This is a genomic window from Tissierella sp. (genome assembly GCF_031460495.1).
GTDB lineage: Bacteria > Bacillota > Clostridia > Tissierellales > Tissierellaceae > JAVKTS01.
On the sequence record NZ_JAVKTS010000007.1, the window covers coordinates 115,343 to 159,449 of the forward strand.

General features: G+C 31.6%; 44 protein-coding genes, 1 tRNA gene and 1 pseudogene (1 of these 46 only partly in view). 34 read left to right on the forward strand and 12 right to left on the reverse strand.

The window, feature by feature from the left end:
• The 4 genes in view from typA to RIN63_RS14300 are tightly spaced (at most 43 nt apart) and all read left to right on the forward strand, a layout consistent with a single transcriptional unit that may run on beyond the window.
• A protein-coding gene (gene typA / locus RIN63_RS14285) for a translational GTPase TypA (protein WP_310445422.1) crosses the window boundary here: on the forward strand, window positions 1–512 show its end. Its footprint begins 1,315 nt before the window's first position; only the last 512 of its 1,827 coding nucleotides appear in the window; its start codon lies beyond the left edge, outside the window; it ends in the stop codon at window positions 510–512.
• A gap of 16 nt (window positions 513–528) precedes the next feature.
• A complete protein-coding gene (gene cls, locus RIN63_RS14290; RefSeq protein WP_310445423.1) occupies window positions 529–1,986 on the forward strand; it encodes a cardiolipin synthase in 1,458 nt (485 codons plus the stop codon).
• Window positions 1,987–2,029: 43 nt separating this feature from the next.
• Complete coding sequence (locus RIN63_RS14295; protein ID WP_310445424.1) at window positions 2,030–2,929, forward strand: hypothetical protein; 900 nt, start codon at window positions 2,030–2,032, stop codon at window positions 2,927–2,929.
• Between the two features lie 18 nt (window positions 2,930–2,947).
• Window positions 2,948–3,781 carry an aminotransferase class IV gene (locus tag RIN63_RS14300; RefSeq protein WP_310445425.1) on the forward strand — a complete coding sequence of 278 codons (834 nt, stop codon included), beginning with the start codon at window positions 2,948–2,950 and terminating at the stop codon, window positions 3,779–3,781.
• Window positions 3,782–3,831: 50 nt separating this feature from the next.
• Here the strand turns inward: RIN63_RS14300 and pepT are convergent, their stop codons facing one another.
• Window positions 3,832–5,058, reverse strand: a complete 1,227-nt coding sequence (pepT, locus tag RIN63_RS14305; protein ID WP_310445426.1) for a peptidase T — start codon at window positions 5,056–5,058, stop codon at window positions 3,832–3,834.
• 254 nt (window positions 5,059–5,312) lie between these two features.
• On the opposite strand from pepT, the gene RIN63_RS14310 reads away from it, so the two are divergent.
• Window positions 5,313–5,474, forward strand: coding sequence for an aspartyl-phosphate phosphatase Spo0E family protein (locus RIN63_RS14310; protein WP_310445427.1), 162 nt, complete (start codon window positions 5,313–5,315; stop codon window positions 5,472–5,474).
• Between the two features lie 28 nt (window positions 5,475–5,502).
• Here RIN63_RS14310 and RIN63_RS14315 read toward each other — a convergent pair whose 3' ends face one another.
• The gene (locus tag RIN63_RS14315) at window positions 5,503–6,267 is read right to left on the reverse strand and encodes a ZIP family metal transporter (protein ID WP_310445428.1); all 765 of its coding nucleotides are present in this window, start codon (window positions 6,265–6,267) and stop codon (window positions 5,503–5,505) included.
• A gap of 294 nt (window positions 6,268–6,561) precedes the next feature.
• Between RIN63_RS14315 and RIN63_RS14320 the strand changes: the two genes are divergently transcribed.
• Together RIN63_RS14320 and RIN63_RS14325 are read left to right on the forward strand one after the other, a co-directional pair.
• Window positions 6,562–7,425 (forward strand): DegV family protein, encoded by an 864-nt coding sequence (locus RIN63_RS14320; protein WP_310445429.1) that lies wholly within the window; start codon window positions 6,562–6,564, stop codon window positions 7,423–7,425.
• Between the two features lie 93 nt (window positions 7,426–7,518).
• A tRNA-Lys gene (locus tag RIN63_RS14325) sits at window positions 7,519–7,594 on the forward strand.
• Window positions 7,595–7,662: 68 nt separating this feature from the next.
• On the opposite strand, the gene rsmH is transcribed toward RIN63_RS14325, so the two are convergent.
• A complete protein-coding gene (rsmH, locus tag RIN63_RS14330; RefSeq protein WP_310445430.1) occupies window positions 7,663–8,733 on the reverse strand; it encodes a 16S rRNA (cytosine(1402)-N(4))-methyltransferase RsmH in 1,071 nt (356 codons plus the stop codon).
• A 210-nt stretch (window positions 8,734–8,943) separates the two neighbouring features.
• On the opposite strand from rsmH, the gene RIN63_RS14335 reads away from it, so the two are divergent.
• From RIN63_RS14335 to RIN63_RS14375, 9 genes are all read left to right on the forward strand, one after another.
• Window positions 8,944–9,840, forward strand: coding sequence for a peptidylprolyl isomerase (locus RIN63_RS14335; RefSeq protein ID WP_310445431.1), 897 nt, complete (start codon window positions 8,944–8,946; stop codon window positions 9,838–9,840).
• Window positions 9,841–10,309: 469 nt separating this feature from the next.
• Window positions 10,310–12,229, forward strand: coding sequence for an ABC transporter substrate-binding protein (locus tag RIN63_RS14340; protein WP_310445432.1), 1,920 nt, complete (start codon window positions 10,310–10,312; stop codon window positions 12,227–12,229).
• Between the two features lie 152 nt (window positions 12,230–12,381).
• Window positions 12,382–13,368: an ABC transporter permease gene (locus RIN63_RS14345; RefSeq protein ID WP_310445433.1), complete on the forward strand. Its 987-nt coding sequence runs from the start codon at window positions 12,382–12,384 to the stop codon at window positions 13,366–13,368.
• A 17-nt stretch (window positions 13,369–13,385) separates the two neighbouring features.
• Entirely contained in the window at window positions 13,386–15,245 is a 1,860-nt protein-coding gene (locus RIN63_RS14350) for an ABC transporter permease subunit (protein ID WP_310445434.1), read from the forward strand.
• Between the two features lie 12 nt (window positions 15,246–15,257).
• A complete protein-coding gene (locus tag RIN63_RS14355) occupies window positions 15,258–16,250 on the forward strand; it encodes an ABC transporter ATP-binding protein (RefSeq protein WP_310445435.1) in 993 nt (330 codons plus the stop codon).
• Window positions 16,243–17,802 (forward strand): oligopeptide/dipeptide ABC transporter ATP-binding protein, encoded by a 1,560-nt coding sequence (locus RIN63_RS14360; protein ID WP_310445436.1) that lies wholly within the window; start codon window positions 16,243–16,245, stop codon window positions 17,800–17,802. The genes RIN63_RS14355 and RIN63_RS14360 overlap by 8 nt, the downstream gene beginning before the upstream one ends.
• Window positions 17,803–17,826: 24 nt before the next feature.
• Window positions 17,827–18,084 carry a hypothetical protein gene (locus RIN63_RS14365; protein ID WP_310445437.1) on the forward strand — a complete coding sequence of 86 codons (258 nt, stop codon included), beginning with the start codon at window positions 17,827–17,829 and terminating at the stop codon, window positions 18,082–18,084.
• 112 nt (window positions 18,085–18,196) lie between these two features.
• Complete coding sequence (locus RIN63_RS14370) at window positions 18,197–18,922, forward strand: HAD-IB family hydrolase (RefSeq protein WP_310445439.1); 726 nt, start codon at window positions 18,197–18,199, stop codon at window positions 18,920–18,922.
• A gap of 150 nt (window positions 18,923–19,072) precedes the next feature.
• Entirely contained in the window at window positions 19,073–20,137 is a 1,065-nt protein-coding gene (locus RIN63_RS14375; RefSeq protein WP_310445440.1) for a GerMN domain-containing protein, read from the forward strand.
• Between the two features lie 35 nt (window positions 20,138–20,172).
• On the opposite strand, the gene RIN63_RS14380 is transcribed toward RIN63_RS14375, so the two are convergent.
• Complete coding sequence (locus tag RIN63_RS14380) at window positions 20,173–20,307, reverse strand: hypothetical protein (protein ID WP_310445441.1); 135 nt, start codon at window positions 20,305–20,307, stop codon at window positions 20,173–20,175.
• Window positions 20,308–20,447: 140 nt separating this feature from the next.
• Window positions 20,448–22,313: an ATP-dependent helicase gene (locus RIN63_RS14385; protein ID WP_310445442.1), complete on the reverse strand. Its 1,866-nt coding sequence runs from the start codon at window positions 22,311–22,313 to the stop codon at window positions 20,448–20,450.
• Window positions 22,314–22,501: 188 nt separating this feature from the next.
• Between RIN63_RS14385 and RIN63_RS14390 the strand changes: the two genes are divergently transcribed.
• The 11 genes from RIN63_RS14390 to RIN63_RS14440 all read left to right on the forward strand — a co-directional run bounded on the left by RIN63_RS14390 (window position 22,502) and on the right by RIN63_RS14440 (window position 33,202).
• Window positions 22,502–23,308 (forward strand): nitroreductase family protein, encoded by an 807-nt coding sequence (locus RIN63_RS14390; protein ID WP_310445443.1) that lies wholly within the window; start codon window positions 22,502–22,504, stop codon window positions 23,306–23,308.
• 98 nt (window positions 23,309–23,406) lie between these two features.
• Window positions 23,407–24,375, forward strand: a complete 969-nt coding sequence (locus tag RIN63_RS14395) for a tetratricopeptide repeat protein (RefSeq protein WP_310445444.1) — start codon at window positions 23,407–23,409, stop codon at window positions 24,373–24,375.
• Window positions 24,372–25,121, forward strand: coding sequence for a type I methionyl aminopeptidase (gene map, locus RIN63_RS14400; protein WP_310445445.1), 750 nt, complete (start codon window positions 24,372–24,374; stop codon window positions 25,119–25,121). Before RIN63_RS14395 ends, map begins: the two co-directional genes overlap by 4 nt.
• 42 nt (window positions 25,122–25,163) lie before the next feature.
• Entirely contained in the window at window positions 25,164–25,832 is a 669-nt protein-coding gene (locus RIN63_RS14405; RefSeq protein WP_310445446.1) for a hemolysin III family protein, read from the forward strand.
• Window positions 25,833–25,900: 68 nt separating this feature from the next.
• A complete protein-coding gene (locus tag RIN63_RS14410) occupies window positions 25,901–26,557 on the forward strand; it encodes a response regulator transcription factor (protein ID WP_310445447.1) in 657 nt (218 codons plus the stop codon).
• Window positions 26,558–26,678: 121 nt separating this feature from the next.
• A complete protein-coding gene (locus tag RIN63_RS14415) occupies window positions 26,679–27,848 on the forward strand; it encodes an MFS transporter (protein ID WP_310445448.1) in 1,170 nt (389 codons plus the stop codon).
• Window positions 27,849–27,861: 13 nt separating this feature from the next.
• A complete protein-coding gene (locus RIN63_RS14420) occupies window positions 27,862–29,055 on the forward strand; it encodes a sensor histidine kinase (RefSeq protein WP_310445449.1) in 1,194 nt (397 codons plus the stop codon).
• An 81-nt stretch (window positions 29,056–29,136) separates the two neighbouring features.
• Window positions 29,137–30,117 (forward strand): ATP-binding cassette domain-containing protein, encoded by a 981-nt coding sequence (locus RIN63_RS14425; RefSeq protein ID WP_310445450.1) that lies wholly within the window; start codon window positions 29,137–29,139, stop codon window positions 30,115–30,117.
• Window positions 30,114–30,917 (forward strand): ABC-2 family transporter protein, encoded by an 804-nt coding sequence (locus RIN63_RS14430; RefSeq protein ID WP_310445451.1) that lies wholly within the window; start codon window positions 30,114–30,116, stop codon window positions 30,915–30,917. The genes RIN63_RS14425 and RIN63_RS14430 overlap by 4 nt, the downstream gene beginning before the upstream one ends.
• A 4-nt stretch (window positions 30,918–30,921) precedes the next feature.
• Window positions 30,922–31,722: an ABC-2 family transporter protein gene (locus RIN63_RS14435; RefSeq protein WP_310445452.1), complete on the forward strand. Its 801-nt coding sequence runs from the start codon at window positions 30,922–30,924 to the stop codon at window positions 31,720–31,722.
• A gap of 127 nt (window positions 31,723–31,849) precedes the next feature.
• On the forward strand, window positions 31,850–33,202 hold the full coding sequence (locus tag RIN63_RS14440) for an MATE family efflux transporter (RefSeq protein ID WP_310445453.1): 1,353 nt from the start codon (window positions 31,850–31,852) through the stop codon (window positions 33,200–33,202).
• A gap of 35 nt (window positions 33,203–33,237) precedes the next feature.
• Here RIN63_RS14440 and RIN63_RS14445 read toward each other — a convergent pair whose 3' ends face one another.
• On the reverse strand, window positions 33,238–33,612 hold the full coding sequence (locus tag RIN63_RS14445; RefSeq protein WP_310445454.1) for a DUF1667 domain-containing protein: 375 nt from the start codon (window positions 33,610–33,612) through the stop codon (window positions 33,238–33,240).
• Window positions 33,613–33,743: 131 nt separating this feature from the next.
• Between RIN63_RS14445 and RIN63_RS14450 the strand changes: the two genes are divergently transcribed.
• Both RIN63_RS14450 and RIN63_RS14455 read left to right on the forward strand, forming a co-directional pair.
• Window positions 33,744–34,481: an MgtC/SapB family protein gene (locus RIN63_RS14450; protein WP_310445455.1), complete on the forward strand. Its 738-nt coding sequence runs from the start codon at window positions 33,744–33,746 to the stop codon at window positions 34,479–34,481.
• A gap of 94 nt (window positions 34,482–34,575) precedes the next feature.
• Window positions 34,576–35,322, forward strand: coding sequence for a peptidylprolyl isomerase (locus RIN63_RS14455; RefSeq protein ID WP_310445456.1), 747 nt, complete (start codon window positions 34,576–34,578; stop codon window positions 35,320–35,322).
• 48 nt (window positions 35,323–35,370) lie between these two features.
• Here RIN63_RS14455 and RIN63_RS14460 read toward each other — a convergent pair whose 3' ends face one another.
• Complete coding sequence (locus tag RIN63_RS14460; RefSeq protein ID WP_310445457.1) at window positions 35,371–36,171, reverse strand: ABC transporter permease; 801 nt, start codon at window positions 36,169–36,171, stop codon at window positions 35,371–35,373.
• Window positions 36,164–36,943, reverse strand: coding sequence for an ABC transporter ATP-binding protein (locus tag RIN63_RS14465; RefSeq protein ID WP_310445458.1), 780 nt, complete (start codon window positions 36,941–36,943; stop codon window positions 36,164–36,166). Before RIN63_RS14465 ends, RIN63_RS14460 begins: the two co-directional genes overlap by 8 nt.
• Before the next feature lie 143 nt (window positions 36,944–37,086).
• Here RIN63_RS14465 and RIN63_RS14470 point away from each other — a divergent pair, with 143 nt between their 5' ends.
• From RIN63_RS14470 to RIN63_RS14480, 3 genes are read left to right on the forward strand one after another with little or no spacing between them, the layout of a single operon-like run.
• Entirely contained in the window at window positions 37,087–37,656 is a 570-nt protein-coding gene (locus tag RIN63_RS14470; RefSeq protein WP_310445459.1) for a thymidine kinase, read from the forward strand.
• A gap of 13 nt (window positions 37,657–37,669) precedes the next feature.
• Window positions 37,670–38,494, forward strand: coding sequence for an NAD(+) diphosphatase (nudC, locus tag RIN63_RS14475; protein WP_310445460.1), 825 nt, complete (start codon window positions 37,670–37,672; stop codon window positions 38,492–38,494).
• A gap of 21 nt (window positions 38,495–38,515) precedes the next feature.
• Window positions 38,516–39,217: a metallophosphoesterase family protein gene (locus RIN63_RS14480; RefSeq protein WP_310445461.1), complete on the forward strand. Its 702-nt coding sequence runs from the start codon at window positions 38,516–38,518 to the stop codon at window positions 39,215–39,217.
• Between the two features lie 74 nt (window positions 39,218–39,291).
• Here the strand turns inward: RIN63_RS14480 and RIN63_RS14485 are convergent, their stop codons facing one another.
• From RIN63_RS14485 to rodA, 4 genes are all read right to left on the reverse strand, one after another.
• Window positions 39,292–40,479: a DUF4097 family beta strand repeat-containing protein gene (locus RIN63_RS14485; RefSeq protein WP_310445462.1), complete on the reverse strand. Its 1,188-nt coding sequence runs from the start codon at window positions 40,477–40,479 to the stop codon at window positions 39,292–39,294.
• A 12-nt stretch (window positions 40,480–40,491) separates the two neighbouring features.
• The gene (locus tag RIN63_RS14490; protein ID WP_310445463.1) at window positions 40,492–41,109 is read right to left on the reverse strand and encodes an HAAS signaling domain-containing protein; all 618 of its coding nucleotides are present in this window, start codon (window positions 41,107–41,109) and stop codon (window positions 40,492–40,494) included.
• Window positions 41,106–41,423 (reverse strand): PadR family transcriptional regulator, encoded by a 318-nt coding sequence (locus tag RIN63_RS14495; RefSeq protein WP_310445464.1) that lies wholly within the window; start codon window positions 41,421–41,423, stop codon window positions 41,106–41,108. Before RIN63_RS14495 ends, RIN63_RS14490 begins: the two co-directional genes overlap by 4 nt.
• A 91-nt stretch (window positions 41,424–41,514) precedes the next feature.
• On the reverse strand, window positions 41,515–42,621 hold the full coding sequence (gene rodA, locus RIN63_RS14500) for a rod shape-determining protein RodA (protein ID WP_310445465.1): 1,107 nt from the start codon (window positions 42,619–42,621) through the stop codon (window positions 41,515–41,517).
• Window positions 42,622–42,780: 159 nt separating this feature from the next.
• Here rodA and queG point away from each other — a divergent pair, with 159 nt between their 5' ends.
• The gene (gene queG, locus RIN63_RS14505; RefSeq protein WP_310445466.1) at window positions 42,781–43,848 is read left to right on the forward strand and encodes a tRNA epoxyqueuosine(34) reductase QueG; all 1,068 of its coding nucleotides are present in this window, start codon (window positions 42,781–42,783) and stop codon (window positions 43,846–43,848) included.
• A gap of 59 nt (window positions 43,849–43,907) precedes the next feature.
• Window positions 43,908–44,107, forward strand: a pseudogene (locus tag RIN63_RS14510) (8-amino-7-oxononanoate synthase); the annotation flags it as partial.

A 44,107-nucleotide genomic window follows, 5' to 3' on the forward strand; every position in this document is an offset into this window, starting at 1 on the left:
GCGGATATGCAAGGGTTGAATTTCTTATACCTGCCAGAGGTCTTATAGGATATAGACAAGAATTCATGACAGATACTAAGGGTAATGGCATAATGAACTCAATATTTGAAGGATATGAGAAATATAAGGGTGATATTCCAAAGAGAAAAGAAGGATCAATTATCTCCTTTGAGACTGGAGAATCAACTACCTATGGTCTTTATTCTGCTCAAGATAGAGGAATATTATTTATAGGTGCTGGTGTACCAGTATATACTGGTATGGTAGTAGGATCTAACCCTAAAGGGCTAGATATAGATGTAAATGTTTGTAGAAAGAAACAACAATCAAATGTTAGGTCTTCTGGGGCTGATGATGCATTAAGATTATCCCCACCAAATAATATGTCTTTAGAAGAAGCTTTAGAGTTTATCGATGATGATGAATTAATAGAAATAACACCACTAAGCTTTAGAATAAGGAAAAAGATACTAGATAGCAATAAGAGATATAAGTCAAAGAAAAATGATTAATAAATAGGGTGATAATATGGAGTTTCTATTTTCAATTTTTCAATGGATATTTAATAATATATTATTGCTAAACATTACTTTTGCAATATTACTTGTTTTTTTTGAAAGAAGAAACCCAACATCAACTTGGTTATGGCTCATGGTTCTGACATTTTTACCTGGTATAGGATTTATTCTCTATCTCTTTCTTGGTCAGGATTTAAGTAAGATAAAATTATTTAAGACAAAGGAAGAAGAAGATTATTGTTTTCGTGATATAGCCTTAGTTCAAGAAGAACAGATTGATAATGATGAATATAAATATAGAGATCCTAATTATGTTGAGTATGAGGATTTAATAAAGATGCATTTAAATAGTTCAGATGCATTTTTTACTCAAGATAATTCTGTTGATATGTTTTTTGAAGGAAATGATAAGTTCGAGGCGTTGTTAGACAGTATAGATAATGCAAAGCAGTATATCCATATGCAATACTATATTTTCAAATCGGATAACCTTGGTAAAAAAGTAATAGAGGCATTATGCAAAAAAGCTAAGGAAGGTCTAGAAGTAAAACTTTTAATAGATGGAATGGGTGGAAGAAAGTTTTCAAGAAAATATATTGTACAATTAAAAGCAGCAGGTGCAGAAGTTGGAATATTTTTTCCACCATTTGTGCCATTGCTAAGTCTTAGAATTAATTATAGAAATCATAGAAAGATTTGTATTGTTGATGGTAAGGAAGCCTTTGTAGGAGGATTCAATATAGGTGATGAATATATAGGATTATCTAAAAAGTTTGGATATTGGAGAGATACGCATCTAAAGATTAGAGGATCTGCCATATCTTCTCTAGAGTGGAGATTTTTGCTGGATTGGAGATTTGCTACTGGTGGTGAAATAGCAAGGTGTCAAACCTATCTTGCAGATGAAGATACTAAAGGTAGTACAGGAATACAAATTGTATCATCAGGGCCTGACTCAAAATGGCCAAGCATTAAAGATGGTTATCTCAAGATGATATCAACTGCAAAGCAAAAAATATATATTGAGACTCCATATTTCATACCCGATGATAGTATTTTTGAAGCTCTTAGACTGGCTGGATTGTCTGGTCTTGATGTAAGGGTTATGTTTCCAAATAAACCAGATCATATTTTTGTATATTGGGCAAGTATGAGCTATATGGGAGAGCTTTTGCAAGCAGGTGTAAGATTTTTTACCTATGAAAAAGGTTTTCTTCATTCAAAAGTAGTTTTGATGGATGATTTTGTATCTTCAGTAGGTACAGCAAATCTTGATATAAGAAGCTTTAAGTTGAATTTTGAAGTAAATGCTTTTTTATATGATGAATCCATGAATTTGAAACTAACAGATAGATTTTTAAATGATTTACAATATTGTAAAGAAATCACATTAGAAGAATATGGTAAAAGAAGTAGGATTGTCAAAATAAAAGAATCAATTTCTAGGCTTTTATCTCCTATTCTCTAATAATAAACTTGCCTCTGGAGATAATAATCTAGAGGTGATTATTTTGAAATCGGTAAAATTGTTTGTTTTATTTTTAATTACGATATTGATTTTAAGTGGATGTAAAATGAGCAAAAATCAGGCAACTAAATTGAAGAAAAAAGATAAGGCTCCAGATTCTCTAGGCAAATTAAGTGATTCATTACAGGGTATATTGAAAGAAACTGAGATTATAGAATCTATATTAGATGGGACTGATGAAGAAGTAAAAAAGGCAGAGTTGGAAAAGGCTAAAGAACAAGAAAAGGTTAAGCTTGAAGGTAATATGGGAGAAAAAAAAGAAGGCGGAAATTCAAGTAGTAAACAAGGAAGTTCTCAATCAAGTAATCAGTCTACTGACACAAATAAAAAAGGTGAAAAAAAGCCTAAAGATAAGGAAGAGAAACTTTTATCGACTTGGGAAAGTTTAAATAAAAAAATAGAAGAAACACATAAGAAGTGGAATGATTACGAATCAGAAGGAATAAAAAAAGGTATCAATCAAAATAGTACTCAGAAATTTAAAGATAGTATTAATGCTTTGACAAAATCAGTAGAAGAAAAGAATATATTGGGTATATATGACTATACTAGCCAGAGCATGGTAAATCTAGCTCCAATTCTTGAAGTATATAAGGACGAAATATGGGGTGAAATAAATAGAGTAAAATCAGCAGTATATAAGAGTTATGCAAAGGCAATAGTAGGTAAATATGAAGAAGCTCAAGAGCAATTAAAGAATTTAGAAGAAGTAGCAAATAAAACAAGGTTGAAGATTGAAGATGATAATAAAAAAATACAATCTTTGGAAAAGGTTAATTTATCAATTGAAGCTATGAGGCAGTCATTAGAAGAAAAAAGTATTACATTAACAAGAATTAAAAAGGATATCGTAATAAAAAACCTTGATGAGCTAGGAAAATAAAAGAAAAGAGGGATAGCATTGAGACCAGAAGCTATAAGAGATTATTTTATCGTAAATGGAAAGTTAGAAAGCACAGAAAAAAAGGATATATTTAATCGAATTGAAAAACCACCAATATATGAGGTAATTAGGTCGGTAGATGGTGTCCCACTTTTTTTAGAAGATCATTTAAAAAGAATGTTTGATTCAGCTAATATCATAGGATATGACTTAGATAAAGATGAAGAAGAAATTAGTCAAGATATTCAAAGACTTATACAAAAGAATAATGTTGAGAACTTAAACATTAAGCTTTTATCTACGGAAATAGAAGGTATTGGCAAGATATTTTTGATTTATAATATTGAAAGCTTCTATCCACCAGTAGAGTATTATGAAAAAGGAATCCATACTATTTTATTTCATCATGAAAGAAGTAATCCAAATGCAAAGGTACTATTTACATCATTTAAAGAAGATGTAGCTAAAGCTTTAAAAGAAAAAAATGCTTTCGAGGCTTTACTTGTTAGCAAATCAGGATATATACCAGAAGGTAGCCGTTCTAATATGTTCTTTGTGAAGGGTGACAAAGTATATACTGCCAAGGGGACTGAGGTATTAATAGGAATTACAAGGAAGCATATATTTAGTGTATGTGATAAATTAAATATTAAATTAGTAGAAGAAAGTATCCATATGGATGATTTGAACAAGCTAGATGGAGGTTTTATGTCAGGGACATCAGTTAATGTATTGCCAATATCTACTATAGATGGCATAGAGTTAGATTCAATCAATAATCATATAATTAAGGAAATAAACAAAGAATATTTAAATCAAATAAAGAATTATATAATTGCAAAGAAAAAATAATGAACAAAGCAAAAAAGATTCCTCACCAAAGTGAAGAATCTTTTATTAATTTATTTCATTTCTTGAACCAATTCAATTATTTTTAGAATTGTATCTACAGATTTTTCCATTGCAAATGTTGGGATATATTCAAATTTTCCATGGTAATTATGGCCACCAGTAAAAATGTTTGGACATGGCAATCCCATATAGGAAAGTCTAGCCCCATCAGTACCACCTCTAATAGGCTTAATTAAAGGCTGAATCCCTAAATCTTCCATGGACTTTTTAGCTATATCTACTATATACATAACAGGGAGAATTTTTTCTTTCATATTATAATATGAATCAGTAATCTCTAAATTAATTATATTTCCATATTTGTGATTCAAAAACTCTACTGCCTTAGTCAAGGTTTCTTTTTTGCTTTCATATTTCTCCATTGAATGATCTCTTATAATAAATCCAATTTCTGTTTTTTCAACAGAACCATCAAAAGACATCAAATGATAAAAGCCTTCATATCCTTCTGTATACTCAGGTCTTTCATTTACAGGGAGCATAGAATTAAGCTCCAAGGCTACTAGAATAGAATTAATCATTATATTTTTAGCTGTACCTGGGTGAACATTTCTACCTTGAATAGAAATTCTAGCTGTAGCAGCATTAAAGTTCTCATACTCCAATTCACCTACAGGTCCACCATCTACAGTATATGCAAAGTCTGCACCAAATTTGTCTACATCAAAGTAATCAGCGCCTCTGCCTATTTCTTCATCTGGAGTGAAGCCAACTTTTATTGTGCCATGAGGTATACTAGGATTCTCAATCAAGTATTCCACTGCAGATATTATTTCTGCTATTCCAGCTTTATTATCTGCACCAAGTAGAGTTGTACCATCTGTAGTTATTAAATCTTTGCCTATATAATTCTGTAAATCTGGAAAATCTTTTATAGACATAATAATATCTTTTTCGACATTTAATACTATGTCTTTTCCATCATAATCAGTTATGATTTTAGGCATTACATTTTTACCAGACATATCAGGACTAGTATCCATGTGAGCTACAAATCCTATAGTAGGAACTGACTCTTTTATATTAGAAGGTAGAGTTCCCATGACATATCCATTTTCATCTACGGATACATGAGATAAACCAATGTCTTCCAATTCCTTTCCTATCATTTTAGCAAATTCATATTGATTAGCTGTGCTAGGTACACAAGTGGCACTTTCATCTGAAGTCGTTTCATACTTAACATAATTTAGAAATCTACTTAATAATTTATTCATTATATTACCTCCTGACTTTATTTATATCTCCTATATTATATAACAATATAGGAGAAAAATGCAGAAATTTGTAGAAAAATTTGGAATTATTTTAGTATATTATTTGAGCTTTAGTGCTATAATATTCAGGTGAGCAAAAAAAAGGTAAATATTTGATAATTAAACTTATTATAGGGTATAAGAGTTGTAACAAATAGATAGAGAAAAGTGGTAATGATTACTAAGGTGAACAGGGGAAAGGTAAGGGAATAGCCATGAGAGAAAAATGTACGAAAGAAAACTTAAAGACAAGAATAGAATCAATGCGTGAAGAACTAAATCAAATGGTTTTAAAAGATTTGGATAAAGATAAGGTAGTAAAGATTAGTCAAGAGTTAGATCTATTAATAAATGAATTTCTTTCAGCAAAGATATAAAATAGCAGATAATTATCTGCTATTTTAATTATCCAAGAGTTACATCTAATACCATCATTATAATGAATCCAATGACAATTCCATAAGTTGCTTCCCTTTCATTACCATTATTATGTGTCTCTGGTATTATTTCATCAGATATAACAAACAACATTGCACCTGCTGCAAAAGCCAGTATAAATGGAAGTATAGGTTCAAATATACTTACTAAACCAAGACCCATTAAACCGCCAATAGGCTCTACTAATCCTGTTAGCAAAGCAACCAGAAATGCCTTTTTAACATTGTATTTTTCACGAACCAAGGAAAGAGCCACAGCTAACCCCTCAGGCATATTTTGAAGTCCAATACCTAAGGCAATACTTAATCCGTTCTTTACATTATCATCACCAAAGCCAACTCCTACAGCCAATCCTTCTGGAAAGTTGTGTATAGTTATAGCAATGATAAAAAGCCAAATCTTTTTTAAAGACGCACTTGCGCCTTCCTCTCTTTTATCAAGCAAATGAACATGAGGTGAATATTTATCTGTTAGATCAAGAAAAACTGCACCTGCAAATATACCTAACCCAGTAATTAAAGCTCCTTTTAATCCTCCGCCAGAATAATCTAGACTAGGGATTATTAGAGAGAATGAAGTAGCTGCTAACATTACCCCAGCTGCAAAACCAAGTAGAATATCCAACATCTTTTCAGAAATATTTTTTGTGAAAAATATAGGCAAAGCCCCCACGCCAGTCATGAGACCAGCACTAACACTTGCTAAAACACCTAATAAAAAAGTATTTTCCATAAGGGACATAAGCATTCCTCCTTTAATTAAATTATAGGAAGATAATGTAATTTAGTCAAGACCCTAAGTTAGTATGGGAATGCCTATAAATAGAAGAATTAATATTAATAGTATAGCAATTAGCCAGTAAAAACTTCGCTTCTTAATAAAAAATAATTTCATATAACTCAACCCCTTATAATAATAGTATTATAATCTATTTTGCAATTAAAAAATATATACCACAAATTTCATTTTATAAGTTATAATATGGATATTATGATATAATATTTAATGAGAGGAGGAAGGATAGAGATGGCGATAAAAATACTGAGCGATAGTGCTTGCGATTTACCAGAAGATATTGTAAAAGAATATGATATTGATATTGTACCTATAATGGTAATTAAAGATGATAAGGAGTATTTAGATAATATTACTATAAAGCCAGAAGAAGTATATAATGGTATGAAAAACGGTGAGGTATATAAAACCGCCCAGATACCACCAAATACATTTACCGAAAAGTTTTTAGAATATGCAAAGAATGGTGATAGCGTTATTTATGTAGCTTTTTCTTCTGGATTATCAGGTACATATCAGACTTCCATATTTGTAAAAGGTACAATCCTAGAAGAATATCCTGAATTTGACTTAGATATTGTTGATACAAAAGCTGCAACTGGAGGATTTGGTCTTATGGTTCTAAAAGCAGCTCAAATGGCAAAGGAAGGAAAATCAAAGGAAGAAATACTTAGTCTCCTTGATTTTTATGCAGCTCATATGGAACACATTTTTACTGTAGATAATATAGAATACTTATTTAGAGGTGGAAGAGTTACCAAAACTCAAGCCTTCCTAGGGGGATTATTAAATATAAAACCAGTATTAAATATGGAAGACGGTAAACTAGTTCCTCTTGAAAAAGCAAGAGGCAGTAATAAAGCATATAAGATAATGATGGATATAATAGGAGAAAGAGGTAAAGATGCTGATTTGGAGAATCAAATAATTGGAATATCTCATGGAGATGATCTAGAGTTGGCACTAAAAGTTAAAGAAATGCTTACTAAATCTTTTGGCACCACTAATTTTTTAATAAATACAATAGGTGCTGCAATAGGTGCCCATTCAGGTCCAGGAACTATAGCTATTACATTTTTAAATAAAAAATACTAAAGAATTAATTCTTTAGTATTTTTTAAAATTAACAATAAACTCTAGACAAATTTAAAAAATAGGAGTATAATAATTTATGTTAGTTCAATAAATGTGCTTTTAGCTCAGTTGGTAGAGCACCTGACTCTTAATCAGGGTGTCCAGGGTTCGAATCCCTGAAGGCGCACCACAGTAATAAAAAGGCTTCCAGAGATTTCTTGGAAGCCTTTTTTTATATCATATAATAGGGCTACATAATTAAGCTTTTATAGCCCAACGAAGTTTTGCAGATCGTGCTCTAGGATTAAGATTACATTCTTCTTGTGTTGGTCTGATAGGACTAGAAGATACTTCACTGTAAATACCCTCTCTTAAATAATGCTGAAAACTCTTTTTAACTAATCTGTCTTCACCAGAGTGGAAAGATAGTATTGCAACACGTCCTCCACTAGCAAGGCTATTGGGAAGTTTCTCCAGAAATTCATACAACACTTCAAATTCATGATTTACATCTATTCTAAGGGCTTGAAAGCACCTTTGGCATGACTTCTTAATTGATTCATTTCTTTCTTTTTGTGGAAGAAATTTCAGGGCATTTGCAATAATTTGTTGAAGCTGTGTAGTCGTATTTATTCTATTTCCTTTTCTAATTTCAGATATTATAGCTTCAGCTATTTCTTTAGCATAGGGTTCATCTGAATTCTCTATGAACAATCCCTCTAATTCATCTTTTGAAATCCGGTCTAGTCTTTCAGCAGCAGATTTTCCTCTTCTAGGATTTAGTCTTAAGTCCAGTGGACCTTCGGTCTTAAAGGAAAAACCTCTATCTGGGTTATCTATTTGCATTGAAGATACGCCTAAATCTGCCAACACAAAATCCAAGGGACCAGATTCTAATACTATCTGATCTATATTTGAAAAGTTCATTTGTCTAATTTTTAATATGTCTTCGTCGTAACCTAAGTCCTTTAATCGTTGCTCTGTTTTCGGTAATTCAATAGTATCTACATCTGTTGCATAAAGTTGACCTTTTTTATCCATAGATTTAAGTATTTCTAATGTATGACCACCATAACCTAATGTGGCATCTAATCCGATTTCACCAGGTTTGATTTGTAAAAAGTCTAGTATTTCATCTACGCAAATTGAAAGATGCATTCCTGCAGGAGTACTTCCTTTTTGAATTACTTTAGCTACAGTTTCAGAATATTTATCTGGTTGGTGCTCTTTATACTTCTCCTTATAGGTTTTCGGATGTGTTCCACTATATCTAACACGCCTCTTGTGTTTTTTCTCGTTATTATCCATTTCTTCCCGCCTTTTTATCATATCATTTTCATATTATTCTAATAGTTATATTATCAAATTCATCTTACAAAAGCAATTTATCTACTATGAATTGGGATCCTTTTATTTTTCTTGGAATTATTTCATAATTCTATCACCCTAAAACTAAATTTATAGTGTATAATAAGTAAAATATAAAATTTCAAAAAATATTGAAGTTTTATAAATAAGAATATGGAGGTTATTAAAAGAATGATTAGAATGTTTAAAAAAGGAATTGTACATAAGTACACATTAGTAGCATTTTGCTTAATATTATTATTAAGTATAACAGCATGTAGTAATGAAGATATTGTGGCTAAGGTAGATAATGAGGTAATAACTAAGGATGAATTATATGATGTAATGGTAAAGCAAACTGGAGCAGAAGTATTAGAGTCTCTGATTTCTGATAAAATTATTGCCTTAGAGATTAAAAAGCATAATGTAGTAATTGATGCAGAATTAATTGAAAAAGAAATGAACGCACTAAAAGAGAATTCTGGTGGGGAAGAAGCACTTAATGAAGCTATGGCATATTATGGATATACTATAGAGGAATTAAGAAACAATATAGTTATGAACTTAAAGTTAAAAAGCCTCTTAGAGCCTAATATGGTAATAACTGAGGATGAAATGCAGGATTATTTCGAAAACTATAAGGATACTTTAGGTCAAGTAGAGGAAGTAAAAGCTAGCCATATATTAGTTGAAACAGAAGAATTAGCAAAGGAAGTTAAAAGTAAACTAGAAAATGGTGAAGATTTTGCTGAATTAGCAAAAGAGTATTCAACAGATGAATCCAATAAGAATAATGGTGGACAATTAGGATTCTTTCCTAGGGGAGGAATGGTAAAAGAATTTGAAGATGCAGCATTTAGTTTAGAAATAAATACAATTAGTGATCCAGTAAAGACCAGTTTTGGATACCACATAATAAAAGTAGAGGAAAAAAAGGAAGCAATTGAAGCAAACTATGAAGAAAGTAAAGATGAAATAAAAGACATTTTGGTAAATAGTCAGTTATCAACTGCATTTGAAAAATGGTATGCTGAAAAAGCCACTGAGTATAAAGTGACAAATTATATTACTGATGCGAAAGGGAAATAATTGTTAATCTTCTTAAAATTAGATGATTAACACATTGTTCTGAGAAAACTGTATTGCTTAAAATTTCAAATTCTCAAGAATTGATTGACTATTCAGCAAAAGTATATATAATATATATATGCTTATTTTTTAAATAGATATAAATAATCTAAGTGAAAGTAATAAACTTTCAAACAATTTGAAAACTTGTTTACAATTGGAACTTAGCAAACAACAGGTATGTGTCTATTTCACTAAGTTTATAGTAAAAAATAGATTGAAATTATCAAAAAAATGTATTAGAATAATAACAAGCTTTATTATGGACAAGTTGTTTTTAGATAAAGCAAAGAAACATAATTTCTAATACATAGAATAATATATTGTACAATATATTATTAGTGTGTAATATAATTTAGTTTTTGAAAGGTAGTATGATTTATCATATTAACTTTTTAAAATAATAATAATTTAAGGGGGAAGAAAAATAATGATGAAGAAAAGTATTATTTTTTTACTAATTCTAACATTAGTATTATCAGCATTTCTAGTTGGTTGTAAACCTAAAGATGATCAACCAGTTGATACACCAGGTACTGGTGATGTTACACCAACAGATGACCCAGCAGATGTAAGCGATGTTCCTACAGAGCCAACTGGTCAAATTACAATTGGTAACACAACTGAGTTATCAGGTGACTGGGTACCATATTGGACAAACAACGCTGCAGACTATGATGTATACAATTTCATTACTGGTCAAGCAACAGTTGATATGACTTTTGAAGGTGAGTACTTAGTTAATGAAACTACTGTAAAGAGCTATGATGTTACAGAAAATGCAGACGGATCAAAAACTTATACTTGGACAATTAATGATGGTCTAGTATATGCTGATGGATCTCCTATAACAGCATTAGACTATGTAACTTCAGTTATGCTTTGGTCATCCAATCAAGTTCAATCAACAGGAGCTAAAGCTAGTTATGGTTATTATTTAACTGGATATGGTGCTTTCAACAAAGGCGAATCAAAGGTATTCTCAGGAGTTAGATTAATTGATGATAAGACTTTCTCAGTTACTATGGCAGCTGAGTACCTACCATATTTCTATGAATTACCAAACGTAAGCGTTGGACCAACTAAATTATCTTTCTGGACTGATGAAACAGTTACAATTAAAGATGATGGAGAAGGTGCATATTTCTCAGATAACTTCACAGCAGAAGCTTATCAAGACAGATGGAACGTAGCTAGATATGAAGCAGCTACATTCCCAGCATCGGGAGCTTACAAATTAGTTTCTTTTGATACATCAGCTGAAATAGCTGTTATGGAAGTAAATGAAAATTACCCTGGTGACTATACAGGAAAAAAACCTTTAGTTAAAACAGTTATCTATAAGAGAGTTACAGCAGAAACTGCTTTAGATGAGTTATCAACTGGCCAAGTAGATATATTATCACAAATGGCAAGTGGAGACGAAATTAATGCTGGTCTTGACCTTGTAGACAAAGGTGGATTTAGCTATACTTCTTATCCACGTGCAGGTTATGGTAAGTTAGTATTCCAATGTGACTTTGGACCAACTCAATTTGTTGAAGTTCGTCAAGCAGTTGCTCACCTATTGGATAGAAATGACTTTGCTAAGGCTTTCACAGGTGGTTTCGGTACAGTAGTTAATGGACCTTATGGTGAATCAATGTGGTTCTACCAAGAAAATAAAGCAACTTTCAATGAAAAATTAAACCCATATCCATATAGCTTAGACTCAGCTGTTAAAGTACTTGAAGAAGGCGGTTGGGTATTAGATGCAAGTGGTAATCCTTACAAAGAAGGAATTCGTCATAAAAAATTAGCTGATGGTACAATAATGCCATTATCAATTGAATGGGCTTCATCAGAAAATAATGCAGTATCAGATTTACTAGTAGTTAAATTACAAGAAAATCCTGATTTAGCAGCAGCTGGTATTGCGATTAATCAAACTGTTATGACATTTACAGAATTATTGAACTACATGTATCGTGATGCTTCAGTAGATGCAAAATATGGGGTTCCAACTTATGGAATGTATAACTTAGCTACAAACTACACTCCAATATATGACCCAACAACTACATTTACAACTGATCCTGAAATGGTTAAAGCTGGTTACAATACTAACTTCTTATTAAACAAAGACTTAGAAAGCAAAGCTAAAGCAATTCCTTTAACTGATCCAAGCGACAGAGCAGGATTCTTAACTAAGTTTGCTGACTATGTAGTATTATGGAATGAATTATTACCAGATCTTCCACTATATTCAAACTTATATCATGATTTCTACAACGAAAAATTAAAAGATTATGCTAAGAATCCTCTAATTCGTATAGATAAAGCTATTCTTTATTCTTACGTAACAGAGTAATAAAAACATAATATAATAAATGCATTAAGAAATAGGGTATGTGAATACCCTATTTCTACATAGAACTAATATGTGATAAAGCAGTAAAATACTATTTTTATTTTTTAAAAACCAGTATAAAAAAACAAATTCTGAATAAGGCAGGTAATAAAATGTTAAAATACACTTCAAAAAGAATTTTATATATGATATTTGTATTTTCAATTATGTCTGTTATTCTGTTTTCCTTATACGATATGATACCTGGAGACCCTGCTAGGGCAGAAGTAGAGACCTTAAAGGAACTACTAAAGCCTGATGAATATCAGCGTGCATATGAGCAAGCTAGAGAGAGACTAGGGTTAAATGATCCAACACATATAAGATATGGGAAATGGGTGAAAGGCTTATTAAAGGGAGATTTAGGAATGTCTGCAGTACATAAACAACCTGTAGCAAAAATCATAGGCACTCCTCTAAAAAACACAATATTTATAAATATATTTGCAGTAATTATAGGTCTTGGTATTACAATACCACTAGGTATATATTGTGCCATAAAGAAAAATTCAACTTTTGATAAAGCAGTACAAGTATTGACAATAGTAGGATATAGTATTCCGGTATTTATCTTTGCATTATTATTTATTTACTTATTTGCTGTTAAATTAGGCTGGTTCCCTGTAAGTGGAATGGCGACACCTAATTTCAAAGGAACTGAATGGCAAGCATTTCTAGACAAGCTAAAGTACTTAGTACTCCCTTTAGGAGTTATGACTATAGGTTCATTGGGTGGAATTACAAGATATGTTCGTGCGGCTATGGCTGATGCATTGACTATGGACTATATAAAAACTGCTAGAGCAAAAGGACTTAAAGAAAAGGTAGTTATATTTTCTCATGCTTGGAGAAATGCCCTTCTTCCAGTTGTTACTCTACTAATTGGTTGGTTTATGAGCATATTCTATGGTTCTTTAATTATTGAAAGAATGTTTGCTTTAAATGGATTAGGTAAATTGCTTATCGACTCCTTAAACAATCAAGATTATCCAGTAGTAATGGCTATACAATTATTTTATATTGTAATTGCCTTAACAGGTAATTTAATCACAGACTTAAGCTATGGAATAGTAGATCCACGAGTTAGAGTTAATAAATAGGAGAGGGAGGAACAGATATGAGTACAAAACAAGTTAATGATAATAAAGACAATAAAAATAAAAGTAGTTTCTTACGCCTTCTCTTAGGAAATCTTTTTGGATCAAGAAAAGAGTTGTCTCTAATGGAAGAGGAGCAAGTACAAAGTCCATTGCGTACAGTTGTTAAAACTTTTAAGAGTAACAAGGTAGCTATGACTGGATTTGTATTATTTATTGTAATACTATTAACAGTTTTAATTGGACCAATTTTTAAGCCTATAGACTTGTCATTTTCTGAAACATCTCAACAAAATATAGCACCTGGATATGACTTAATGGAATATCCTGATGCAATAGTTGGTAAAGTAGCAGATATAGCTGTAGGACCTACATTCTCAGTAGCAACTTCAACAGATGGACAGTTATATATTTGGGGGAAAACAAGGGTCACAGGTGTTGTTGATATAAGAAACTTGCCTAGAGATCAAAACACGAAACAACTAATAGATATGGGCAATCTTGTAAGAGTTGCTGCAGGTTTTGACCATGCAATAGCTTTAAATGATCAAGGGCAGCTATTTGGATGGGGAAATGATCGTCAAAGACAAGCAACAATTCCAATGGAATTAAATAATACAAAAATCAAAGATATTTATGCAGGTTATCAATCTTCTTTAGTGCTTACTGAAGATGGTCGAAGTGTTTACTTTGGTAATACAATGAATAATGATTATAATGAATTCCATCCTTATCAAGGTAAATTGGCTAAAATAGCTGTTACTGCTGATGCTGCAATGGGTCTTACTGTTGATGGTGAAGCTGTTTACTTAGGTGCACAACAAAGTAGTTATTCAAGAATACCTGAAAATATGGGAAAAGTTGTAGATATAGCAGCTACTGCGTCTACAATGGCAGCAGTAAATGAAGATGGACAAGTTTTTGTATGGGGAAATATATCTGTACAAGGCGAAGGAACTGTTCCTGAAACTGATTCTAAGATTGTTAAAATCTATGGTGGTAGATATCATTATACTGCATTAACTGAAAACAATGATGTAGTAGGTTGGGGTGCAGATTATTATAAACAAGCAACTGTTCCTAGTTCAGTGAACTCTGCAGATATTGAAACTATTTATTCTGGATTTTATCAAAACTATGGAATTACAAAAGATGGACAAATACTTACTTGGGGTTTAAAAGGATATTTATTTGGAACTGATGAGTTAGGTAGAGATATTTTTACTAGGCTCTTAAATGGTGGACGTATGTCTATGACCATAGGTGCTGTAGCTGTAATTATTTCTACTACAATAGGTATAGTTGTTGGAGCTTTATCAGGTTTCTTTGGTGGAAAGATAGATTTAGTATTACAAAGACTTTCTGAGGTAGTATCTTCATTACCTTTCTTACCATTTGCAATGATATTATCAGCTTTGATTGGTAACTCAATGGAATCCAATCAGAAAATTGGCTTGATAATGGTCATACTGGGATTACTTTCATGGCCAAGTCTTCAAAGATTAGTTCGTGCTCAAGTACTTTCAGTTAGAGAGCAAGAGTATGTAATAGCTGCTAGAGCACTTGGTGTTAAGGAAATGAATATTGTGTTTAAGCACATCTTGCCAAATGTTATTTCAGTTATTATAGTATCTGCAACTTTGTCTTTTGCATCAAGTATGCTGACTGAATCAAGTTTATCCTATTTAGGATTTGGAGTTCAAGCACCACAACCAACATGGGGAAATATGCTATATGGAGCCAATAATAGTATTGTAATCCAAAACTATTGGTGGAGATGGGTATTTGCTTCTATCGTATTAGGTATATGTGTTATCTGCATTAACTTAGTCGGTGATGGTTTGCGTGATGCAATTGATCCAAAATCTCAAGAACGTTAGGGGGAAGAGTAGATGGCGCTATTAGAAGTTAAAAATTTGCATACATTTTTTGAAACTAAAAGAGGAATAGTTAGAGCAGTAAACGATGTATCCTATTCTGTTGAAGCCGGAAAAACCCTTGGCATAGTAGGGGAAAGCGGAAGCGGCAAGAGTGTTTCAGCAATGAGTATAATTAAATTATTAGATGGTAATGGATATATAGATAGTGGTGAAATAATATTTGATGGAAAAAGTCTTATAGATGTACCTATTAAGGAAATGCCGTCAATAAGAGGAAATGATATTTCTGTAATTTTCCAAGAGCCTATGACATCATTAAATCCTATTTTTACTATAGAAAAGCAAATTGCAGAACCATTTATCATACATCAAAAAATGAGTAAAAAAGAAGCAGCAAAAAAAGTAGTTGACATGTTATCTCTTGTTAAAATACCAAATCCAGAGTCAGTGGCAAAGCAATATCCACATCAACTATCGGGTGGTATGAGACAGCGTGTAATGATAGCTATGGCCTTAGCATGTGTTCCAAAGCTATTAATTGCTGATGAGCCTACTACAGCATTGGACGTTACAATCCAAGCTCAAATACTAAAGCTAATGAATGATTTAAAAGCAGAAATAGGCACATCAATTTTGTTTATAACCCATGACTTAGGTGTTATCAATGAAATGGCAGATGATGTAGCTGTAATGTATTGCGGCCAAGTTGTTGAGAAAGCACCAGTTAAAACTATATTTGGTAAGGATAGCACATATTCTCATCCATATACAGAGGGTTTAATGGTATCAATTCCAAGATTAGATACTCCTACTGGAGTTCGTCTAGAAGCAATACCTGGAGCAGTACCTCATCCATTGAATTTGCCTGTAGGTTGTAAATTTGCGCCTAGATGCAAATATGCAACGGATAAATGCCAGAAAGAAGAGCCAAAATTAGCGGAACTTGAGCCTGGTCACCAAATTCGTTGCTTCTATCCAGTGAAAGGGGTGAGATCCAATGGCTAACAAGAATGATAAAAAAGTGTTGATTCGAATTCAAAACTTGAAACAATATTTCCCAGTGAAAAAAGCCTCTTTTAGAGACAAAGAACAACTATTTGTAAGAGCTAATGATGATATTTCCCTGGAAATTTATGAAGGGGAAACATTAGGATTAGTAGGGGAAAGTGGTTGTGGTAAATCTACATTGGGTCGTACTCTTCTACAATTATATAATCAAACAGATGGACGAACTATGTATTATGGCTGTGATATTGATGAATTAGCGCCAGAATATGTTTTTAATACACTAGATAATCTGGTATCTGAGCGTCGTAAATTAACTGACTTACAGAAAAAAGAAGCAGAAGCACTAAAAGTATTTGAATCATTACCTGAAGGTGATGAGCAATATCATGCTTTAGATAAGCTTCGTGAGGCAGAAAAACAAGCAAGAAAGGCATATCTTGATATAACACAACTGATTGGTGGATTGTTTGTAGCTGATGATCTAGCACCAGTATCAAAAATTCTTTTAAAAGAATATAACACTAGTATAGAGGCTCGTAAACTTAGAAATAAAATTAATGATGAACAGATAAAGATGGAAGGCGAGAAATCTGTACTAGCAGAAAAAGGCAAATCCGAATCAGAAATAAATAATGAAGTACAAAAATATTTAAGTAATATAAAGAATCATGAGAATGAGCTTGCAAAAGTTGAAAAAGAAATGGAAGCTATACAAGTAGATATTGAAAAGTTAAGGGCTAAGTATTCAGATCATCCTGATTTTGCAAAGAATGATAAATACAGAGATAAGGGTATTGATCTTGCAAGGCTAAAGATAGAGGAAATGAGATACTTAAGAAAAGATATGCAGTTAATTTTCCAAGATCCATATTCCTCATTGAACCCAAGATTAACTGTTGGACAAATAATATCTGAAGGCTTATATTCTCATAAAATATTTGCTAAGACTGATAAGAAGGTTCAAGATTATATTCTTCAAACTATGGAAGATTGTGGTCTAGCTCCATACTTTGTTCATCGTTATCCACATCAATTCTCTGGTGGTCAAAGACAACGTATCGGAATCGCTCGTTCTGTTGCTTTAAAACCAAAGTTTATTGTTTGTGACGAGGCAGTATCAGCACTGGATGTATCTATTCAGTCTCAGATCATTAATCTTTTATTGGATTTAAAGGAAAAAGAGAATTTGACTTATATGTTTATTTCTCATGACTTATCTGTAATTAAGTATATTAGTGATAGAGTAGGAGTTATGTATTTAGGAAATATTGTGGAGCTTTCAACAACAGAAGAAATATATGCTCATCCAATGCATCCTTATACTGAAGCACTTTTCTCAGCTATACCGACTACAGATGTTGATGATAAGAAAAAAGCTGTAATACTAGAAGGGGATATACCAAGTCCTATTAAGCCACCATCAGGATGTAAATTCCATACTAGATGTAGATATGCTACAGATATATGTAAGAAAGTAGCTCCAACATTTGAGGAAGCTAGACCAGGACATTTTGTAGCTTGTCATCATAAATTAAATACAGCAGATTAATTATAGAAAGGCATTGATGTAACTATGTTGTTACAAAGAAAAATAGATAGAGCAATGGATTGGCTTAAGGACAAAAACACTCTGAATCAACCAAATGTAGAAGATCCTACAGATGACAATTTTGACTTAGAAAACTTTGATCCTAAGGCAGACTGGTTAAAGAATGAAAGTGAAAATATGATATTGGAGAAGAATGATTTTTTTGCAATTGCTATATCAGCCCTATTAGTGTTTTCACCTATATTTATTATATTAGGGTTTATCATATTTTTAATGCTCTAGAAATAGAATATATAGTACTAAAAGGAAGGTTTAATAACCTTCCTTTTTTAGTAGAATTAACTCAAGAAAAAATGGGTATAACTAGTATAATATAAATAGATTGGGTGATATTATGAAAAATATAGCTGCATTTTTTGATATAGACGGAACTATATTTAGAAATTCTTTGATGATTGAACACTTTCAAAAGCTTATGAAGTATGAAGTCATAGACCCTGTGATCTGGTATACTAAGGTAAAGAAGGTATATCATGAATGGGAAAGTAGATTTGGAGACTTTGAGCAATATTTGGAGATACTGGCAAAGGTATATTTAGATGAGTTAAAAGGTGTAAACAAATCTTATATTGAATTTATTGCTAGTCAAGTAATCAATTTAAATGGTGATATGGTATATAAATATTCTAGAGATCAGATAGAGTGGCATAAAGATCAAGGACATAAGGTTTTCTTTATATCTGGTAGCCCAGATTTTTTGGTTTCTAAAATGGCTGAAAAATATGAAGTTACGGAATATAGGGGGACTATATACAAAGTCGATGAGGAAAACAAGTTTACAGGTGAGATAATAAAGATGTGGGATTCTGAATCTAAGCTTAGAATACTAAATGAGTTAATACAAAAATATAATGTAGATTTAGATAAAAGCTTTGCTTATGGAGACACTACAGGAGATTTATCCATGCTTCGGATGGTAGGAAATCCAGTTGCTATAAACCCTAATAAGCCATTGTTTTTAGCATTAAGAGAGGATAATGATTTGTCTAAAAAGGTTTCTGTCATTGTTGAGAGAAAGAATGTCATCTACAAACTTAACCCCCATATCGAAATATTGTAGATGGGACTATTTGGTAAAATAGTCAAATATTACATGGTGCAATCTCCAATTGTAATTGAATCGTAAAGACTTTTTCAATATAATAGATTATAATTATTGTAAGTGGATATAATTAGAATCAAATATTAAAATAGTTATAGGAGTGATACCATGAAAAAGCTCTTACTTTGGATAGTAATAATCACTGCCGTTTTTTCAGTTGGATGTAGAAAATCCGTATCTATAAAACAAGATAGAGCATTAAGTAATGAAGAAGTATCTATGGCTGAAGTATCATTAATCAGCGATTACTACCCCTTCAAAGAAAATATTGTAATGGATTATGAAGGGATTGGGAATGAGTACGCAGAAAGAAAGACTTTTGTGGAATTTGTTGAAAACAATAGAGCACAAATGAAGATTATGAATCCTGGGACTGTATTTGTAAAGGTATTAGAGTATAAGAATGGAGTATTGACTGAAATATTTTCAGAAGGTGAATTTTATCATATTGAGAACATGATAAATTCTAATTCAAATAAAAGTAGTATAATTTTAAAGGAGCCTTTAGATCTGGGTAATTCTTGGACCACTGAAGAAGGTTATACCAGAGAAATTACAGGTAAAGAAGCAAAAATAGAAACTCCTTCTGGGATATATGATGCATTGGAAGTTACGACAGATTTTGCTAATGGTGCCATACAGATGGATTATTACGCAAAAGGTATAGGTCATGTAGCTACAATCTATAAGGATGATGTTAATGAAATCAAAACTTTATTACAAAATATTGATGATCAGCCTCAAGAAATCAAAATAGAAACATATTACCCAACCTTCAAGGATATTGGTACAGCATTGGTAAACCAGAGTATAGAGTTTAATACAAATGATAATATAGAGTATATTTTAGAGACTTTATTAAAGAATCCACCTTCTGATAAATTAATTCCACCAATTTCAAAGGATACAAGGATAAATAAAATTGATCTTAATAGAAATTCCTGGACTTTAGAAGTAGATTTTTCAGAAGAATTTTTGACAGATATGAATGCAGGTTCAGCATTAGAAGTAGAAATACTAAAGAGTATAGTAAATACCTTGGGTAGATTTTATGATGTTGAGAAGGTATACATTACTGTAGAAGATATGCCTTATGAATCAGGACATTTTAGTATAAACCCTAGTGAATATTTTACGGTGGATATTACAAATATTGAAGAATTCAGTGAGTAAATAAATAAAGGTCCTCTTATAATGAGGACCTTTATTTATTTATTATCTTCTCTTTTGTTTTCTTGCCTATTGTTGTCATTATTTTTGTTATCTTGGTTATTGTCATTTTCTCTTTTTGAATTTTGTTTGTTGTTATTATTTCTCTTATTGTTTTGTTGATCTTTAGCCATTATTTTATTCCCTCCTTTGCCAATAGTTGTACCTACATATATAGTATTACAATTAAATTTTATTTTACTCATAAAAAAATGAAGAAAACTAAAAAAAAATATTTTTTATAATTATACTTATTATAGAAAAAGGGAAAAGCTTATGCTTCTCCCTTTTCCAGCTCCATCAAGAACCTTGATGGCTCCACCAATTTATCTCCAATACTATTCATTGTCAATAGTGATAGATGATATTTTGCCCTAGTCATTCCAACATAAAACAACCTTCTCTCTTCTTCTATCAAATCATACTTTCCTTTTATGGATGATTCAATACTAGATATAGATGGGAAATCTCCATCAACTAAATCAATCATATATACTCTATCAAATTCTAGACCCTTTGCAGAATGAACTGTAGACAAAGTTACCCCACTCTTTTCGTCTCTAGAGTTTCTACATAAATACTCTAGGTGTTTTAGTCTCTTAATCAATTCTTCTAAAGTTTCTGTTTTATTAGCTATAAGCTTTAAATAATATAAAGTTGTTTTTAAAGCATCATAAGTATAGCCAAATTTCATGGAATTCTCTTTAAGATATCTTTCGTATTCTAAGTTATGTTCAATAAAATTAATAGCCTTGGAAGGATGCATCTTGGAAAGTTTTTTAAAATCAACAATTAACTCCCTAATAGTGGATTTATAAAAATTAGATAATCCAGGAAAATCCATTATTCTCTCAAATACAGAAAGATTGTAGTTTAGAGTTTTAGCATAGTTAATTTGCTTCTTAGATATAAATCCTCTTTTTTTATAATAAATATTTTCATATATATTCATGTTGCTAGGATTTTGAGAAAATAACATAAAATTCAATATATCTTGTATCAACCAATGATTAAAGAATCTAACCTTTATATCACGCATATGGAAAGGGATGCTATTTCTTTCAAAAACCTCAATAATTCCAATGGATGAAAGGTTATTTCTATATAATATGCAACAACTAGACAAATCTCTGTTTTTCAAATCATCAACTAAATACTTATATTGTTCATCAATGGAGTTAACTTTTACAACATTTATAGGCTCAATATAAGTATTTTTAGTAGATATATTTTTATTATACCTTAATGTGTTTTTCCTGATAAATTGATTACATACTGATACAATATTTTTAGAGGATCTATAATTTTGTTCCATAAAGAATAGTTTTCCATTAGAATATGTTTTATTAAAATTAAGTAATCCTTTTGGATATGCTCCTCTGAAACCATATATTGATTGATCATCATCAGCTACTATGAACAAATTATTATTAGGACTTGCTAACAATTTTATTATTTCCAGTTGGGCTTTTGATGTGTCTTGTCCTTCATCTACTTGAATATAATCATATTTTCCACGATACTTATCTAATATATATCTGTTATTCGTGAGGATTTGTAATGCTGTAGTCAACATATCATCAAAATCAATTAAATTATTATCTCTTTTATATTTTTCATAAGTAGTATATATAATCTTAAAGTTCTCTATATCAGGCTTATTATCTTTGATGAACTCATCAACAGTTAGCATCATATTTTTAATATATCCAATAGAGTTCAGTAGAGATTCTAATTTTTCTTCAGTAATATATTCGTGATTAATATCTAAATACATCTTTTTAATTAGATTATACTTATTTAACTGATTCTTATCTTCTTCAATTAAAGTATATTTTATTTTATTTATATATGCATATTCTCGTATCAAGGAAAAACAGAAACTATGTATTGTTGAAAAATGAACAGGAATTGAAGCGATATCGGAAAAATTCCTGTTAAATCTTTCTTTCATATCTCTAGCAGAAGCTTTGCTAAAGGTTATGGACAAGATTCTTTCTGGATCAATTTTGTAATTTTGTATAAGGTTTGCAGTCCTATGTATGAGTACTGTTGTCTTTCCAGCACCTGGCACAGCTAGTACTAGAGCTGGCCCTTTAATATGCTGTATTGCTTTTTCTTGTTCTTTACTTAATTTCATCACTACACCTACTTTTAAATTTATCTTCTCTATTTTAACATAAAAACTGATTAGAGTATAATAATATAACCAACAATATATTATACCAAAGCTATCCATTTAAGGGACTGCATAAAATTAACTATTAGATTAGAAACTATTTTTAGTGGTATATATTATAAAAGAATTAATATGGGGGGTTGGTGTTGATGAAAAGCTTTTTAAGAGATAGAAAATCGGATCGTGAGTTTAAGCACAAAAGCATGAGCGGGAATTTGCTAGATGAAATTAGATTATACTTAAACACTTTAGAAAAAGAAGAGGGTAACGGGAATATTAGATTTAAGCTTTATGAGTATGGAGAAAAGCTATATACTTCCTTAGAAGGAATAGGTGGGTATTCCGGTGTTATGATAGAGAGTCCACACTATGTAGCATTAGAAATCATGAACAATCAAGAGAAGAGCATAATTTATAGTGCATATTACATGGAAAAATTAATTACTGAGTTGAATAATAAAGGGATAGATACTTGTTGGGTCAGTATAGAGGATGTAGATAAAAATCTTAAGCTGGAAGTCTTTGGAGATACTGTAGGAGAATTTAATTACTTGTTGGCCATAGGATATGGAAAGTCAAAAAATCCTTTTTTAAATGAACCCTTTAGCGAGAGAGTCGGCGTAGATGAACTAGTATATAATAATGAAATTGGAAACCCAATAAATATAGAGGATTTAGAGAATAGAGGATTAGGCGATTTATTCTACCATATAAGATTTGCTCCTTCTGCCCTAAATAAACAACCTTGGAGATTTATACTTCAAAAGGATAGTGTAGTCTTGCTACTGAAATATAATAAAGAAGAAGTACCTAATTTAATGGATGCAGGTATAATTATGTATTATTTCGAATCCTTAGCAGAAGCCGTAGGACTTAGTAACAAATGGACTCTAATTGATGGAATATTTACAGACGGAGAATATAACTATAAATATATAGCTGAATATAAATTATAAATATATAGCATTAAGGTAGAGGAATAAGATTTCCTCTATTTTTTTTTCTATGAAATGTGGTAAACTATATATAGTATAATTTGAAGAGGTGTTTTTTATTGGGAAAGCAAATAAAAGATAATGATAGACAATATAATTATGTACTACTAGCAGAGAACTCTTACCTAAATGAGGAGAAAAAAAAAGCTATTGATTTTTATCAAAAGGCCTTAGAGTTTAGGGGAAATATAGAAGATACTATTGCAATTTTATTTAATATTGCTCAAATATATGATGAAACAGACGAATCTCTGTATGCATTGTGCACATATGAAAAAATAGTGGAAATTGACCCAGAGGAAGCAGGTGCCTACTATGGAATGGCTATGATCTATGAGAAAATAGGAGATAAAAATCAAGCCTTGAAATATTATCATAAAGCAATAGAGATAGACCCATACTATGATAGAGCTTATTATTATGCAGCAAATATATTTGATGAAAATGGGGATAGAGATAAAGCAATAGAGTATTATGAGAAAGTAATTGAAATAGTACCTGATGATTATCGGGCACATAATAATATAGGTTCTATATATGAAGAAATAGGAGAATATCATAAGGCCTATGAAATGGTAGAGAAAAGCTTAGAGATTGAACCAAATTATTACAAAGCTTTATTTAATATGGGTGTTATTTATAAAATGTTAAAAAATGATGAGAAGGCGATAGAATACTATTATAAATCTATAGAGAGTAATCCAGGGTATTGGTACTCATACTTAAATATTTCAGCAATCTATATAGAGCAAGATAAGCTCCATGATGCTATAGATTTGCTAACAGATGGAATTAACCATTGTCCTAGTGCTCATGACCTCTATTATAATAGGGCCTGTTGTTATTCAAAGATAGGAAATAAAAAAGATGCTATTAAAGATACGAGAAAAGCAATAATTTTACTTCCTAGTATAATAGAATATATAAAGGTTGATAAAGATTTTGTGAACCTATATGATGATATGGAGTTTATTGAAATGATGAAACAGGTAAAAAACAATATGTCTGTAGAAAGGGAGATTAAATGATTATATTAAAAACAGAACAAGAAATTCAAAAGATGAAAGAAGCCGGAGAACTTCTAGCCAATGTACACAAAGAAATAGCTAAGATAATAAAACCTGGAATAACTACTATGGAAATAGATGAATTTGTAGAGGATTATTTAAAGAAAAACAATGCTATTCCAGAACAAAAAGGATATCATGGATATCCATATGCAATTTGTGCATCTATAAATGATGAAATATGCCACGGTTTCCCAAGGAAAGAACCCTTAAAAGAAGGAGACATAGTGGCTATTGATATGGTAGTTAATTTGGATGGATGGTTAGCAGACTCTGCATGGTCCTATGCAGTAGGCAATGTATCAGAGGAGGCAAATCAGTTATTAGAAGTTACCAAAGAAGCTCTTTATAAAGGTATTGAGCAGGCTGTAGTAGGGAATAGAATAGGAGATATTGGTCATGCTATCCAGTCCTTTGTAGAATCCTATGGATATTCAGTAGTTAAAGATTTTGTTGGTCATGGAATAGGTAAGAAGATGCATGAAGATCCTCAAGTACCACACTACGGAATAAAAGGTCGAGGTCAAAGACTTGTAGAAGGTATGGTACTTACAATAGAACCAATGATAAATATGGGAACATATAGAATGAAAATGGATGATAATGAATGGACAGCAAGAACAGTAGATGGAAAGCTATCAGCCCAATATGAGCATACATTGGCTATTACAAAGGAAGGACCAATTATTTTAACAAACCAAGATTAATGCTTAAAGGGGTAAGTTTTGAGGGAAAGGATAGGTGTAAATATGAAAGAGAAAAATCCAGTTCAAAAATTAAGTAAGAAGTACACTATCAAAGAGGAAATTGCAAATGGAGTCACCCATGGCTTGGGAGTACTATTTGGAATAGTGTCTCTAGTGGTACTGCTAATACTCTCAATAAACAAAGGGGATAATATATCGATTGTTGCTTTTAGTATATATGGAGCATGCTTGATTATGATGTATCTCTCATCTACTTTATATCATAGTATCACTAATGAAAGGGCAAAACAGGTACTTAGAGTATTTGATCACTCATCAATATTTCTATTTATAGCAGGAACTTATACTCCAATAGCTCTGCTTACTATGACAGGAGCATTAAGAATTGGTATATTAGTTGCAGTTTGGTCAATAGCCATATTTGGAGTGTTGTTTAAAATATTTACCTTTGGAAAATTTGATAGATTTAAAGTATTATCACTTATTTTGTATATAGCTATGGGATGGATAGCAGTATTCACTGTAAAGCCTATTATTAGAATGGCTTCACTAGGATTCTTTATGTGGATATTAGGAGGAGGACTTTTATATACATTGGGAACTATATTCTATAGTAATAAAAGGATTCCTTATAATCATGCAATATGGCATTTATTTGTTTTAGCTGCATCTGTACTCCATTTTGTAGGTATAGTAGTTTATCTAGTATAACACGGGGGCCTCTGTGTTATGGGTGACCGTAGCCAAGAATCTTGTTGTTTCAGGGGGAATAAAAATCTATGATAAGAGTTCTTATAGTAGATGATCAAAACTTAATAAGAGAAGGCCTTACTATGATGCTAAGTCTTTATGATAGTATACTATTAGTTGATGAAGCTAATAATGGTCAAGAAGCTATAGAGATATTAGAAACTAAAGAAGTAGATCTTATATTGATGGATATAAGAATGCCTATAATGAATGGTGTAGAAGCCACAAAGATTATAAAAGAAAAATATCCTGACATAAAAGTTCTAATATTAACTACTTTCAATGAGGATGAATATATATTTGAAGGATTAAGAAACGGTGCTGATGGTTATTTGCTTAAGGATATATCTTCAGAAGAGTTAGTTAGATCCATAGAAACAGTGTATAAAGGCAATGTACTCTTGCAACCTGATGTAGCTAAGAAAATGATCTGCTCTATGGATAGAAAACCTACTAAAGAAGATCATATAAATAGAGATATATTTAAAGAATTAACTAAGAAAGAATATGAAATAGCCATATTAATTGGAGAAGGAAAATCTAACAAAGAAATATCAAATTTTTTGTTCATAGCAGAAGGAACTGTTAAAAATCATATAACTAAAATATTAGATAAGCTAGATTTAAGAGATAGAACTCAATTGATTATACTCATTAAAGATCTAGAAAAAAGCCGTGATTATTAATCACGGCTTTTTACATTACCTTAGTCATAGAAATTCGTGACCATTATAGTGACCTTGTGAAGTTTTTTTATCTTGCATATTTTTGTATACTTAATATAAGAATGTATTAGGAGGTAATGCCATGAAAGAGCTAAGAAAAACTATCTATTTTATATCCTTTCCATTATCATTTATTGGATTTATATTTCCAATTTATGCTTCATCTCTTGGAGCAAATGTAATGCAGATAGGATATCTTTATTCTATGTTTTCAATAATCAGTATAGCTATCAGACCTATAGTAGGTAACTTAATAGATAAGAGAGGAAGAAGAACAGGAATTTTAATAGGGGTTATACTATATTCAATAGTTAATGTATTTTTTTTACTAGCCCAGGACTTTAAATATCTACTAATAGGAAGAATAATCCAATCCTTAGGAGCCTCTTTTTTATGGATAAGTGTAGACACATTTATTGCTGATATTAGTGATAAAAGCAATAGGGCTACTAATTTCGGAGAACTGGATCAAACCATGGCTAAAGGAGGGTGGATAGGTAGTATTATAGGCTTCACTATATTGTTTAATAACTTATCTGACGATCCATTTCAATTAATATTTACCATCTTTATATTGACTAGTTTAGTATCTGTTTATTATACAATTAGAAATGTTCCAGAGACTATTGACCTAAAAAAGGAATATGAAGAAGGTAATATTAAAGATAAGAAAGGTTTGAAATATTTCCTTATAATAGTTTGTGGTATATCTTTGATAAGTAACCTAACAGCACCAATATATCTTCTATATTTGCAAGACAATATTACCACTGAGCTCAATTTAATAACCTTTTTATTTATTCCAGCATCTATTCTAGCCCTTTTTCTGCCAAAGATATTTGGTAAATTCTCTGATAGATATGGTAGAGAAAAGATAGTTATGGCTGGTATGTTTGTTAATGCTGTACTACAAATATTTATACCATTTAATAAAGGCTACTATAGCTTTATGATTCTATATACTTTGATTTCCCTTGTGGGAATGTTCTATGGTCCTGCATTTTCTTCATTAATTATTGACTTTGTAGGAGAAGATAAAAGAGGTAGATCATATGGCTTATACAGCTTTGCCAGTGGAATAGGGGCAGCCATAGGGGTTGTTGTTGGCTCTTATATATATGAGAATATAGGTAATGATATCGTATTCTATATGAAAGGTGTACTTTTACTTGTAATGACTTTATTAGTTTGTTATATTTATATTAAGAAAATAATCAATAAGAATGGAGCACTTTATCGTCCGATCAAATAGTGGGGTGAGATGTATGAACAAGCTTTGGAAATATAATAATTATTTGTATATCGCATCCCGTATTTTAATAGGGATAGATGTTATTTATCGATGTAAAAATGATACTAAAAATCTCTTAACTTACTTTGGCATATTTTTATTTATTGTGATTAATGATCATCTAAGAATGAATTTATTTTATAAAGATGAAAAAAAATACTTTATATCAATATTTGTTACCATGATAGTTAGTAGCCTCTTGATCTACAATCTAGGGGGATATTCCAGCATATTAATGTATATAATCATATACGAGTTGATTATCTTTACAGAGGGAAGGACTTCGAGATTATTAACAGGGATAGAAATATTATTGGTCTTTTTTATCGCAATCTTTGAATATGTTCCTGTTGAGGAATTAGGAAGCTATTTATTTTGGAAAGACAATATCCTAGATATTCTCATGTCTATAGTTACATTGTTATTCTATGCTTTTATGCTTTTTTCATATAAAACTCTAAGAAAAGAAAAAAGGGAAGTAGATAGGTTAAATAAAGAATTAGAATTATCCTATGATAAACTAAAGGAGCAATCGGAGAAAATAGAAGAGTTGATTATTACAAAAGAAAGAAACAGAGTAGCTGGAGAAATCCATGACAATCTAGGACATAGTCTGATAGCTTTAAATATGAATCTAGATGTAGCAGAGAAGATAATAGATAAGGATGTTGTAAAGGCTAAAGAGAGGATTAGCAAATCCCAAATCCTAACAAAGGAAAGCATGGAAAGTCTAAGAAAAGCGGTGTATGCTTTAAAAGAAGAAAAACATACTACTTTAAGGAGTTCCTTAGAAGAGATAGTTGCAAACATAGAAAGCTCAGGGAACACTAAGATCAATTTAAATATAGATGAAGGTGTAGAGGAATTATTACCTAAGTGCAAAGATATTATATATTCTTCTATAAAAGAGGGACTGACCAACAGTATAAAACATGGGAAAGCAGATAAGATAAATATTGATGTAATCTTAGAAGGAGATAAATCTAGAGTAATCATAAAAGATAATGGATTAGGTTGTAATAGATTAGTTAAGGGAAATGGATTGCTAGGGATAGAAGAAAAGATAAGTAAATTTGGAGGAAGAGTAAACTATAGTGATGAGAAAGATAAAGGATTTGAAATAGAATTATTATTTGATAATAAAAACTCCTATGTTACAAGTTTGTGACATAGGAGTTTTGTATTGACTTCTCTAGACTACTTTGATAAAATCATTTTCATGTCTTAAAAATTGAGAGGGGGGATTAATTTGCTTATTGTAGCTAATGAATTATCAAAGTCCTATAAGATACCCAAGAGGATGCCAGGCATAGTAGGTGGGCTAAAGAGCATAGTACATAAAGAATTTACAGAAATAATAGCCTTAGACAAAGTATCTTTTAATATAGGAGAGGGAGAATTGGTAGGATATATTGGACCTAATGGTGCTGGTAAATCTACTACGATAAAAATACTATCTGCTATACTAACACCTGATTCAGGTGAATGTACAGTCCTAGGTAAGATTCCTTATAAGGATAGGATCAACTATGTAAGGGATATAGGAGTAGTATTTGGGCAGAGAACTCAACTATGGTGGGACTTGCCTGTAATAGATTCATTTGATTTATTGAAAGATATTTACAAGATTCCTTTGGTAGATTATGTAGAGATTAAAAAGGAGCTTATAGAATGGTTAAACCTAGGAAGTTTTATCAATACTCCCGTAAGGCAGTTAAGTCTAGGTCAGAAAATGAGATGTGAATTAGCAGCATCACTTCTACATTCTCCCAAGGTGCTTTTTCTTGATGAGCCTACCATAGGGCTAGACGCTGTTTCAAAATTGGCTGTACGAGAATTTATTAAGAAATTAAACAAGGAAAGAGGAGTTACGGTCATACTTACAACCCATGATATGGATGATATTGAGAGCCTATGTAGCAGGGTAATGGTAATAGGAAAGGGTCAAATTCTTTCTGATGGATCTTTGCAATCCCTTAGAAACACTGTATCTAAAGATAGAAGATTGATTATAGATTTTGATGAAGGAGTAAATGGTTTCTCCATAGAAGGGGTAACACATATCAGTCAAGAAGAAAACAGACTTATACTTGATTTCAATCCAGAGATAATAACTCCTGCAGATTTAATAACATTTTTATCCTCCAACTATAATATAACAGATATCCTAATAGAAAATCCTCCAATAGAAGAAATAATCGCCAAAATATATGGGGAGCTGAAAATATGAAGGCCTTCATATCCATTATAAAAATCAGATTTAATTTATTATTACAATATAGAACAGCGGCCTATGCAGGTATGGTAACACAATTTTTCTTTGGAATGGTTATGGTTATGGTGCTCCATGGATTTTATAGTTCAAGTTCCACCAGCCTTATGCCAATTAGTTACAGCTCTGCAATTACTTACATTTGGCTAGGTCAAGGAATGCTTGCTATGCTACCTTGGAATGGAGATGCTGAAGTCCAAAATCTAATTAGAACGGGAAATGTCAGTTATGAACTCATTAGACCAATGAATCTATATAATTATTGGTTTGCTAGAGCTTTTGCTTTAAGAACAGCCCCAACCTTACTTAAGTCTATACCCCTATTTCTTGTAGCATTATTATTGCCAAGAGAATATGGTATGAGCCTTCCACCTAATATATTAGCTTTCCTAGGCTGGATTATAACTAGCTTTGGAGCCCTTTTGATTTCTTGCACCATAACTAATATAATCAATATGACAACCTTATATTCTTTATCAGGAGATGGAATACAGAGGCTATTATCAACCATAGTTACCCTATGTTCGGGTATGATAGTACCCTTGCCATTGTTTCCTGATAATCTGAGAAGTATATTAAACTTATTACCCTTTGGTGGATTAGTAGATATTCCAGCTAGGTTTTTCACAGGGGAGATTCCATTCAATCAATTAATAGAGTATTTCATATTTCAATGTGTTTGGGCAATTTTACTCTATATCTTGGGTCAATGGATTTTAAATAGAAAAATAAAAGATTTAATAGTACAAGGAGGCTAAAACCATGGATAGTATAAAACTATATTTAAAATATATTAAATTTAGTATAGAATCTCAACTCCAGTACAAGGCTTCCTTCATTATGATGTCTATTGGTCACTTTTTAATAACCTTTATTGAATTTCTTGGCATATGGGTATTATTCCAAAGGTTTGGGGATATTAAAGGGTTTACCTTTGAGGAAGCTGCATTATTCTATGGTATAGTTCATATAGCTTTTTCTATTACAGAAGGATGGACAAGGGGATTTGATATTTTTCCTAGATTAGTTAGAACAGGAGATTTTGATAGAATACTTCTTAGACCAAGGACCACAGTATTACAAATATTAGGTCATGACTTTCAAATAATGCGAATAGGTAGGCTTGCTCAAGGACTAGTAGTACTAATATGGGCTATTGTAAAACTAAATATAGAATGGAACTTTGGAAAAAGTATACTATTAATAGGTTCAATTATCGGAGGAAACTTTCTATTCTCAGGTTTTATAGTAATTCAAGCAACTATATCATTTTGGTCAGTACAGAGCTTGGAAATAGTGAATTCCTTTACCTATGGTGGAGTACAGGCAGCACAATATCCAATATCTATTTACAAACCTTGGTTTAGAAAAATACTTATATATATAATACCACTAGCTACAGTTAATTATTTTCCTGCTATGAGTATATTGGGTAAAGTTGACTCATTAGGATATCCTTCATGGATGGGATGGGCTTCTCCCTTCTTCGGCCTTGGATTTTTCTTATTCTCCTTATCCCTATGGAAAATAGGAGTAAGACACTATACCTCAACAGGCAGCTAATAAGTTTAAAATTTGGTGCCAGGCACCAAATTTTAAACTTATTGTAGTTGAATAATATACCTTTTTACTGTAGAATTGTTTAGGGATACAAACATAATACTATATGAACTAGCTAAAGGAGACATCTATGAAAAATAATATAAACTTAACTCAGGGAAATATCTCTAGCACACTTACAAAACTTGCTTTGCCTATAATGGGTACATCTTTTGTACAGATGGCATATAATTTAACAGATATGATGTGGCTAGGTAGACTTAGCACCAAGGCTGTAGCAGGGGCAGGCACTGCAGGATTTTTTATGTGGTTTGGTATGTCTCTTGTATTGATTTCTCAAATAGGAGTAAGCGTTGGAGTATCACAAGCCTATGGAAGAGGGGATATGGATGATGCAAGGGAATATATTTCTAATGGTATTAAATTAGATATTTTTATTGGGATTTTATATTCATTGGCACTAGTAGTATTTAGCCATCAAGCAATTGGATTTTTTAAATTAGGGGATCCAGAGACTATTCAATTGGCAGTAGATTATTTGATAATAGTGGCATGTGGATTTATATTTCATTTTATTAATCCTATATATTCTGCCATTTTTAATGCGTCGGGGAATAGTATTACACCATTCGTTATAAATTCCATAGGATTAGTTGCAAACATAGTATTAGATCCTGTACTAATTTTTGGTTTTGGCTTTATACCAGCGATGGGGATAAAAGGTGCAGCCTTAGCTACTGTAATGGCTCAGATCATAGTTACATTGATTTACATAATTGTGTCAAGAAAAAATAAAGTATTGTTTTCTCATTTACATTTGTTTAGCTTACCAAAGAAAAGTTATCTAAAAAGGATAATTAAATTAGGATTTCCAGCATTTTTACAATCTGGAACCCATGCATCAATATCAATGATACTAACGAAGATATTGGCACAATGGGGGCCAATACCAGTAGCTGTATCATCTATAGGTTCCCAAATAGAATCGATATCTTGGATGACAGCGGAAGGATTTTCTACTGCAATATCTGCCTTTGTAGGTCAGAACTATGGAGCTAAAAACTATGATAGGGTAAAAGAAGGATATTATAAAGGTCTTAGAATAGTTGGTGCAATAGGTATATTTGCATCTGCTTTACTTATCTTTGCAGGAGAACCTTTATTTAAGTTATTTACTCCGGAGGATGAGATAGCTATTGCACAAGGAGTAAAATATTTGAGAATACTAGGTTTTTCCCAATTTTTTATAACTATTGAAATAGCATCTGCAGGAGCATTTAATGGTATAGGAAGGACACAAATACCAGCAGCAACAGGGATTGTACTAAATGCTTTAAGAATTCCAGGAGCTTTACTTTTATCTGCTACTGTATTAGGAATGACTGGAGTATGGTGGAGTATGAGCATCAGTACCATATTTAAAGGAATCATATTGACTAGCCTTTTTATATATGCTATGAAAAAGGGCTTACATAAAAAATAAGTTTAAAATTTGGTGCCAGGCACCAAATTTTAAACTTATTGTAGGCTATTTACTTTTCTGGCAGCTACTACATCTACGCCTGTGTCTAATATATTTGCAATAATTATTTGATCCTTTTCCACAGGAGCTGTGACTTCAGTTATTTGAATAATCTTCATACACTCATCAACTAAATTCTCTGGGATTATTCCATTGGTTTTAACTGGTAGTCTACCCATAGGACCATTTTTAAGCAATACTCTTGAGGTAAGCACCCTAGAAGGCTGTGTTACTTCTTGGATAGCATAGTCTCTTCCTCTATTGCATCTATTCCCTTCAACTGAATATTGAGATGCTTTAGTTTTATCTTCAATTACCCTCAAGTCACATCCCACAGGGCAAACCTTGCATTTTTTATTTATTGTATTCATTGATCTACCTCCATCTAAAATTATAACACAAATATAAAAATACTCCACTGAAATGGTAGCAATAGTGAGTTATTGGGGTATAATAATCAAAGGAAGAATTTTACATATTTATTTATTGAGGGGTTTTCTATATGATATCTACATTTGAAGTAATAGCAAGGCTTATATTATCTGCCATAATGGGTGGGTTGATAGGTACTGAGAGAGAAGTAAATAATAGGCCAGCTGGACTTAGGACCCATGTATTAGTTACATTAGGGTCAGCATTAATAATGCTCGTTTCTATTGATGGATTTTCTAATCTCGGAAATGGAAGTGCAGATCCTTCAAGACTAGCAGCTCAGGTAGTTAGTGGAATAGGCTTTCTTGGAGCGGGAACAATAATGAGAACTGGTAACAATATTAAAGGTTTAACTACAGCTGCATCCTTGTGGGTTAGTGCTGGTATAGGCCTTGCAATTGGTGCAGGATATTATTTAGGGGCAATAATAACAGCAGCTATTGTTCTAATTACATTAATGAGTTTGGGCAGCTTTGAAAAAAGAATGTTAAGCAAAAAATTTAGAACCATAGAAGTTATTGGTACAAACAGACCAGGACTTATTGGTCATTTAGGAACTTTATTCGGTAAATATTATGTTTCCATCAAAGATATATCTATATTAGATAACGAATATCAATCTGGTGAAGATGATGGGATTATGAAAGTAAGATTCTTAGTTAAATTACCTGGTAGCTTTAGTATTAGTAATTTTTATAGGGAAATTTATCAGATACATGGTGTAATTAGCGTTGTTTTCGAAGGTGAAAAGATACCACCTAATAATATTAAAGATTCTTTTTTTATTGATGATAAGGATAAAAACTAATAACTACAAATATAGTATAAAGACAACAGATTATGTACAAACTCTCTAGAATATGGTATTCTATTTAAAGTATAAAGTTGTGAGGAGAGAAAAAATGAATAAGAGAAGTATTAAGATTTTAGTATTATTACTTATTGCATTAGTGCTTTTAGTAGCAGGAGGCTGCACAAAAGATGTAGGAGATGTTAAAAAAGATGTACAAAATAATAATGAACAGACTGAAGGAGGAAATGATATGGGATTAGAACAGTTAAAGCAACCTCAAGTAGGAGAAGAAGTAGCAATCATTACCACAAACCATGGAGATATTAAAGTGAGATTTTTCCCTGAAGTAGCACCTAAGGCAGTAGAGAATTTTAAAACTCATGCTAAGGATGGATATTATAACGGAGTTACTTTTCATAGAGTAATGAATGAATTTATGATTCAAGGTGGAGACCCAGAGGGTAGTGGTAGAGGTGGAGAAAGTATTTGGGGAGCACCTTTTGAGGATGAATTCGATTTAAACTATCACAATTTTAGAGGCTCTTTATCAATGGCAAATGCTGGACCTGGGACTAATGGAAGTCAATTTTTTATAGTTCAAAAAACATCTGTTGATAAATCTATGTTGGATGATATGGCAAAAGCTGGGGAAGGTTCAGGTTTTTCAGAAGAAGTAATAAAGGCATATGAAGAATTAGGCGGAACACCATGGCTAGATTTTAGACATACTGTATTTGGTCAAGTGTATGAAGGAATGGATATAGTAGATAAAATCGCATCTGTAAAAGTTGGTATGAATGACAAACCAACAGAAGCAGTTATAATGGAAAAAGTAGAAATAGTAGAATACAAATAACAATAAGTTTACTTTTTGGTGCCAGGCACCAAAAAGTAAACTTATTTTTTACCATCTTGTAAATTTGTCTTCTAATATAGCGATAACCTTATACATTAAGGCTGATATTATGGCTAATATAAACACACTCATCATTACAATGTCTAGTTTAAATACTTGACCCCCATAGACTATTAGATAACCTATACCAGCTTTTGAGACTAAAAATTCTCCTACAATTACACCTACCCAGGATAATCCAATATTAATTTTCAAGGTACTAATTAAAGTAGGGATAGAAGATGGAAGTACTACCTTTTGAAATATCTGCAATTTAGTAGCCCCAAAGGTATTTAACAACCTAATCTTATCTTCATCTACAGCTGTAAAACTAGCAAACATATTCATTATAGTTACAACTATAGAAATTGTAATAGCAGTGACTATAATTCCTGTAAAACCTGCTCCTACCCAAATAATAATAATTGGAGCTAAGGCTGTTTTAGGAAGACTGTTTAGCATAACTAGGTATGGATCTAATACTTTTGCCCAAAAATCTGACCACCATAGTCCAATGGCAACAATCATACCTAATAAAGTTCCTCCTAAAAATCCTACCACCGTTTCAAATACTGAAACACTGACATGATGAAAGATGTCTCCTTGCTTTATATATTTAACAAATAAACTCCAGATACTTGATGGATTACTAGTTAGAAAAGTATCTATCCAATTAAAATGAGCAGCTATTTCCCAAAGGGAAAGACTTAAAATCAGAATGCTTATTTGAGTTAGTACTATATTTCTGCTTTTTCTTTTTATATTAATTAAATACTTCTCATGCTCTTTAGAATTTAAATTCTTAGACATGTACATCCAGCTCCTTCCATATTTTATTGAAATAATATCGGAATTCAGGAGCTTCTCTGCATTTTAAAGGAGATCTTTTTCCATCAGGACAGCTTAGTTTAATGTCTATAATTTCTTTTATAGCAGCAGGTCTATTAGAAAGTATAATAACTCGGTCTGATAAGCTAATGGCTTCAGCAATATCATGAGTGACCAATAGACCAGTCTTCCTTTCTTCTCTTAGTATAATCCCGATCTCATCAGCTATGGCAAGCCTTGTTTGATAATCTAGAGCGGAGAAAGGTTCATCCAATAGAAGCAAATCAGGTTCTAATAAAAGAGTTCTAATAAGGGCAACTCTTTGCCTCATTCCTCCAGATAATTGACTTGGATAAGAGTAAATAAAATCACCTAAGCCATAATTTCCTAGCATTTCTTTAGCAGTTATATAATCCTCAGGACTTAACTTTCCTTGAATTTCCAATCCTAGTACTACATTCTGTAGTATATTTCGCCACTCTAATAGCTGATCTTTCTGGAACATATATCCAATATTTCTACTGGACCTACTTACTTTTTTACCATTTATCTGTACACTTCCATTACTTGGTTCAATAAGACCAGCAACTATTGAAAGTAAGGTAGATTTTCCACATCCACTTGGTCCAACTATACCTACAATTTCGCCCTCATATATATCTAAATTTATGTTTTTAATGGCTTGAGTTTCCCCTTCTAAACTGTGATAAGTCATTCCTATATTATGAATTTCAACTACAATTTTTTCATCCATATGATACCTCCCCGAAATATATATAGTACTCTATTGTATTCGAAAATAAAGTAATGTGTGAAATTACTAAAAATAATAATTTTGTCGAAAATGATAAAAGATGGTATAATGTTTTCAGTAATAATCTAAAGGGAGGAATTAATTTGCATCAATATAAAGGAAAATTAATCATACATACAGGATCTATGTTTTCTGGAAAAACTTCTAGTTTAGAAAAGGATGTTAAAAGGTTTAATATAGCAGGCTATAAAACTATTGCTTTCAAGCCATCTGTTGACACTAGATATACTAATTCAGAGATTAGAACCCATGACAATACTTGTTTAAATGCTGTATTGGTTAGTGATATAAGAGAGATTAATGAATATTGCAAAGAGTATAAGCCAAATGTAATAGCTATAGATGAAGTTCAATTCTTAGGGGGGAAAATAGAAGATATTGTAGAAGCAATCAATGGATTTTTAGAGAAAGATGTAACTGTTATATTAGCAGGTTTAGATATTGACTTTTCAGGGCAAGCCTTTGAAATAGTAAAGGAGTTAATGCCTATTGCAGATTACCTGTATAAGCATCATGCAGTATGTGTAAAATGTGGGACAGATGGATGGGTTAGCCATAGAAAAACTCTGGACCAAGAAAGAATAGTAATTGGTGCTTTAAAAGAATATGAGCCTCTGTGTAGAAAATGTTTCTTAGAAGAGAAAAACAGTTAGAAAGGACATGAAAATGGAAAGATACATAAGATTCGAGCCTTCAAAGGAGCCATTGAATGAAGGATATATCAAGGATAATTTTTACTTATTCAATAAAGATAAACTATTAGTAGAAGTAAAAAATGAGAAATATATTGTTCCTAATAGAAAAGGGATAGAATCTTTAAATATACAGATAGCACATATCCAATGCTTAGGTTCTTATGATGGAGTAAATTGCTATTGTGGGCAAATTGAAGAGCTTACGGATGATAATTATGTATTTATTGATTTAAGGACTTATTCTAGACAAATAGACCATAGTGATTTTTTAGTAGCAGCTAAGGCCATATTATTACTAAATCATGTAAGAGAAAACCAAAGATGTGGCGTATGTGGATCCCAGATGATTATGAAATCTAGTGGCAATGATAGGGCAATGATCTGTGCAAATTGCGATAATATGGTTTGGCCAAAGACAGCACCTGCAATCATTGTAGCAGTAACAAAAGGAGATAAACTACTACTAGCCCATAATAAAATGTTTCCTGAAGGAATGTATTCTGTAGTAGCAGGATTTGTAGAGATGGGAGAAACCTTTGAACAGTGTGTTAAGAGGGAAGTTTACGAAGAAATAGGTATAAAGATACAAAATATAAAGTATTTTGGTTCACAACCTTGGCCCTTCCCAAATTCTATGATGATAGGCTTTACTGCAGAACATTTAGATGGTGAAATTCAAGTAGATAATGATGAAATAGTAGACGCCAAGTGGTTCACAAAAGAAGAAATTCCAAGTTTATATAGAAAATCAATTAGTATAAGCTCAGAGTTAATAGAATGGTTTTTGAATAGGTAAAGCTAGGAGATGTAATAAAATATGAAATATGTAACTAGTGATATTCATGGAAGATTAGATAGATTAAAGAAACTTATAGATGAAATAGGGCTTAATGAAAATGATACCCTTTATATTATTGGGGATTTAGTTGATAGGGGGAGTGAGCCTATTGAAACTATAGAGTTCGTCATGGATCATCCGCAAATAGAAGTTATTATGGGGAATCATGATGAAATGTTTCTTCAATCTTTGAAATATGAGGATGAAGTTCAAATTGAAAGATGGGGCAGAAATGGATGTTCACCAACAATAGATGGGTTTTTTAATAGGACAGTAGAAGAGCAGGATAAAATTTTAGATTATATAAGTGAATTACCATATTTTAAAATAATAGATGGTAAGTACTTATTAGTGCATGCAGGATTTGAACCCCTTAGATTATTTGCTGATATGGAAAATATGTCTCTAGAAGAAGCTTTGATGGAGCAAAAGCATAGATTAGTCTGGGTAAGAGATGATTTTATTAAAAATAAGGCCTTGGATAATCTGATAACTATATTTGGTCATTCCCCTAGGAAATATATAGATAAATGTTTTGATAGGGGATCATTATTACCATATGAAATTTGGTTTGATGATATTTACAATGATAAGATAGGCGTTGATACAGGAAACTGCTATGAAAATGGCAGAATGGCTTGTTTGAGACTTGATGATTATAAGGTATTTTATATTGAATAAAAATAGGTGGGATTTTATTTATCATTAAAAAGACATGGAGCTCAGTCTTTCAGCTCCATGTCTTTAAATTTCATCTAATAAAACTCAACATCCCCTGATGAAGTACTGATGTCGATGGACTTTTCTCCACTACCTATTGTGGCTCTAAATCTACCTTTTTCATTTTCTTCTATTTTCATGTCTATATTTGATTTATATCTGCCAGAGGAGCTAGAACCTTTTATACTATAGTTGGCTTCACCTTTAAACTTGAAAGAAACATCACCTGAAGTAGTAGATACTACAATATCTCCGCTGGTTCTTTTATTATTAAAAGAAACTCTTCCAGAACTAGTATTAATACGAAGTTCTCCTATACAATCTTCCAAGGATACATTTCCAGAGGATGCAGTGATAACCATTTGGTTAGCTTCCACATTTTCTAACTCTTGATTACCGGAGCTAGATTTAGCTTTAATTTCACCAATTGAATCACTTAATTGAATATCTCCTGAAGAAGTATCTATATCTAGTTTTTTACCATCTAGATTTTCTAAATTTAAGCTACCAGAACTAGCCGAAATATTAAAATCTTTTCCGATTAAATCTTTCATATAAATATCTCCAGAAGAATTGGAGGCATTAAAATCACCATTGAATGATTTAGGTACAAATATTTCTAGGACTACATCTGATTCTTCAATTGAATAGCTGTTAGAATTTGATTCCAGCTTGATATTTAGAGTATTAGATCTTTTATCAACTTCTAAGCTAGGCACTACATTAGTCTTCATCTTACCATAATAATGAATACGAACATTATCTCTATCCGCAGAAGTAACCTTAACATCTATGAAAGAAGATGATATAGTTATATTGCTTATTCCAGCTACTTCAGCAAATTTTTCTTCATCAATTGTTTCCCACTTTAAGTCCTTAGAATTTATGCCAAACCAACCCCAATTCCAACCTTTACTAATATTAACTCTAGATTTTCCACTTTCATTTACTTTTATTCCGTTCCAACCAATATCAACTTCATCGTCACCATCAGTTACCTTGATGCCATCCCATCCAATAGATACATTGTCATCTCCGTCTTTAACCTCTATACCATCTGAACCTATTTTTACGATTCCATTTCTAGATTTAACATTTAAGAAATTTCCAGATTTCAAGCTTGTAAAGCTATAATTATCATTATATAACAATGAGAATATACCTAATGCAAAAGAAATTAAAACAACACCTATTAAAACTGGTACTAATCGTCTAAAATTCATCTTATATACCCCCTAATTATTAATTAATTTTATATTCCATTGTACATATTTGACGGCAAGTTTATAGAAGCATTTTGTAAGATAAATAGCTAATATTATTCCCAATGTACCTAATGCTATTAAGCCAACTCCAAAAGCTATGGAAGTAAGGACATGTGGTGATGGTATTGGAGTAAAAAGTACTAGAGGGGAGCCAAAGAAAGCTACAAATCCGCCAATAATTATTGAGATTGATCCTCCATACAATCCAATAAAAAGTCCAACTATTCCTAAAAAAGGACCCAATACTACTATTAAATTAAAGAATAATAAGAATAAAGAAATCAACAATTTCCTAGTATTATCATTATGATTACTATTGCTATAACTATTACTATTACTATTATTATTACTACTACTACTATTACTATTATTACTATTTTCATTATAGCTGGAATTATAATTAGCCTTATAACTATCAGCAACTTCTCTAGGATCTCCTAGCTCCTTAGATATTTCTTCTTCTGACTTACCTTTGGAAATACCTATATCAAAATGTTCTTCGTAATCTGATAAAATATCCATAATATCATATATAGGCAGACCCTGTAAAGATATCTTTAGCAGTTCTATATATTCGCTCCTATTCATGACAATTCCCCCCTTAATATATTATTTACCCCATCAATAAAGCTCTCCCATTCCACTTCTAGCTCTTCATAAACTTCCTCACCACGAGAAGTCAATTTATAGTATTTTCTTGGAGGACCTTCTTGAGATTCTTCCAAATAAGTAGTTACATATCCTTCAGTCCTAAATTTTCTAAGCAAGGGGTATATAGTTCCCTCAGAAATATTAATAAACTTAGAGATATGATCAACTAACTCATAACCATAAAAATCCTTTCTGTCCAGCAAGGAAAGAACGCATAACTCTAGGACACCTTTTTTAAACTGAATATTCATAGCTTTCTCTCCTTATTATTTTATTAAGTACACTATATCATATGCTACCTTTCAATGCAAGGTACTAAAATAAAAAAATAATAGAGAAGAATTAAAAACTTAATTCTTCTCTATGAACTCCTACACTTAATATAATTCCTATACATATTAAATTTGATAACTGGAAGGTTCCACCATGGCTTATAAATGGAAGTGGAATACCCGTTATAGGCATTAAACCTATTGTCATACCGATATTTTCCCATATATGGAATACAAACATGGCAGTGAAACCAACTACCATAAGAGAACCAAATAAATCAGTAGATTTTTTAGCAATATTAATAAATCTACTTAACAAAACTGAATATAGGAAGATAAGACCTGCTCCACCAATAAAACCTAATTCTTCCCCTATTACAGCAAATATAAAATCTGTTTGTTTCTCGGGTATATAGTTAAATTGAGTTTGTACGCCATCAAATAAACCTCTACCAAAGACTTTTCCTGACCCAATTGCTATTTTACCTTGCATAGCTTGATATCCAGTATTGGATGTATCTCTTTCTGGCTCCAAGAAATTAAAGATACGATTTTTTTGATAAGGATCAAGTCGAAACCATAGAACAGGTAGGCTCAAAAGTCCAATCATAAATGCATATCCAATGTATCTCCATTTTATACCTGCAATAAAAAGCATTGCAGCTATAAAAAACGCAAATACCATAGCTGTTCCAGCATCAGGCTGCAGAAGGATTAGCACAACAGGTGCAAATGCAAAGGCTAATATCTTTAAAAGTGTAAAAGGCTCATTAATGTCTTCCTTATGATTATCTATAAATTTGGCTAGGGAAATAATTAATCCAATTTTCACAAATTCTGCTGGTTGGAATGTAACAGGCCCTATAGTAAGCCAAGAATCAGCCCCCCAATCCGATGCACCTGTTCCATAAATAAGCACTGCAGCTAGTAAAACATTACACACAATATATATAGGTATATATAATTTGCCTAGGAATTGGTAGTCTAATAAAACTAATATTATAATAGCAAATAATCCAAGTCCTGTTGCTATACCTTGAGATCTAACCTGACTCATGGTTCCATAGCTTAAAGTAGCACTCATAATCATTACTAGACCAAATGCACATAGGAGCAAAGTGGTAAAAAATAATATATAATCGAATTTTTTATAAGCTTTCTTTTTTAGATTAAACATATATTACTTCCTTTCATGAGATAATTTATCTTTTATTATCTTAAATTTAATTATAACACAATTAATTGCTTTGAAATAGTTAAAAAAATATGACATTATGCTATACTATAAAATGAAGATATCACATAGAGATAATCATAAATTTAGAAGGGGATAAAGATGAATCAACTAAATAAGTTTATCGCTGAAAAAGCAAAAGAATTAAATATAGATATCTGTGGTTTTACGGATGCATTAGCTTTGATTAATATCAGGGACTATTTAATACTTCGTAAGGATAATAATATTCAAACAGAGTTTGAAGAAAAGGATATAGACAAAAGAATAGATCCTAAGCTGACTATGCCAAATTGCAAATCAATCATAGTTATAGGAATTTCTTATAATATTGAAGCTAAGAGGACAGTCCCCCTTGCTTCATGTGAGCAAACAAAAAGAACTGTCCCCACTGTTTGTGGTAGGCTTTCTAAATCTACTTGGGGCATAGATTACCATATGGTTCTAAAAAATAAGATGAATTTATTAATTGAAGAATTAAAGAAAGTTACAGATTTCGAATATAAATGTTTTGTAGATACTGGACCTTTAATAGATAGGGAGCTAGCTAAGAAAGCAGGTATCGGATATTATGGGAAAAACTGCTCTATTATAAATGATGACTATGGATCATTTATATTTCTAGGATATATAATGACTAATTTGGATTTGGATCCAAGTGAAAAGCTTGAAGAAGATTGTGGAGATTGTAATCTTTGCATTAAAGCTTGCCCCACAGGAGCCTTGGAAGAACCATATAAATTAAATCCAAAAAAATGTATATCCTATTTAACTCAAACTAAAGATAATATACCTACGGAACTAAGAGAAAAAATGGGAGTAAAGATTTACGGTTGTGATACTTGTCAATTGGTGTGTCCCAAAAATAAAGATATAAAGAGATCCAGCCACATGGAATTTTTACCAAAGATAAGCAATGGATATGTAAATATTGAGGAATTATTAGGCATGTCCAATAGAGAATTCAAGAAAAAATACGGAGAAATGGCAGGTAGTTGGAGGGGTAAGACCATATTAAAAAGAAATACGATTATTGCTTTAGCTAATATGAAGAAAGAAGAAAACTTAAACTTACTCATATCACAGCTTGATGACTCAAACCCAATGATAAAAGAATATACAGAGTGGGCAATAGTAAATATTTTTTTAACAAGGCTATCCACTAAGTAATAAATGTATGTTATAATATCTTTGAGTTACATATTAGAAAAAATTAGGGAGGTTTTAATGTGTCTAATGTTCATGAATTAAATTTCTTAAAAGAAAAAATTGAAGAGCTTAAAAAAGATGGTGTTTACAGAAAATTACCTGTATTAGAAACACCAAGCCAAGCTGAAGTAATATTAAATGGCAAGAAGGTAATTAACTTATCATCAAACAATTACTTAGGATTTGCTAACCACCCAAGACTTAAAAAAGCTGCTATTGA

Excerpts from the sequence above, each read along its gene's own strand:
- cls (WP_310445423.1), top strand. The coding sequence starts at position 529 with ATGGAGTTTCTATTTTCAATTTTTCAATGGATATTTAATAATATATTA.
- pepT (WP_310445426.1), bottom strand. The coding sequence starts at position 5,058 with ATGAATAAATTATTAAGTAGATTTCTAAATTATGTTAAGTATGAAACG.
- RIN63_RS14310 (WP_310445427.1), top strand. The coding sequence starts at position 5,313 with ATGAGAGAAAAATGTACGAAAGAAAACTTAAAGACAAGAATAGAATCA.
- RIN63_RS14315 (WP_310445428.1), bottom strand. The coding sequence starts at position 6,267 with ATGGAAAATACTTTTTTATTAGGTGTTTTAGCAAGTGTTAGTGCTGGT.
- RIN63_RS14320 (WP_310445429.1), top strand. The coding sequence starts at position 6,562 with ATGGCGATAAAAATACTGAGCGATAGTGCTTGCGATTTACCAGAAGAT.
- rsmH (WP_310445430.1), bottom strand. The coding sequence starts at position 8,733 with ATGATAAAAAGGCGGGAAGAAATGGATAATAACGAGAAAAAACACAAG.
- RIN63_RS14335 (WP_310445431.1), top strand. The coding sequence starts at position 8,944 with ATGATTAGAATGTTTAAAAAAGGAATTGTACATAAGTACACATTAGTA.
- RIN63_RS14340 (WP_310445432.1), top strand. The coding sequence starts at position 10,310 with ATGATGAAGAAAAGTATTATTTTTTTACTAATTCTAACATTAGTATTA.
- RIN63_RS14345 (WP_310445433.1), top strand. The coding sequence starts at position 12,382 with ATGTTAAAATACACTTCAAAAAGAATTTTATATATGATATTTGTATTT.
- RIN63_RS14350 (WP_310445434.1), top strand. The coding sequence starts at position 13,386 with ATGAGTACAAAACAAGTTAATGATAATAAAGACAATAAAAATAAAAGT.
- RIN63_RS14355 (WP_310445435.1), top strand. The coding sequence starts at position 15,258 with ATGGCGCTATTAGAAGTTAAAAATTTGCATACATTTTTTGAAACTAAA.
- RIN63_RS14360 (WP_310445436.1), top strand. The coding sequence starts at position 16,243 with ATGGCTAACAAGAATGATAAAAAAGTGTTGATTCGAATTCAAAACTTG.
- RIN63_RS14365 (WP_310445437.1), top strand. The coding sequence starts at position 17,827 with ATGTTGTTACAAAGAAAAATAGATAGAGCAATGGATTGGCTTAAGGAC.
- RIN63_RS14370 (WP_310445439.1), top strand. The coding sequence starts at position 18,197 with ATGAAAAATATAGCTGCATTTTTTGATATAGACGGAACTATATTTAGA.
- RIN63_RS14375 (WP_310445440.1), top strand. The coding sequence starts at position 19,073 with ATGAAAAAGCTCTTACTTTGGATAGTAATAATCACTGCCGTTTTTTCA.
- RIN63_RS14380 (WP_310445441.1), bottom strand. The coding sequence starts at position 20,307 with ATGGCTAAAGATCAACAAAACAATAAGAGAAATAATAACAACAAACAA.
- RIN63_RS14385 (WP_310445442.1), bottom strand. The coding sequence starts at position 22,313 with ATGAAATTAAGTAAAGAACAAGAAAAAGCAATACAGCATATTAAAGGG.
- RIN63_RS14390 (WP_310445443.1), top strand. The coding sequence starts at position 22,502 with ATGAAAAGCTTTTTAAGAGATAGAAAATCGGATCGTGAGTTTAAGCAC.
- map (WP_310445445.1), top strand. The coding sequence starts at position 24,372 with ATGATTATATTAAAAACAGAACAAGAAATTCAAAAGATGAAAGAAGCC.
- RIN63_RS14405 (WP_310445446.1), top strand. The coding sequence starts at position 25,164 with ATGAAAGAGAAAAATCCAGTTCAAAAATTAAGTAAGAAGTACACTATC.
- RIN63_RS14410 (WP_310445447.1), top strand. The coding sequence starts at position 25,901 with ATGATAAGAGTTCTTATAGTAGATGATCAAAACTTAATAAGAGAAGGC.
- RIN63_RS14415 (WP_310445448.1), top strand. The coding sequence starts at position 26,679 with ATGAAAGAGCTAAGAAAAACTATCTATTTTATATCCTTTCCATTATCA.
- RIN63_RS14420 (WP_310445449.1), top strand. The coding sequence starts at position 27,862 with ATGAACAAGCTTTGGAAATATAATAATTATTTGTATATCGCATCCCGT.
- RIN63_RS14430 (WP_310445451.1), top strand. The coding sequence starts at position 30,114 with ATGAAGGCCTTCATATCCATTATAAAAATCAGATTTAATTTATTATTA.
- RIN63_RS14435 (WP_310445452.1), top strand. The coding sequence starts at position 30,922 with ATGGATAGTATAAAACTATATTTAAAATATATTAAATTTAGTATAGAA.
- RIN63_RS14440 (WP_310445453.1), top strand. The coding sequence starts at position 31,850 with ATGAAAAATAATATAAACTTAACTCAGGGAAATATCTCTAGCACACTT.
- RIN63_RS14445 (WP_310445454.1), bottom strand. The coding sequence starts at position 33,612 with ATGAATACAATAAATAAAAAATGCAAGGTTTGCCCTGTGGGATGTGAC.
- RIN63_RS14450 (WP_310445455.1), top strand. The coding sequence starts at position 33,744 with ATGATATCTACATTTGAAGTAATAGCAAGGCTTATATTATCTGCCATA.
- RIN63_RS14455 (WP_310445456.1), top strand. The coding sequence starts at position 34,576 with ATGAATAAGAGAAGTATTAAGATTTTAGTATTATTACTTATTGCATTA.
- RIN63_RS14460 (WP_310445457.1), bottom strand. The coding sequence starts at position 36,171 with ATGTCTAAGAATTTAAATTCTAAAGAGCATGAGAAGTATTTAATTAAT.
- RIN63_RS14465 (WP_310445458.1), bottom strand. The coding sequence starts at position 36,943 with ATGGATGAAAAAATTGTAGTTGAAATTCATAATATAGGAATGACTTAT.
- nudC (WP_310445460.1), top strand. The coding sequence starts at position 37,670 with ATGGAAAGATACATAAGATTCGAGCCTTCAAAGGAGCCATTGAATGAA.
- RIN63_RS14480 (WP_310445461.1), top strand. The coding sequence starts at position 38,516 with ATGAAATATGTAACTAGTGATATTCATGGAAGATTAGATAGATTAAAG.
- RIN63_RS14485 (WP_310445462.1), bottom strand. The coding sequence starts at position 40,479 with ATGAATTTTAGACGATTAGTACCAGTTTTAATAGGTGTTGTTTTAATT.
- RIN63_RS14490 (WP_310445463.1), bottom strand. The coding sequence starts at position 41,109 with ATGAATAGGAGCGAATATATAGAACTGCTAAAGATATCTTTACAGGGT.
- RIN63_RS14495 (WP_310445464.1), bottom strand. The coding sequence starts at position 41,423 with ATGAATATTCAGTTTAAAAAAGGTGTCCTAGAGTTATGCGTTCTTTCC.
- rodA (WP_310445465.1), bottom strand. The coding sequence starts at position 42,621 with ATGTTTAATCTAAAAAAGAAAGCTTATAAAAAATTCGATTATATATTA.
- queG (WP_310445466.1), top strand. The coding sequence starts at position 42,781 with ATGAATCAACTAAATAAGTTTATCGCTGAAAAAGCAAAAGAATTAAAT.